This window comes from Streptomyces tubbatahanensis (genome assembly GCF_022699385.1).
Taxonomy (GTDB): Bacteria; Actinomycetota; Actinomycetes; order Streptomycetales; family Streptomycetaceae; genus Streptomyces; species Streptomyces diacarni.
On sequence record NZ_CP093846.1, the window covers coordinates 6,282,018 to 6,338,626 of the forward strand.

At 70.7% G+C, this 56,609-nt stretch carries 48 protein-coding genes and 7 pseudogenes (2 of these 55 cut by a window edge); 23 read left to right on the forward strand and 32 right to left on the reverse strand.

Annotated elements, in window-relative coordinates:
• Together MMF93_RS26915 and MMF93_RS26920 are read left to right on the forward strand one after the other, a co-directional pair.
• Positions 1–2,507 carry the 3' portion of a hypothetical protein gene (locus tag MMF93_RS26915; RefSeq protein ID WP_242755517.1) on the forward strand. The gene continues 1,195 nt to the left of window position 1, outside the view, so only the last 2,507 of its 3,702 coding nucleotides appear in the window; its start codon lies off the left edge, out of view; it ends in the stop codon at positions 2,505–2,507.
• Between the two features lie 58 nt (positions 2,508–2,565).
• Positions 2,566–4,134, forward strand: coding sequence for an RICIN domain-containing protein (locus MMF93_RS26920; protein ID WP_242755519.1), 1,569 nt, complete (start codon positions 2,566–2,568; stop codon positions 4,132–4,134).
• A 145-nt stretch (positions 4,135–4,279) separates the two neighbouring features.
• Here MMF93_RS26920 and MMF93_RS26925 read toward each other — a convergent pair whose 3' ends face one another.
• A complete protein-coding gene (locus MMF93_RS26925) occupies positions 4,280–4,843 on the reverse strand; it encodes a GrpB family protein (protein ID WP_114023179.1) in 564 nt (187 codons plus the stop codon).
• Between the two features lie 437 nt (positions 4,844–5,280).
• Between MMF93_RS26925 and MMF93_RS26930 the strand changes: the two genes are divergently transcribed.
• Positions 5,281–5,637 (forward strand): WDGH domain-containing protein, encoded by a 357-nt coding sequence (locus MMF93_RS26930; RefSeq protein WP_242755521.1) that lies wholly within the window; start codon positions 5,281–5,283, stop codon positions 5,635–5,637.
• A gap of 129 nt (positions 5,638–5,766) precedes the next feature.
• Here MMF93_RS26930 and MMF93_RS26935 read toward each other — a convergent pair whose 3' ends face one another.
• Both MMF93_RS26935 and MMF93_RS26940 read right to left on the reverse strand, forming a co-directional pair.
• A complete protein-coding gene (locus tag MMF93_RS26935) occupies positions 5,767–6,924 on the reverse strand; it encodes an MBL fold metallo-hydrolase (RefSeq protein WP_242755522.1) in 1,158 nt (385 codons plus the stop codon).
• A complete protein-coding gene (locus MMF93_RS26940) occupies positions 6,917–7,786 on the reverse strand; it encodes an SDR family oxidoreductase (RefSeq protein ID WP_242755523.1) in 870 nt (289 codons plus the stop codon). Before MMF93_RS26940 ends, MMF93_RS26935 begins: the two co-directional genes overlap by 8 nt.
• A 78-nt stretch (positions 7,787–7,864) precedes the next feature.
• On the opposite strand from MMF93_RS26940, the gene MMF93_RS26945 reads away from it, so the two are divergent.
• Positions 7,865–8,506, forward strand: a complete 642-nt coding sequence (locus MMF93_RS26945) for a TetR/AcrR family transcriptional regulator (RefSeq protein ID WP_242755524.1) — start codon at positions 7,865–7,867, stop codon at positions 8,504–8,506.
• A 159-nt stretch (positions 8,507–8,665) separates the two neighbouring features.
• On the opposite strand, the gene MMF93_RS26950 is transcribed toward MMF93_RS26945, so the two are convergent.
• On the reverse strand, positions 8,666–9,415 hold the full coding sequence (locus MMF93_RS26950) for a LysR family substrate-binding domain-containing protein (RefSeq protein ID WP_242755525.1): 750 nt from the start codon (positions 9,413–9,415) through the stop codon (positions 8,666–8,668).
• On the opposite strand from MMF93_RS26950, the pseudogene MMF93_RS26955 reads away from it, so the two are divergent.
• Positions 9,314–9,870, forward strand: a pseudogene (locus MMF93_RS26955) (SDR family NAD(P)-dependent oxidoreductase); the annotation flags it as partial. The gene MMF93_RS26950 and the pseudogene MMF93_RS26955 overlap by 102 nt on opposite strands.
• Before the next feature lie 372 nt (positions 9,871–10,242).
• Here MMF93_RS26955 and MMF93_RS26960 read toward each other — a convergent pair.
• Positions 10,243–11,094: a LysR family transcriptional regulator gene (locus MMF93_RS26960; RefSeq protein WP_242755526.1), complete on the reverse strand. Its 852-nt coding sequence runs from the start codon at positions 11,092–11,094 to the stop codon at positions 10,243–10,245.
• Between the two features lie 81 nt (positions 11,095–11,175).
• On the opposite strand from MMF93_RS26960, the gene MMF93_RS26965 reads away from it, so the two are divergent.
• The 5 genes and pseudogenes from MMF93_RS26965 to MMF93_RS26985 all read left to right on the forward strand — a co-directional run.
• A complete protein-coding gene (locus tag MMF93_RS26965; RefSeq protein ID WP_242755527.1) occupies positions 11,176–11,670 on the forward strand; it encodes a cupin domain-containing protein in 495 nt (164 codons plus the stop codon).
• A 417-nt stretch (positions 11,671–12,087) separates the two neighbouring features.
• Entirely contained in the window at positions 12,088–12,933 is an 846-nt protein-coding gene (locus MMF93_RS26970) for a GNAT family N-acetyltransferase (protein ID WP_242755528.1), read from the forward strand.
• A 217-nt stretch (positions 12,934–13,150) separates the two neighbouring features.
• Positions 13,151–13,506: pseudogene (locus tag MMF93_RS26975) on the forward strand (IS701 family transposase); the annotation flags it as partial.
• Between the two features lie 647 nt (positions 13,507–14,153).
• On the forward strand, positions 14,154–15,653 hold the full coding sequence (gene ltrA, locus MMF93_RS26980; RefSeq protein ID WP_479685628.1) for a group II intron reverse transcriptase/maturase: 1,500 nt from the start codon (positions 14,154–14,156) through the stop codon (positions 15,651–15,653).
• Between the two features lie 116 nt (positions 15,654–15,769).
• A pseudogene (locus MMF93_RS26985) lies at positions 15,770–15,963 on the forward strand (IS701 family transposase); the annotation flags it as partial.
• A 223-nt stretch (positions 15,964–16,186) separates the two neighbouring features.
• Here the strand turns inward: MMF93_RS26985 and MMF93_RS26990 are convergent.
• The 4 genes from MMF93_RS26990 to MMF93_RS27005 form a co-directional block, all read right to left on the reverse strand.
• Entirely contained in the window at positions 16,187–16,879 is a 693-nt protein-coding gene (locus MMF93_RS26990; protein ID WP_242755530.1) for a hypothetical protein, read from the reverse strand.
• 96 nt (positions 16,880–16,975) lie between these two features.
• Entirely contained in the window at positions 16,976–17,440 is a 465-nt protein-coding gene (locus MMF93_RS26995) for an NUDIX domain-containing protein (protein WP_242755531.1), read from the reverse strand.
• Positions 17,441–17,808: 368 nt separating this feature from the next.
• A complete protein-coding gene (locus MMF93_RS27000; protein ID WP_242755532.1) occupies positions 17,809–19,002 on the reverse strand; it encodes an alcohol dehydrogenase catalytic domain-containing protein in 1,194 nt (397 codons plus the stop codon).
• A 190-nt stretch (positions 19,003–19,192) separates the two neighbouring features.
• The gene (locus tag MMF93_RS27005; RefSeq protein ID WP_242755533.1) at positions 19,193–19,750 is read right to left on the reverse strand and encodes a type 1 glutamine amidotransferase domain-containing protein; all 558 of its coding nucleotides are present in this window, start codon (positions 19,748–19,750) and stop codon (positions 19,193–19,195) included.
• A gap of 335 nt (positions 19,751–20,085) precedes the next feature.
• On the opposite strand from MMF93_RS27005, the pseudogene MMF93_RS27010 reads away from it, so the two are divergent.
• Both MMF93_RS27010 and MMF93_RS27015 read left to right on the forward strand, forming a co-directional pair.
• Positions 20,086–20,240, forward strand: a pseudogene (locus MMF93_RS27010) (transposase); the annotation flags it as partial.
• Between the two features lie 3 nt (positions 20,241–20,243).
• A complete protein-coding gene (locus MMF93_RS27015) occupies positions 20,244–20,444 on the forward strand; it encodes a hypothetical protein (protein WP_242757801.1) in 201 nt (66 codons plus the stop codon).
• A 122-nt stretch (positions 20,445–20,566) separates the two neighbouring features.
• Here MMF93_RS27015 and MMF93_RS27020 read toward each other — a convergent pair whose 3' ends face one another.
• The 15 genes from MMF93_RS27020 to MMF93_RS27090 form a co-directional block, all read right to left on the reverse strand.
• Positions 20,567–20,875 (reverse strand): putative quinol monooxygenase, encoded by a 309-nt coding sequence (locus MMF93_RS27020; RefSeq protein ID WP_007389165.1) that lies wholly within the window; start codon positions 20,873–20,875, stop codon positions 20,567–20,569.
• 214 nt (positions 20,876–21,089) lie between these two features.
• Positions 21,090–21,797 carry an alcohol dehydrogenase catalytic domain-containing protein gene (locus MMF93_RS27025; RefSeq protein WP_242755535.1) on the reverse strand — a complete coding sequence of 236 codons (708 nt, stop codon included), beginning with the start codon at positions 21,795–21,797 and terminating at the stop codon, positions 21,090–21,092.
• Positions 21,798–22,199: 402 nt separating this feature from the next.
• Positions 22,200–23,033 (reverse strand): aldo/keto reductase, encoded by an 834-nt coding sequence (locus MMF93_RS27030; protein ID WP_242755536.1) that lies wholly within the window; start codon positions 23,031–23,033, stop codon positions 22,200–22,202.
• Between the two features lie 198 nt (positions 23,034–23,231).
• Positions 23,232–24,332, reverse strand: a complete 1,101-nt coding sequence (locus MMF93_RS27035) for an NAD(P)/FAD-dependent oxidoreductase (RefSeq protein WP_242755537.1) — start codon at positions 24,330–24,332, stop codon at positions 23,232–23,234.
• A gap of 373 nt (positions 24,333–24,705) precedes the next feature.
• Positions 24,706–26,094 carry a hypothetical protein gene (locus MMF93_RS27040; protein WP_242755538.1) on the reverse strand — a complete coding sequence of 463 codons (1,389 nt, stop codon included), beginning with the start codon at positions 26,092–26,094 and terminating at the stop codon, positions 24,706–24,708.
• Between the two features lie 946 nt (positions 26,095–27,040).
• Entirely contained in the window at positions 27,041–27,391 is a 351-nt protein-coding gene (locus MMF93_RS27045; protein WP_007389171.1) for a helix-turn-helix domain-containing protein, read from the reverse strand.
• Positions 27,388–28,656 (reverse strand): tyrosine-type recombinase/integrase, encoded by a 1,269-nt coding sequence (locus tag MMF93_RS27050; RefSeq protein ID WP_007389172.1) that lies wholly within the window; start codon positions 28,654–28,656, stop codon positions 27,388–27,390. The genes MMF93_RS27045 and MMF93_RS27050 overlap by 4 nt, the downstream gene beginning before the upstream one ends.
• Before the next feature lie 142 nt (positions 28,657–28,798).
• On the reverse strand, positions 28,799–29,422 hold the full coding sequence (locus tag MMF93_RS27055) for an NUDIX domain-containing protein (protein ID WP_242755540.1): 624 nt from the start codon (positions 29,420–29,422) through the stop codon (positions 28,799–28,801).
• A 45-nt stretch (positions 29,423–29,467) separates the two neighbouring features.
• Positions 29,468–29,968 carry an NUDIX domain-containing protein gene (locus MMF93_RS27060; RefSeq protein ID WP_242755541.1) on the reverse strand — a complete coding sequence of 167 codons (501 nt, stop codon included), beginning with the start codon at positions 29,966–29,968 and terminating at the stop codon, positions 29,468–29,470.
• A gap of 134 nt (positions 29,969–30,102) precedes the next feature.
• Complete coding sequence (locus MMF93_RS27065; RefSeq protein ID WP_242755543.1) at positions 30,103–30,306, reverse strand: hypothetical protein; 204 nt, start codon at positions 30,304–30,306, stop codon at positions 30,103–30,105.
• Complete coding sequence (gene fxlM / locus MMF93_RS27070) at positions 30,303–32,624, reverse strand: methyltransferase, FxLD system (protein WP_242755545.1); 2,322 nt, start codon at positions 32,622–32,624, stop codon at positions 30,303–30,305. The genes MMF93_RS27065 and fxlM overlap by 4 nt, the downstream gene beginning before the upstream one ends.
• A 130-nt stretch (positions 32,625–32,754) precedes the next feature.
• The gene (locus MMF93_RS27075) at positions 32,755–33,168 is read right to left on the reverse strand and encodes a GFA family protein (protein WP_274709507.1); all 414 of its coding nucleotides are present in this window, start codon (positions 33,166–33,168) and stop codon (positions 32,755–32,757) included.
• Positions 33,165–34,373, reverse strand: coding sequence for a methyltransferase domain-containing protein (locus tag MMF93_RS27080; RefSeq protein ID WP_242755549.1), 1,209 nt, complete (start codon positions 34,371–34,373; stop codon positions 33,165–33,167). The genes MMF93_RS27075 and MMF93_RS27080 overlap by 4 nt, the downstream gene beginning before the upstream one ends.
• A 116-nt stretch (positions 34,374–34,489) precedes the next feature.
• Complete coding sequence (locus tag MMF93_RS27085) at positions 34,490–35,992, reverse strand: NUDIX domain-containing protein (RefSeq protein WP_242755551.1); 1,503 nt, start codon at positions 35,990–35,992, stop codon at positions 34,490–34,492.
• A 68-nt stretch (positions 35,993–36,060) separates the two neighbouring features.
• Positions 36,061–38,040, reverse strand: a complete 1,980-nt coding sequence (locus MMF93_RS27090; protein WP_242755552.1) for an ATP-binding cassette domain-containing protein — start codon at positions 38,038–38,040, stop codon at positions 36,061–36,063.
• A gap of 554 nt (positions 38,041–38,594) precedes the next feature.
• Here MMF93_RS27090 and MMF93_RS27095 point away from each other — a divergent pair.
• The gene (locus tag MMF93_RS27095; protein WP_242755553.1) at positions 38,595–39,155 is read left to right on the forward strand and encodes an NUDIX hydrolase; all 561 of its coding nucleotides are present in this window, start codon (positions 38,595–38,597) and stop codon (positions 39,153–39,155) included.
• Positions 39,156–39,247: 92 nt separating this feature from the next.
• Here MMF93_RS27095 and MMF93_RS27100 read toward each other — a convergent pair whose 3' ends face one another.
• Complete coding sequence (locus MMF93_RS27100) at positions 39,248–39,766, reverse strand: methyltransferase domain-containing protein (protein WP_242755554.1); 519 nt, start codon at positions 39,764–39,766, stop codon at positions 39,248–39,250.
• Positions 39,767–39,993: 227 nt separating this feature from the next.
• Positions 39,994–40,308: pseudogene (locus MMF93_RS27105) on the reverse strand (IS110 family transposase); the annotation flags it as partial.
• 511 nt (positions 40,309–40,819) lie between these two features.
• Between MMF93_RS27105 and MMF93_RS33430 the strand changes: the two are divergent.
• The 4 genes and pseudogenes from MMF93_RS33430 to MMF93_RS27125 all read left to right on the forward strand — a co-directional run.
• Positions 40,820–40,957 (forward strand): annotated as a pseudogene (locus MMF93_RS33430) (Arm DNA-binding domain-containing protein); the annotation flags it as partial.
• Between the two features lie 450 nt (positions 40,958–41,407).
• On the forward strand, positions 41,408–42,706 hold the full coding sequence (gene pcaDC / locus MMF93_RS27115) for a bifunctional 3-oxoadipate enol-lactonase/4-carboxymuconolactone decarboxylase PcaDC (protein ID WP_114022854.1): 1,299 nt from the start codon (positions 41,408–41,410) through the stop codon (positions 42,704–42,706).
• A gap of 5 nt (positions 42,707–42,711) precedes the next feature.
• Complete coding sequence (locus MMF93_RS27120) at positions 42,712–43,389, forward strand: MBL fold metallo-hydrolase (RefSeq protein WP_181860963.1); 678 nt, start codon at positions 42,712–42,714, stop codon at positions 43,387–43,389.
• A gap of 46 nt (positions 43,390–43,435) precedes the next feature.
• Entirely contained in the window at positions 43,436–44,215 is a 780-nt protein-coding gene (locus MMF93_RS27125; protein ID WP_114022855.1) for an exodeoxyribonuclease III, read from the forward strand.
• An 81-nt stretch (positions 44,216–44,296) separates the two neighbouring features.
• On the opposite strand, the gene MMF93_RS27130 is transcribed toward MMF93_RS27125, so the two are convergent.
• Positions 44,297–46,138, reverse strand: coding sequence for an SGNH/GDSL hydrolase family protein (locus MMF93_RS27130; protein ID WP_242755555.1), 1,842 nt, complete (start codon positions 46,136–46,138; stop codon positions 44,297–44,299).
• Positions 46,139–46,315: 177 nt separating this feature from the next.
• On the opposite strand from MMF93_RS27130, the gene MMF93_RS27135 reads away from it, so the two are divergent.
• From MMF93_RS27135 to MMF93_RS27155, 5 genes are all read left to right on the forward strand, one after another.
• Positions 46,316–46,759 carry a DUF6278 family protein gene (locus MMF93_RS27135; protein WP_242755556.1) on the forward strand — a complete coding sequence of 148 codons (444 nt, stop codon included), beginning with the start codon at positions 46,316–46,318 and terminating at the stop codon, positions 46,757–46,759.
• Between the two features lie 147 nt (positions 46,760–46,906).
• On the forward strand, positions 46,907–47,650 hold the full coding sequence (locus MMF93_RS27140; protein ID WP_274709554.1) for an amino acid ABC transporter ATP-binding protein: 744 nt from the start codon (positions 46,907–46,909) through the stop codon (positions 47,648–47,650).
• Between the two features lie 82 nt (positions 47,651–47,732).
• A complete protein-coding gene (locus MMF93_RS27145) occupies positions 47,733–48,656 on the forward strand; it encodes a glutamate ABC transporter substrate-binding protein (protein WP_242757802.1) in 924 nt (307 codons plus the stop codon).
• 18 nt (positions 48,657–48,674) lie between these two features.
• The gene (locus MMF93_RS27150; protein ID WP_242755559.1) at positions 48,675–49,319 is read left to right on the forward strand and encodes an amino acid ABC transporter permease; all 645 of its coding nucleotides are present in this window, start codon (positions 48,675–48,677) and stop codon (positions 49,317–49,319) included.
• Complete coding sequence (locus tag MMF93_RS27155) at positions 49,316–50,257, forward strand: amino acid ABC transporter permease (protein ID WP_242755561.1); 942 nt, start codon at positions 49,316–49,318, stop codon at positions 50,255–50,257. The genes MMF93_RS27150 and MMF93_RS27155 overlap by 4 nt, the downstream gene beginning before the upstream one ends.
• Positions 50,258–50,276: 19 nt before the next feature.
• On the opposite strand, the gene MMF93_RS27160 is transcribed toward MMF93_RS27155, so the two are convergent.
• Positions 50,277–51,038, reverse strand: coding sequence for a hypothetical protein (locus tag MMF93_RS27160; RefSeq protein WP_242755563.1), 762 nt, complete (start codon positions 51,036–51,038; stop codon positions 50,277–50,279).
• Positions 51,039–51,191: 153 nt separating this feature from the next.
• On the opposite strand from MMF93_RS27160, the gene ggt reads away from it, so the two are divergent.
• A complete protein-coding gene (gene ggt / locus MMF93_RS27165) occupies positions 51,192–53,186 on the forward strand; it encodes a gamma-glutamyltransferase (RefSeq protein ID WP_242755565.1) in 1,995 nt (664 codons plus the stop codon).
• 126 nt (positions 53,187–53,312) lie between these two features.
• Here the strand turns inward: ggt and MMF93_RS27170 are convergent, their stop codons facing one another.
• From MMF93_RS27170 to MMF93_RS27185, 4 genes and pseudogenes are all read right to left on the reverse strand, one after another.
• Entirely contained in the window at positions 53,313–53,807 is a 495-nt protein-coding gene (locus MMF93_RS27170) for a cupin domain-containing protein (protein WP_242757803.1), read from the reverse strand.
• Positions 53,808–53,954: 147 nt separating this feature from the next.
• A complete protein-coding gene (locus tag MMF93_RS27175) occupies positions 53,955–54,515 on the reverse strand; it encodes an isochorismatase family protein (RefSeq protein WP_242755566.1) in 561 nt (186 codons plus the stop codon).
• Between the two features lie 44 nt (positions 54,516–54,559).
• On the reverse strand, positions 54,560–55,918 hold the full coding sequence (locus tag MMF93_RS27180) for an MFS transporter (protein WP_242757804.1): 1,359 nt from the start codon (positions 55,916–55,918) through the stop codon (positions 54,560–54,562).
• Positions 55,919–56,160: 242 nt separating this feature from the next.
• A pseudogene (locus MMF93_RS27185) lies at positions 56,161–56,609 on the reverse strand (MarR family winged helix-turn-helix transcriptional regulator); its annotated part runs 34 nt beyond the window's last position; the annotation flags it as partial.

A 56,609-nucleotide genomic window follows, 5' to 3' on the forward strand; every position in this document is an offset into this window, starting at 1 on the left:
ACGACGAGGAGACGGACACCGACGCGACGGACACCGACGTGGCGGTATCGGTCCCGGTGACGCGCGAGGTCGACGCCGAGGGCCCGGCCATCGAGGTGGGCCGCCCCGGCGAGGAACTCGACGCCTCGCTGTTTCCCGAACTGTCCCGGCTCCTGGCCGGCCTGGGCGACGACGTCCGCGGGCGGGCGCGGCTGTACGTCCACGGCAGGGCCGCGGACGGCGGCCACGCGTTGCGCGCGCTCGCGGCCCAGCACGGGGTGCGCGCCCTGCGCTTCACACCCCGCCCTGCGCGTGAACCCGGGCCCGCTCCCGAGGCGGCCCCGGCCTCCCGTTCCGCCGGGGCCCCGGCCCCGGGTGTGGCTCCGGCCCCGGGTGTGGCCCCGGCGGCCTCCGCCGCACCCCCCGCGCACCGCCGCCCCGCTTCGCCGGCCGCCCGAACGGAAGCGTCGGCGTCGGTGTCCGCGGACGGTCCGGACGGTCGTTCGACGGAGTCGGGTTCGGCGGTCAGCGGTCGGCAGGGGGTGCCTGACGGCGCGGTGTCGGGTCAGGTGGGTGCCGCGGGTTCGTCAGCGGCCGGCCCGACCGGCCGCCCGGCGGCGTCAGGTCCGCCGGTTGGTGGTCCGTCGGCGGCGTCCGACCCGCAGCCGCCCGATCAGCAGGGAACGGTCGGTCACCCGACGCCCGGCCGGCCCTCCGCGGCCGGCCCGGTCCGGAGGAGCCCGTCCATGCCCGGCCCCACGGTGCCCGAGAGGCCTACGCCCCCCGGCCCTCCCGCCGCGGGGCAGCAGTCCGGGGCGGCGGCTCCGAACTCCTCCGAAGGCTCCGCCGAGGGCCCGGCCGGGTCGGCGTCCGCACGTCCGGCGTCGAAGTCCGAGCGTCCCGGCTCAGCGGGCCAACGTCCCGCGTCGTCGGGTGCGTCGCCGGGCGTGCCGACGGGAGAGTCGGCCGCATCGACGAGGGAGGACGCGGCCCCGACCGCCCCCGCTCCGGTGGCCGCCCCCGCTCCGGTCCGGCCGCCGATGACGAGCGTGTCCTCGGGGCCGGAGGACCCGGACGCACGCCGTTCGACACCGTCCGAAGAGACCTCGGCCAGGTCCGCGGGCGATACGGCGCGCCCGGACACCGAGCGCAGCACGACGCCCGATGCGGTGCCCGACGCCGGGCGGGAGGCGCCGATCGGCCCCGCGCGGGGCGCCGGGCGTGACTTGCGGCCTGGCGTATCGACGGATGCCGGACGGAACACCACACCTGGCGCCACACGTGGCACCCCGCCTGGCACCGTGCCTGTCACCCCGCCGGACGCTGCTGAGCGGGGGCCGGCCCGTGACCGCGCGCCGCAGACCCCGGTCGAGCCGTCGGCCCGGCCGGGGAACGCCGTACCGGACACGGGCGCTGGGCGGGAGCCCGAGCCGGGCGCCACTCCGGTCCCGGCGCGTACGTCGGGCCCCGCGCCGGCAGAGCCCCAGCCGGAGGAGCCCGCGGCCGCCCGTGCCGGGAACACGGAGGACCCGGTGCCGCCGCCGCGGCCCACGCCGACGACCTCCGCCGTCCCCACGGCCTCCGCCACACCCCTCGTGTCGGGCACTCCTGACGCCCCCGCTGAACCCGCGTCTGACGCACGGCCCGCGGACCCGGCGGACCCCACGGCACAAAGAGACGAGGCGGAACGGCGGGCTCCGCGTCGCACCCCGGTACGTCTCGGTCCGCTGCTCCCGGCACCGTTCCGGCCCGGCCACGTCTCCACCCAGGAGGAGCGCGACGCCTTCCGCGCGCTCGCCGACGACCTGTGGGACCGGCACGGCACCGCCGTGGGCCGCTTGCTGACCCGGATGCCCGCGCTGCGCGGGCGGGAGCAGGAGGACGCGCGCGCCGACTTGATCGCGCTCCACCTCTTCCTGCACACCTCCGAGGGCCCGCTGAGCCCGAAGGCGCTGACGCGGGGGCTGCACGACGGGGAGGAGCGGTTGTTGCCGTACGCCGCCTGCGTTGCCTCCGGACTACGCCGGATGCCCTCGTACCGCGGGATCACCTTCCGCGGCGCGGAGGGGACCGACGGGCCGGGTGGCGGTGTTGTGGAGCCCGGCGTCCTGCTGCGTGACCCCGCTCCGGTGCCCGTGCTGCCGCTTGGCGCCGGCGCACCGAGGCCGGGCGGCGCACAGTACGCCGTGTGGTCGGTGACGGGGCGCCGCGTGCGCCAGCTCACCGACCGGCCCGGTGCCGGAAAGGCCCGGGACGAGGTGGTGTTCCCGCCGGGCACCCTGCTGCGGGTGCTCGACGTGCGCGAGGAGGGCGGCGCGCCGCTGACCCTTCTGCGCGAGGTGCCCCTGATCGGGCCGCAGACCCCGGCCCACCGCGGCGGTGCGGAACTGGACACCGACGACCGCGCGGCGCTCGACCAACTGGAGAAGGCTCTGCGCGCTCGCCCCGTGACGCCGGCCGGGCCCGACTGGCCGCAGCTGTGCGCGGGCTCACTGGAACGGGCCGCGGGCCTGCCGTCCGACTGCTGATCGACCGACTGCCTGACCGACCGACTGCCTGACCTGGCCCCACAGGAATGGAGACTTGATGCCACAACAGAATGAGGATGGGCAGACAGAGCCCCAGGTGCGCCGTGCCGTCACGATGCGTGGTGCGGCCTCCCAGCCGGCCTCCGCGTCGCTGCGCCCGCGGACGGCCGCCGACCCGAACCCCGGGCAGGCGGAGGAGCCGTCCTCCGCCGCGCCCTCTTCCTCCGATTCCGCCTCCTCCGAGCGCGGAGGCGACCAGCCGACGGCCGCGGCGGCTCCGTCCTCGTCCGTCTCGGAAGCCCGCTCGTCCGAGAGATCGGCCACCACCTCATCCGGGGCCGACGCCACCACCTCATCCGGGGCCGACGCCGGCTCCTCCGAGGGGTCGGCTTCCTCCGGGGCGGGGGCGGACGGGAGTGCCGGTGGCGCCGTCGGTTCGCTGAGCAGGGCGGAGGGCGGGACGCCGCCCGGCGCCTCTCAGGGCAACGCCGGAGCGGGCGGCGACGTACCTCCCTCGGGCCGTCCCACCAAGGCGCTGCTGGCCGCGGCGGGCATCGGGGGCGCACTGCTGATCGCGGCGCCGTTCCTGGTCATGGGCGCCCGGGATGACGACAAGACGGACACCGCCGCGGTCGCCAAGGACGCCACGGCCCGGACCCTGCAAAAGGACGAGGAGGAGACCCGGCCCGGGGACTACGCCCCCAAGCCGCCGGAGGTCGAGAACAAGGCTCCGAAGAGTGAGGCACTCAAAAAGGAGGAGGGAACGCCGTCGGACGAGGAGGAGGGAACGCCTTCGGACGAAAAGGAGAAGGGAACGCCTTCGGACGAGCCGTCTCCCGACGCGTCGCCTTCTGGCGAGCCCTCTTCGGACGCGTCGCCTTCGGATGAATCGTCCTCCGAGTCGTCTGATGCGGAGGAATCGTCCTCCAAGTCGTCACCTTCGGACGAACCGGTTGCGAAATCGACGGTGCCTGAAGCGCACTTCTTGAAACCCAGGCTGTTTTTGGCGCCGGAGCCGCCGCCGTCGGAGCCGCAGCCTCAGGAGTCGACGCCGCCCAAGGAGCACCCTGGGACGGAGCCTTCGACGGCGCCGCCGGAGAAGCAAGAGAAGGCCAAGGAAGGGTCCGGCATCAAGAAGAAGGTGGCGCCGCCCAACTACGCGAATGCGAAGGGCGTCCTCCTCAAGAATGTCGCGTCGAAGCTGTGCGCGGACGTTCCCGCCTTCGGCAAGGGCAAGCCCGACGGGCCGGTCAACCAGTTCCACTGCAACGGCACCGACAAGGACAACCAGATCTGGGACTTCGAGGTGAAGGAAAAGGGCAAGGGCCCCCGGTCCACCGACCTCTTCCAGATCAGGAACCGCAAGGATGGGCTGTGCATGGACCTGCCGAAGTTCGGCGGCCAGCCACGCGGTACGCGGGTCTCGGAGTTCCACTGCAACGGCACCACGGCTGACAACCAGCTGTGGTGGCTGGAGCCGCGTGGGGACAAGAAGTTCCGGATCCACAACTACGCCAGCAACCACCAGTGCCTCAAGATGAAGACCGGCAAGGACATCCACCCCGTGGACGCACGGCTGGAGATCCAGCCGTGCCACCGGGAAGGTCCCTTCGAATGGACCTTCTGACAACGGCCGTTTCCGGCTGACCGGCGCCTGGGCCCCTGATCTGCGAACGCAGATCAGGGGCCCAGGCGCGTACAGGGCGGCGGGGGCCGCAGATCAGGTGCACAGATCAGGTGCACAGCTCAGGAATCCGTGACGCCACCCCGCGTCATGGGCGAGCTGCCCTGGCGCGCGCCTTGATCGCGCGGATGACGTCGCTCTTGGCGTCGGAGTAGTCGTTCATGTCGTCCCAGCGCCTGCTGATCAGGTCTCGTTTGACGCTCTCGTACAGGGCCCGATCGTCTGCGTTGGTGCGCAAGTGGTCACGGAGGAGCAGGTACTCGTGCACCGCTGCGTTCCCTCGTTCGTACACGTGCACATGGACGTCGCGAGCCGGCGTACGCACGAGTCGATGTCCTGGCTCGCGAACCCGCAGTTCGTAACCGGCGGCCAACAGCCCGTCGAGGTAGTCCTCTTCTGCCGTGATGTCGGCCACCGAGACGACGAGGTCCACAATCGGCTTGGCGGCCAGACCCGGAACCGAAGTGGAGCCGATGTGCTCGACGTCGACGTCCGCTGCCGCCAACGCGTCGAGGATCCGGCGCCGGTGCCGCAGGTAGTCCTCCGCCCACCGGGCGTCGTAGCTGCTGAGGCCGACATCGAGTGCTTCCGGACCACCGATGATCTCGGCCGCCGTGACGTCCGGTCGACGAGGCTTGCCGCTGTTCGTCACCCACACATCCTTCACGTCCTGCCGCCAGGTCACGACCTCGGTCGACGGGGCTGTGGTCGGCGGTTTCGTCGACCCTCACCGTCGTCACGCGGGCTCAGCGGATCGGGGAGTGCGTCGCACCGAGAGCGGTGACGCGTTCCCGCTCGATCCGGAAGAGGCCGAGTTTACCGTGCGGTGCGACATGCTCGGCCCAGGCGCGGTTGTCGCTTGCTCGGCGATGTCGGTGTCCTTGCCGACTTCGAGCGGCAGGCTCCTTAGCAGAGGCAGGCCCAACGGCCGCTCGCGGAGGCAGGGTTCTCGTACCCTGACCCCACACGATCAGCTCGGCCAGACTGTCGAGCAGATGGTCGAGGTGCGCGGCGAGGCGGGGCAGGACCCGCCGCGTGGTGGCGGCGAAGCCCGCGTTTCGGGCTCTACACGATCTGGAGCCGGCGACGATGACCGATACCGGCAGTATCTCCGACGGGTTCCACACCTTCGACGAGCTGTACGAATTCAGGCTGCTCTACCACGCGTACGCCGCCCGGGCGTGGCTGGACGCCGGGTATCCCGTCGTCCGCTCATGGAAGCACCACGACGGTCAACCGTGCTTCGGGGGCGGCTGGTTCATCGTCGTGGCTCAGCTTCCCACGGGCCAGGTCAGCAATCACTACCGAACCGGCGGCTGGTCGTTGTTCGGCGACGTGCCCGAGGTCGAAACGGCGCCCGTGTGGGACGGGCACAACACCGCCGACGTCGCCCGGCGGCTGCGCACACTCCTCGGTGGAGAAGGGCCCGCGAGCGTGTCGCGTTGAACGGCCGGCACCTCCTGGGCCGCGCGTGCCCGGTCATGGCGCGGAACGGTCCGACAGAGGGCGCGGGGCGGGTCAGTCGGCGCTCCGGCGGACGCCGGGGGCGCTGGCGGTGGGCGCCGGGGACGAGGGTCACCTCGTGGTCTGACGCTCCCCGGATGCGCCTGGCCTGGTGATGTCGCCGTAGGCGAGTCCTCCATGGGTGTGGGTCGGGACGACCGGCCACTGCCGCTTCCAGGCAGCGCACTCCGAAGAGGGAAGGATCTGCAGCCACCTGGGGTCGCCCGGCGCGGGCGACGCCATCGTCTTCTCCTTGACCATCGAGTCGTACTGGTCGAGGGAGTCCTCCAGCGTGTTCGCGTTCAGTACGACCTCACGCCCGTAGAAGGCAGCCTGTTGCCGCACGCCGGGAATCTTCGAGAGTTCGGGCTGCCAGCTGTCGGCCGCCATGCCGTTCTCAGAGGACACCCAGACACCGTCCGGGGTGTTGATCGCCAGTGAGTGGTTGCCGTCGGTGTGGCCGGGTGTCCACAGCAGACTGACGCCGACGCCGAGTTCCACGTCCCCTTCGAAGACCTCCAGCCGCTCGGCTGGGACACCGTCCATGCCGCCGTCCACGTACCAGGCCCACTGCATCGGATGCATGGAGGCGAACGTGCCGAGCTCTTTGCTGTGCACAAGGAGTTTGCCGTTGGGGAAGAGCGGCCGGCGTGGTGCCGGCTCATCCCGGAGCGGGGTGTCGCTTCCCATGATCATGCGGACGTCCTGCACGTGCAGGTGGTCGAAGCTGACGTCGTCGACGTCCTCGTTGCGCAGACCCACGCTCGGGAGGACTCGGTCCGGGTCGTTGTAGTACTTGACGAAGAGGCGTTCCGCGCGCAGGCGGCGAGCGAAGGACTGCAGCTTGTTGTAGAACGGCGCTTCCGCGGACCCCTCGGCCATGGTGGGCTCCCACACGAGGGTCTTCAGCTGCCCGTCGAACCCGTCGAACTGGATGACGAGCATCCGGTTGATGATGCTGATCATCGGGTTGGTGTTGACGGAGTACCCCTGGAAGGCGAACCGCGCAGGATACGGTGCGGCCGCGATGTCGAAACTCTTGACCGCCCGGACCCGGCCCTGGCTCACGAATCGCTCGCGGTAGCGCTCAGCAGCCGAGCGGATGGCCTTGAGGCGGTCTCCGCGCGGCCAGACGTCGTGCACGCCCTCGAACTCCGGTATCGACCGGAGGGCCTGCGCTCCGGTCGTGTTCAGGGCCTTCGTCTTTTCTGTCCGCGCCGCGTCAGTCATGTTCCCCTCCCGGGGTGGTGCCGGTGCCGGCGCCGGTGCCGGTGAAGATGCGTGATTCGTAGCCCTGGCGTACTGAGGCACCGGGCACGGACCGCACCTGGTCGGGCACCATGGCGCGGAGGAGAAGGTCGCGGACGGGCTGTGGAAACACCTCGACCCAGCGGGACAGCGGGCCGACGTATCCGGGCAGGGACACCTCGAACCGCGGACGCTCGATCACCGCCACGACAGCGCGCGCCACATCCAGGGGCTTGAGGAGCTTGGCCGCGCCCGTCGCCGTTCCCGCGGCGAGTTCGGTGTCGACGACGCCCGGCATGACCACGGAGATCCGGACCCCGCTGCCGCGCAGCTCCGCGCGCACGCCCTTGAGGTAGCCGTACACGCCGTGTTTGGTCGCGGCGTAGGTCGATTCGCCTGGCGGCGAGAGCTTCGAGGCCGCCGACGCGATGGTGACGATGTGGCCACGGCCTCGCGCGCGCATAGCGGGCGCGGTGAGCTTCACGCCGCGGATCACACCATGCAGGTTGACCTCCAACTGGCGGGTGGTGGCTGACTCGGGCTCGTCGGCGAATCCGCCGACCCACATCACTCCCGCGTTGTTGACCAGGACGTCGAGCGGGCCCCAGTGCTCCTCGACTTCGGCGAGGAAGGCGGTGAAGGACGCAGAGTCGGTGACATCGAGCCCGAAGCCCACCACGTCGCCCCGCAGTTCCTCGGCGGACGCTCGTGCCGCGGCAGGGTCCAGGTCTCCGAGGGCCACGCGGGCGCCGGCCAGCGCCAGCCGGCGGGCCGTCTCCCGGCCGATTCCGTTCGCCCCTCCAGTGACGGCGACAACGCGCCCAGCGAGTGCTCTCGTCTGCATCCCTCTCGCCTCCGCTCTATCTGACACACGTGCGTGTCAGATGGCGACCTAGACTGCCACCAGGAAGGGGACGACGCAATGGTGCAGACGAAAAGCGAAGGGCGGCGCTACTCGGGCCTCGACCCGGACGAGCGCGACCGCAAGCGGCGAGAGGCTGTCCTCGGCGCCGCGCTCGAACTGTTCGGCACACAGGGGTACGCGGCCACTTCGGTCAAGCGGGTCTGCCGGGAGGCCGGGCTCACCGAGCGGTACTTCTACGCGTGCTTCCGCGACCGGCACGACTGCCTGGCCGGGCTCTACGCCGAACTGACCGACAGCATGCGGGCCGCGGTCCTGGCCGCGCTCGACAAGACGGCCGGCTCGGATCTCGACACCCGCGCCCACACCGGCCTCGACGCTTTCATCGGGTTCCTCACGGCCGATCCCCGGCGGGCCCGCGTGGTGCTCATCGAGGTGGTCGGTGTGTCAGACGAGCTGGAAGCGCGCCGTAACGGAGTGCTGCGCGAGTTCGCCGACCTCATCACCGCAGTGTGGTCCTTGCCGGAGGAGCCCGCGACCAGAGCGGCCGTCGACCTCCACCGCCTGACCGCCGTCGGGCTGGTCGGAGCCGTCAACCACCTGCTCGTCGACTGGTTGCAGCGCGGGCAGGAGGATGACCCGGCGACACTCGTCGACGTGTGCTCCGCACTGTTCTCCGCGGCACGCGAGCGGGTGGGCTGACGAGACCAGAGCGGCGGACGCACAGGCAGTCGTGGGCCATGCGTGGTGCGGGGCGGCACCGTTCGGCTCGGCCGTCCATGCCGAGATGCCGTCGGCCGCGTCGTACCGCCTTCGTGCTGTCGCGCCCCCGCGCCCAGGTCGTGCGCACCGTCCGCATCCTCAAGTCGTCCCACAAGCATCCACAGCGGCGGTGATGAAGGAGGCGATCAAGCGGCGGCGGTCATCCTGCGACCATGCGAGGACGAGTTCGCTGTTCGGGGCATCGGTCACGGGCCGGTAGACGAGGCCCGGGTGCATGGGCTGGGCCAGCGAGCGGGGCAAGACCGCGATGGTGCGTCCCAGTCTGATCATTTGCAGGGCTTCGGCTGCGTTTGTGATCTCGGGCCCCGGCCCGGCCTCGGGCGCTCCCGTCCAGCGCACGCCTTTCCAGCGTGGCAGTGTTTCCTGGGCGAGGTCGGCGAGAGTGACCTGCGAGCGAGAGGCGAGCGGGTGGTCCGGCGGCAGGATCGCGACACGTCCTTCGACCATCAGGGTTTCGTGGTCCAGGCCGGTCACGTCGTCGAACGGCACGTACAGCAGGGCAACATCAGCGCGGCCGTCGCGGACGTGATCGGCGCGGTCGGTGGCTCCGCCGAAGAGGATGTCCACCTGGCGGGCGTCGGGCCGGCCGGCGTAGGCGGCCAGGATGCCGGACAGCAGGTTTGCGTCACCGCCGGGTTTGATCACCAGGCGCAGCCGGGCCTGCTGATCACCGGCCCGGCGGGCCTTCTCGGCGGCCGCGCTGACAGCGTTGAGCGCGTGCCGGCCATGGTGCACGAGCGCTTCGCCGGCAGCGGAATCGGGCGCGCCGCCGCACTCGAGTTCGCCCGGCGCGGGGCCGCGGTCGCTGTACTCGACCTGGACGAGCACAGCGCTCGTCAGACCGTGGAACTGATAGTGAAGGAGGGCGCCCCGGCTGAGGCCGTGGCCGTCGACATCGAGGACGAGCAGTCCGTGCAGCGGGCCGTGACCCAGGTCGTGGCAACGTTCGGCGGGCTCGACTTCGCGGCAACGCGGGAATTCCCTCCCACGACCGGGTCCTGACGGAGATGTCGGTCCAGGAGTGGGAGCGCGTGCTGCGAGTCAACCCGATCGGCACATGGCTGTGCCTGAAGTACGAACTGCCCGTGATGAAGCAACACGGTGGCGGGGCGATCGTCAACGTCGCCTCCAACGGCGGCCTGTACGCGATCCCCAGCGCCCCGGCGTATGTGGCCGGCAAGCACGGCGTCGTCGGTCTGTCCAAGGTGGCCGCCGTGGACTACGGGCCGGACGACATCCGCGTCAACGCGCTGTGCCCGGCGCTGACGAAGACCGCCATGTTCGCCATCGACACCCCCTGGGAGGGAGACAATGGACGCCTTCCGCTTCCTCAAGTCGGCGCCGCTGAGCGAAGTCGGCGCCGCTGAGCGACGTGCAGCGCGCGACCATCGGCCACCGCACCGCCGAGCGCGTTTCCGGCCTGTAGGGGGCGATGTGCAAGGAGCGTCGGTTCCCGGGCCGGGGCTGTGGCCGCGGGCCTCGACCAAGGCGTAGGACAGGTCCTTCAGGCCGGTGTGCTTGCCGGTCAGCTTGTCACGCCGCAGGCCGGCTCCTGCCGCGAGGGAGACGAGGGTGAGCTCGCCGTCGGAGTGCAGCGGGGACCGATCAGCAGGCGCACCACGTTCACGGGATGTGGCAGCACCGGCTGCCACCGCTCAGTGGCGGTACGCGGCTGTTGCGATCTCGACGAAGGACCGGATCAACGGGTTGGTGTCACCTTCGTTCCACACCGCCACCACTCGGCTCGGCGCCATGTCGGTCAGCGGTACCACGGCCAGCTCCGCGGGCAGGTCGTGCCCGAGGGGGGCCAGGCCGACCGTGCCGTTCCACAGCACGGCCTGCAGGCATTCCTGAACGGCGCGCACCATCGGCCCCTCGCGCGGCCTGCCACCGTTCCAGTACGACTGCCAGCTGGGGTCGGTGCCCTGCGGGAACTGGAACCAGCGGCGGTCGCCCAGTTCGGCCAGCCGCAACCGTTCGCGGCGGGCCAGCGGATCGTCGGCACGCAGGACCACCCCGACCGGATCCGTTCGCAGCGCCCGCACCCTCAAAGCGGTCTCGTCGAACGGCGCCCGGGTGAGGGCCACGTCGACCAGTCCGGCGCGCAGCCCGCACGTCGGGTCGGTCAGGTCGGTGTCGCGGATACGGACGTCGACGCCGGGGTGGTTCCGGCGGTAGGCGGCGGCCAGCCTGGACGCTCCCGGGTCGGTTCCGTCGCCCAGGATGCCGACGGTGAGGGTCGCCGCGCCGGCCGCCGCGCTGACGCGTACACGGACGCGGTCGGCATGGCCGAGCAGGGCCCGCGCCTCGTCGAGCAGCACCGTGCCCACCGGTGTGAGCGTGACGCCGGTCGGCGAGCGGGCGAAGAGCAGGGCCCCGGCGTCGGCCTCCAACTGCTTGATCGCCCGGCTCAGCGGCGGCTGGCTCACGTGCAGCCGGGTGGCGGCCCGGCCGAAGTGGAGTTCCTCGGCGACCGCCACGAAGTAGCGCAAGGTCCGTAGCTCCACGCTGCAACGATACCCACGAGGTATCGGCGCTGCGGGATGGGTCTTGGACACTGGCGGGGTCCCGGCGGTGCACTCGTGAGCATGACCGAAGAAGCGAAGACCAGCGAGCCGCAGGCCGGTTCTGTCATATCGGTGGTGGGTCCCGGCGATGGTGAGACGATCGTTCTGGGCAACACGCGCATGCGCGTTCTGGAGGACGGCAGCCACACCGGGCACCGCCTCGCGATCGCCGAGTCCGTCCTCGCCCCGTACACCCAGGGGCCGCCGCAGCACCGCCACGCCCAACACGACGAGGGCTTCTACGTCCTCTCCGGCACCGTGCGATTCACCGTCGGGAACGACGACTACGACGCCACCGCGGGCACACTCGTGATGGTTCTGCCAGGCACCCCGCACACCTTCGCCAACCTGAGCGACCAGCCCGCCGTCATGCTCAGCACATTCACCCCCGACCTGTACGTGCAGTACTTCCGAGACCTGCAGGAGGCACTCGACGGCGGCCGGCCGCTGACGCGACAAGCCAACACCGACGCGATGAGCCGCTATGCGACCGAGCCCGCGACCGACCTCGCCTGAAGCCGACGGGACCGACGGGACGGAAACAGCCCAGCCCCTACTGTGCTTCCGGCCGGCGGGGCCGCGGCGCTGCCGCCTGGCCCCCTCGGACGACGGACCGGGCCTTCTCCAGGGGCTTCCCCTGGAAATCGACGCAATCGACGCAATCGACGGGGCCTCGCGAACCGGTGGCCCATGAACGGGAACGATGAACATCGCCTACTGGATCGTCGTGGGACCGCTCGCCCTCTTCTCCTGCTACGCAGGCGTACTCGGCGCGGGTCTGCTGGACGTGTAACTGTGAAGTCGGGTACTGGAACTGCCCGAATACCCCCTGAGGCACGGGGCGTTGCGACGGCTTGAGGGCGTTGGGCCACCCTATGGCTGACGTCGAATCTCGGATGCGGTGCAGCATCGTCCCGTGGTCGGATGCGCCACATGAGCGACTTGCTGCGTGTCCGTATCGAGCAGTATTATGCCACTGCGCCGTTGCTGTTCGCTGATGCCGAAAGGTTCGGTTCGTTACGGCTGTTCGTGCGCAAGACACCTGGTGCCCCGTATTACGGCGGCCCCGGCCATGCTCAGCCCACCGCAGAGATGTCTTCGGCCGTTGTCGCCGCTGATATCGCCCGGGTGCGAGCTCGGCAGCGCGAACTTGGTGTGCCGGAGGCTTTCGAGTGGCTGGCCGAGGCGGCGCCGACGCTGCGTGCCCGTATCGAGGCCGCCGGTCTGCCGGTGGAGGAACGCCCGCTGATGGCGCTGGATCCCAACCACGCAGTGGACTCACGTCCGTTGCCGCATGGCGTGACGCTCCGCGTGTTGACGTCCGACGACCCTGCGTTGCCCGCGGCCCTCGCTCTCCCCCGCCTGGCCTTTGCCGAGGAGGGCACCGCGGTGGGCCCGGCGGGTCGTGAGGAGCTGTCGGTGGTGGCCGATGAGCTGCTGGTGGACGGCACTGTGGCAGCGGTCCGCCCCACAATCCGGGCCGGGCACAAAACGCTCATTGCTGCACTCGCCTCGGACGGCACCCCGCTGGCTGTCGGCCATTACCACCCGGCGAACGAGACCACGGAGATCGGCGGCATCGGCACCCTTCCCCTCGCCCGCCGTCAGGGCCTGGCCGCCGCTATCACCGCAGCCCTGGTCAACCACGCCCGCGATCACGGGGTGAGCACCGTCTTCCTCGCCTATGCAGATGACACGATCGCGCGCATCTACGCACGTCTCGGCTTCCGCCCCGCCGGCAGCACCCTCCTGATCGCCAACCAGCCCGCGCGATCATAGGCTCCCAGCACTCATGACGCTCTCTCGGCGGCTGACCTCGGCTGCGTCGGCGGCCCAGTCTCCAGCGGCGGCTCGCTGCCACTTGGCGGTGACGGTGGTGTCGATGCCGAGAGTGCGGGCCAGGTCAGCGACGGGTGCGGGAAGCTCGTCCGGGGCGGAGCCGAGGCGGATGCGGACGGCACCGTCCCGCTTCCTCGATGCGATCGAGGGCGAGCCGCGTTCGGAGCTGGAAGAGGCGGACGTCTTCCATGTCATGGCCACCACCCGGCACGACACCGTGGTCACCCGCTGGGCGATCGACCATCCTGTCCACGACCTGTTCAACGGCCTTGCCCGGCAGAAGTGGAAGCGTCGTTCCTGCGGCACCGGGGCTCACGGCCTGCGGCTCTACGACTGGGCACGCGTCGAGGTGCGGCCCTGGCACCGACCCGACCCTCGCCACTGGGTCATCGCCCGCCGCAGCGTCGCCCGCCCGCAGGAGATCTCCTACTACATCGCCCACTGCCCCGCCCAGACCACCTGGATGACCTGATCCGCATCGCGGGCAACCGATGGGCCATCGAGGAATGCTTCGTGCGACACGAGGCTGCTTGAGCTGAGTGAACTCACCGAGAGGAGGTTCCGTTGAGGAAGGTGTAGTTCCGGGCCAGTGTTCAGGGCCTGTCCCCGCCCCGGCGTGCGTTCCTGGTAACGGGAGGGTGCGAAGCCCGGGGGAAAAGCCCAAGGACTCCTGTTCCATCCGGGGGTTACAGGCAAGGGGAATGAGTGGATGGGTGAATGCGAATGAACCCTTGGCTATGCCTCGTAACTTCGACCCCGCCGATGGGATGTTCAAGCGGGGTACAGGACTGGCCGCTGAGAAGCGGCAGGCGCCGGCTGGAGAGAAGCAGTCAGCCGGGAGAACACCGCCGTCCCGGGGTAGAGAGGGCACCCACCCCACTCGCATCTCGCTCATGCAGAACGTGGAAACCCCGAAGGGGTCCTGTTGCCGTCGTGCAACAGGTAGGCCGACCGCAAGGAAAGCTCAAATCCCCGGCGGGAACAGGATGACCCAAGAAGCGAACGCCGATGGCCGAAAGGCAACAGAAAACCGGGAAACAACGGCTGGTCACTCCACCAAGCCGCCCCGCATAACTGGCCGGATAGGGTCCAGGTGACCCAGCCCAAAAGGGTGCTGACGTGGGTCAGGTGAGCCTGCGAAGAGAACGATGACAAGGACGATGGAACTGAAGGACACGTTAGACGCTGTGCCGCCGAGCGGCCCGGTGAACGGACCCGAAGACGAGCTACTCGACTGGCATGCGATTGACTGGGATGCCGCTGAGGGGAACGTACGTCGTCTACGCCAGCGCATCTTCGCGGCGTCGCAGGCAGGGGACCTGAAGAGGGTCCGCAACTTGCAGAAACTGATGCTCCGCAGCCGCAGTAACACGCTGGTCAGCGTGCGACGGGTTACGGAGATCAACGCTGGCCGTCGGACGGCGGGCATCGACGGCAGAGTCGTGCTCACAAACCCGGGAAAGGCCGAGCTGGCCACCTGGGTCCAGCGCGCCTCAGCTCCGTGGAAGCCCAAGCCCGCCCGACGTGTTTACATTCCGAAGAGCAACGGAAAGCGGCGTCCCCTCGGGATTCCGGTCACCATCGACAGAGTCCTGCAAGCCAAGGCAGTCAATGCGCTGGAACCCGAATGGGAAGCCCGGTTCGAGCCGAAATCCTATGGCTTCAGACCGGGCAGGGGGTGTCAGGATGCGATCCAGGCGATATTCACGGTCGCGCACGGGAAGATCCCGAAGCGGAAATGGGTATTGGACGCGGATCTGGCAGCGGCATTCGACCGCATCGATCACGTTCACCTGATCGAGATGCTGGGAACCTTTCCCGCGAAGGGAATGGTCACCCGATGGCTGAAAGCCGGAGTCATCGAGAAAGAGTGCTTCACCGCCACTGAGGAAGGAACACCTCAAGGCGGCGTGATCAGTCCTCTTCTGCTCAACATTGCTCTCCATGGAATGGAAGAGGCTGCCGGAGTCCGCTATTTCACCGGCGGATCACACGCCGGTGAAACAAGACCGGGCTCGCCGGTGCTGATCAGATACGCTGACGACCTGGTTGCCTTCGCTCACTCCAGAGTTGAGGCCGAGCAGATCCAGGCGCGACTGGCCACCTGGTTGAAACCCAGAGGCCTGGTCTTCAACGAGGACAAGACAAGCATCGTCCACCTCAACGAGGGCTGCGATTTCCTGGGCTTCAACATCCGCCGCTACCGCGGCGGAACGGTGCTCCTGATCAAACCCAGCACGGCAGCCGTGCGACGCATCCGGAAACGGCTGGCCGCCGAGGTCAAGGCCCTGCGAGGGGCCAACGCCGAAGCGGTGATCCACAAACTCAACCCGATCATCCGGGGATGGGCCGCCTACTACCGGAGCACGGTGTCCAGCCGCATCTTCCATGCCCTGGACGCCTACGTGTGGAAGCTCGTCTACAAGTGGGCAACTCACACGCACCCGAACAAGCCGAAGCACTGGGTCACCTCCCGCTACTTCGGCATGTTCAATAAGGCCAGGCGGGACCGGTGGGTCTTCGGCGACCGCGACAGCGGTCGCTACCTCGCCAAGTTCTCCTGGACCAAGATCGTCCGGCATCAGATGGTCAAGGGCACATCGTCCGTCGACGACCCAGCCCTTGTCGACTACTGGGCCGAACGACGTCGCAAACATTAGCCAGCACCTGCATACGCCCGCGAGCCATCAGGGCTTGCTTGAGCCGTGTGCTCGGACAACGGGCCCGCACGGTTCTGAGGGGGGACCGCCGCAGCAATGCGGCGGTCCTACCCGACCAGAGCACCAAGCAGGAATGCGGCCTGACGACTACCAAGTCCGCCGCTACCCCGGCTGGCACCGCCACATGACCCTCGCCATGGCCGCCCACGCCTGCCTGACCGTCCTGCGAGCCCGCCAGCTGGATGCCGGGAAAGCAGAAACGGATCCTCCCAGCTCATCCACCTCAGCCTCGCCGAGATCAGACGCCTGATCACCCGCCTCACCGACCGCCGCCCCACCCCGGTCGACGACGTTCTGCACTGGTCACACTGGCGCCGACGACGCCAGCACCAAGCCCGCATCAGCCCCTACAAACGACGCGGACACAGCCCCTGACCCGGCCACCAGTCACCGCAAGCACCGTCGCAGTACTAGTCTGCCTCGCCGGGATGGCCGTGATCATGTACGCCCTCGCGGGCACTGACCCCACCCGCTCACGGCCACCCACGACCCGGCCGGCCACCGTACGCGCGATGTACGGTGGGCCTGCCGGTTCCGGAACTCTCGATCTCAACCCTGCGCTCCAGGCCCAACGTCCCGCGTATCCCCTCAGTTGGCCCTTCAGAATCCGAGAACCCTCGGAGAATCGTACGGAAGACCGACTTGAGCCGGTATGCCTCATCGAGGCGCCAGCCGCCGCGGAAAGGGTCTCCGTGGTAGTTGGCGACGGTGACCGGCGAGGAGGCTCCGATGTCGAACACGGCTGTGGTGAGCCCGTGCCAGAGATCCGGTGCGCCGTACGGCCGGAACCCTCCCGGCGTGGGGGTGACCGCATCCGGGTTGAACAGCAGTGCCGTGTACCAGCCGCGGTGGGCGTTGTTGGCCATTGCGGTTGGGCCGGGGGAGCCGTCGGCGCGCACGGTGGTGGCCGACAGACCGCACTCGGACGCGAGCTGCTGAACGCTCTCCGAAGCCTCCTGCGCCCACTCAGAGGGCGGGCGGGTCTCGTCGACGACCACTTCCTGCAGTGCGAGGACGTCCGGTGTGATCTCTTTGATGGCGGTGACGCGGGCGCGCCGGGAGGCGTCACCGATGGTGGCCCGCGTGAGCTTGTAGGCGTTGAGGTTGGCGAATCGTATGGTGCGCACGTCAGCCCCGAGTTGTAGAGGAAGGGTGGTCAGAGGCATGGGGGCTCGGCGCCCGGGTGGGGCCCGGGAGCAGTGGCCGGAAGCGCGGGTCGCTGTCCGAGGGGGTGCCGTCGCTCTCGGCCGTGTCAACGCGGCTCACCTCAACCCGCCCTCGGCGGGCAGTTCCGTGATCGGCGAGGGCGCGGCGAGGGGGATGCCCCATCGCGCGTGCGCGGTGCGGGCCGCCAGGCGGGCTTGTTCGTAGCCCTGTTCTGCCCAGCCCAGTAGTGCGGCGGCCTGCTCGGGCATGGCCAGCAGCCGCACGAGGCGGCGACCCACGGCTGGGTCGACAGCGGAGGGGCCGATCGCGGTGATGGGAGCCGTCAGGCGAAGGCGGGCGCACTCGCCGATGCCGCCGTAGACCTTGCCCGCCGCGTCGTACACCCACCCCAGTCGCTGCACTTGGCCGAGAGTGAGCTGGGCCTCCTCCTCGGCCTCCCGCACCAGGGTGTCTTCGGGGGAGGCGTCGGTCGGCTCGACGGTGCCTCCGGGGGAAGCGAGCGGGTTCGTCGCGAACTGAAGCTGGAATCCGCGGAACCCACGCGTGAGTGGCCGCTCCATGAGAAAGAGTATGGCGGGTTGCACTGCTCGCCGTGGCTGGGCTCCGGCGCCACGGTCTCCGGCCACACCGAGTCGGGCGGACTTCTCTACGGCAGGGGAGAGCCGGAGGTTCAGCTGTCCACCGAGCGGTACCTGCGGACCACCACCCTGCAGCCGCGTCGGTGCCTGCGGCGCCACCCGCTGCCACCCAGAGCCATTGGCCGTGCTCTTCTCTTGACCGCTTCGTGGCGAGCCCGAGGCTCACGGAGTGCTGTCCCAGCGTACGCAGCAGGGATGTTCCGAGGTCCTTTCGCGACTGTGCGTCGGCAAGGCAGGGGTCCGGCCCGCAGCCTCCCCGAACGGGGACTGCGAGCCGGGGAAGGCGGACCTCAGGCGGGAATGAGGCCGTGGGGGTCGATGATGAACTTTTCGGATGCTCCCGTGTCGAAGGTCGCGTAGGCGTCGGGGGCGTCGTCGAGGCTGATCACCTTCGTGTTGAGCATGGCGCTCAGGTAGGGCAGGCGGTCCCACAGGATCGCCATCATCAGCTCGCGGTTGTAGTGCATGATCGGTGCCTGCCCGGCGGTGATCCGCGGCGACTTGATCCAAGCCTTGCCGAAGTCGAGCGGGTACGTTCCCTCCTGCTCAGCCTTCGACTTCGCGAGCGGGTCGGCGCCGTAGACACCGATGACTCCGGTGGCCCCGCCCGCGCGGGTGGCGTCGAGCACCTGGTTGAGGGCGTAGGCCGGGTCCATGTCCTCGGCCTCACGCCCGATGCCGTGTGCCTCAGAGCCGACGTAGTCAACTGCGCAGTCGACCATGGGTTCGCCCAGGATGGCCTCGATCTGGTCGGTGAGCGCCGCTTCCTGGCTCAGGTCGATCGTCTCGCAGCCGTTCTTCTTCACCAGCTCCAGCCGGTCCTTGTGGTAGTCGCCGACGATGATGCAGGACGCCCCGAGCAGGCGCGCCGCAGCGGCGCCGCAGCGGCCGACGGGGCCGGCGCCCGCGATGTACACGGTCGAGCCCGGCTTGGCACCGGCCTCCATGAGACCGTGGAACGCGGTGGGCAGGATGTCCGAGAGCAGCGCCAGGTCACGGATCTTCGCCATGGCCTGGTCCTTGTCCGGGAAGCGCAGGAGCTGGAAGTCGGCGTACGGGACGAACAGGTACTCGGCCTGGCCGCCGGTCCAGTCCCCCAGGTTGAAGCCGTACGCTCCGCAGGACACCTTGGGATTCACGGTCTCGCAGACTTCGGTCCGGCGCGCCCTGCAGTTGCGGCATCGGCCGCAGGCGACGTTGAACGGGACGGAGACGAGGTCGCCCTCACTGAGGAACTCGACGTCGGGGCCGATCTCGATGACCTCACCGGTCATCTCGTGCCCCATCACCATGCCCTGGGGCACGGGGAAGGACCCGCGGTAGATGTGCAGGTCGCTCCCGCAGATGTTGGTGGCGACGATCCTGAGGATGACTCCGTGCGGGGCCTTCTTCCCGTTCGGCATCTGAAGCTTCGGGAAGTCGAGCGACTCGACGCGCATGTCTTTCGGGTTCTGAAAGGTGATAGCGCGGTTGCTGCTTGCCATGACGATCTCCTCTGCTGATTCACGGTGACTCGGCCGAGTGAGTGTCGGCGGTCATTTGGGCGACTTTGCGACGTCGGCTTTCCTAAACGTAGGGCTACACCCGAGGTATGCAGGCCAGCGCCACACCCTCTTGCTTGCCATCGCACTAACGCTGCGTGCCACGCGCCCGGTCAAGCGCGTCTTCTGCCGATCAGGCGGGTTGCGGTGCGTTGGCGAAGTGTTCGATGATCGCCGCGCAGAAGGCGGGGAGGTCCTGCGGGCCGCGGCTGGAGATCAGCTGGCGGTCGATCACGACCTCCTCGTCGACGACCTCGGCGCCGGCGTTGCGCAGGTCAGTACGAATGCTGGGCCAGGAGGCGAGGCGGCGACCGTGCAGCACGTCAGCCTCTGCCAGGGTCCAGGGTCCGTGGCAGATGGTGGCAACGGGTTTGCCGGTCTCCACGAACTCCCTCACGAAGGCGACGGCGTCGGGGTCGGTTCGCAGTTGATCGGGGTTCATGGTGCCGCCGGGCAGCAGGAGCGCGTCGTAGTCGCTCACGCGTGCGTCGGCGACCTTCTTGTCCACGGTGAAGGTTCCGGCCGGGTTGATGTCCATCTGGCGCGCGTTGATTTCGCCGGTGTGGAGGGAGAGGAGTTCGGCCTGTGCTCCGGCGCCCAGCAGTGCGCCGAGAGGTTCTTCGAGCTCGACGCGCTCCACGCCGTCGGTGGCCAGGATGGCGACCTTCCTGCCGTGCAGTTCGTTGGTCATGGTGCTGTTCCTTCCGGTGATCGGCGGAGGACCGGTTCGGGTCCGTGCCCTCCGCTCAGCTGCCGTCGGGGAGGAGGACCTTGGTCCTTGCCCTGCTCGATCAGCCTGGTTGGCCTGGCCCGTCCCCATGTCTGGTGGGCACGTCACCCACGAAACGACCTCACCACTCCCACTGTCCCACCCTCACAAGACACGTCAAAAGGTGCGAGTTGTCTCGCTTGGCCGGTGACGCGCCGGGAACCCGGCCTGCCCGGCCCACGACAAACCACGGCAGGAATCCGCAAGGGGACCGTCCGCGATCGGGCGGCCTCCGTCACATCGCTGGGGCGGCCGTCATGCGTCATCCTCGCTATCCGTCGGATACCACTGATGCCACTGGGCTCTGGCCGAACCGCTGCTGCCGCCGGCGGCCTGCGACACGGCTCGCGGTGGCCTGCCGGAGAAGCACTCCCGTCGCGAAATCGTCGACGCGATCCGATACGTCGTCGACGGCATCACTGAAGCCCGCTCCCGAACCGGCCAGGAATTCGGCCTCGACCGCTTCCTTGCCTCCCTCACCGGCCACCTCGATGAAGGCGTGCCCCTCCCCGAGACTCTGCGCCGCCTCATGCACAGCCACCACGGACACCTCTGCGACGACGCCACCACCGTCCTCCTCCAGTGGCACGGCCCCCAGCCCTTCGACCCACCCTGAAGCCCTCGTCGGACTCCCCACATCCGGCACCGCCCCACCAGAACGTCAACCAAGCCCTGGCTCTCCACCAACTATCCGCGACAGCTACGGCTGACCACGCCGCCCCGCGGGCAGCACCTGCTCTAGGCGGGCGGCTTCTCCACGAGGACATCGATCTGCTCGATCGTGGGCTCCTCGAAGAGCTCACCCGTGTTCTCAGCGAGCGCTTGCGCGACCTCGCCCGACAGATGCGCCTGGCGTCCGTCGTCGTCGGGAAAGGCGTCGAAGATTCCGAACGACGAGGGTCCGAACTGGATTCCGAACCACCTGACGGTCTTGGGTTCCCCCTCGACGATCGACAGCCCCTGGTTCAAGAAGTCCTGGACGTCGTCCTCCCTGCCGGGCAGTGCTTCGAGGCGTACCAGAAGTGCTTTGCTGACCTGTGTTGCCATCTTGGGTCTCTCCTCTTCCTTTTCCTTGGTTCGCGTCGCCGCGATCATCAGAACGCCGCTATGGCCGCCTCGGCGACCGTCTGATCTTGCTCGCCGCTGCCCCCCATCGACTCCTACCGAGCCCCAGGACCTGGCCGTCGTGGGGGAGCGGGATGCCACAAACGAAGATCATCATCAACGTCGGCCGAGGTGGCGGCACACCCGCGTTTGCCCGTCATGACGACTCCTCTGCTCTCCTACGCGGCTTTCGCACGACTCCTGTGCTCTCCTGCGCGGTGCGCGACGAGCCGACCTCGGCGATGTCGCCGAGGAACTCGTGACCGAGTACGTCACCGCGTTCCATGGCCGGCATGTAGCCGCCGATCAGGTGCAGGTCCGAGCCGCAGACCGAGCTCAGACGCACCTTGACGATCGCGTCCTGGCGGTTGATGATCTGCGGGTCAGGGACCCGCTCGACGGTCAGGTCGTTGACCCCGTTCCAGGTGAGTGCTCTCACAGCCTTCCCTCCTCGCGTGCGCGCGCGGTGGCGGCAGAGATCAGCTTTCCGCCCGGACTCGAGCAGCGCCCGGGAATCGCGCAGAGCACGGCGGACCGACCCGCGCGGGTCCTGGCCCTTGAGCCGGGCCGCGGCGCCTCCCGGTCCGAAGGGCACGGGTTCGCGCAGGCGGGCGGCGACCTCGGTGCCGCGGTCTCCGGGAGCCGGCCGCACCTGGACCTCGATCTTGTCGCCGAGCTTCGCGAGCGGCTCGGGGAGCCGTCCGTTCGCAGAGACTTCGTCCGGGGGACGGTTGATCGTCACCGTGTGCCAGCGATCGCTGTGCCCGCTGGCGGCCCCGCTCGACTCACCCTTCCACCGGCGGATCATCACCGCTGCCCCGCCGCCCACAGCCAGGCCGCACAACGTCAGTGCCTTGCCGTTCATCGCGTGCTCCTCTCCGGGGGCGAAGCCGGATAGCCGCCGTGGAAGTGTTCGAGCTATCTCCACCGTCACCTGGCTTCGCCTCACGTGCAAACGCAGTCCGCGGGTGACCCGCGTCCGATTCGTGGACCAGGCGGCGACTCTCTGGACTCCGCTCTAACGGCCGCGCCGACCCCGAACTTGACTTGACCAAGTTCTGTGGGTGTTCGGGGCCAGATGCGCGTCAGATCCTTCGGCTCGATCGTCCAGCCCTCCTCCAGCACCTGGCGGACGATCTCGGCGATGTCCAGGGCGTTGTGGAAAATGCCCGCGTTTTGCAGGAACAGTACGACGCCCTCTGCCGCCATCGGTGAGGTCGGGCCACCCGGCTCCTGGCGGAGCCCGGTCGGGCGCGCTGCAGGGGTGTCACAGCATCTCCAGCGGCCGTTTGCTCCCCGGCGGCGGGAACGCCCGGTCCAGGGTCGCGAGGTCCTCGGCGGTCAGGTCCACCTCCAGAGCCGCTCTGTTCTCCTCGACGTGCGCGCGGGAGGACGCCTTCGGGATCGCGATGACGTCCTCGTGCCGCAGGACCCAGGCCAGGGCGATCTGCGCGGGCGTCGCACCGTGGGCGGCTGCCACGTCCCGCAGCGCCGCGTGACCGAGCAGACGGCCCTGCTCGACCGGCGAGTACGCCATGACGGGGATCGACAGTTCACGGCACCTGGGCAGCAGACTGTACTCAGGCCCTCGACGGCTGAGGTTGTACAGCACCTGGTCGGTCTGCGGCCCGGCTCCGGGCGGCAGGTCCGCGAGATCATCCACGTCCAGGTTGCTCACCCCCCAGGAGCGGATGACACCCTCCCGCACCAGGGACTCGAACGCCTCGACCGTCTCCTCCAGCGGCACGGCTCCACGCCAGTGCAGCAGGTACAGATCGATCCGGTCCGTGCGCAAACGACGCAGGCTCCCCCGGCATGCCTCGGCCACTCCACCGGCGTCCGCATGGGAGGGGAGCACCTTGCTGACCAGGAAAACCTCGTCCCGCCGTCCGCACACCGCCTCGGCCACCACTTCCTCAGCCGCGCCGTCCCCGTACATCTCCGCGGTGTCGACGAAGGTCATCCCCAGGTCCAGCCCGGAGCGCAGGGCCGACACCTCGGCCACGCGGCGCCCGGCATCCTCCCCCATCCCCCAGGTGCCCTGACCGAGCGCCGGGACCGCAACCCCGCAAGGAAGGACGACCGTCCGCGGATCCGCCATGGCTTCCTCCTAGGTGTAACGGCGGCCAAGACTGCCAACCACCACCTGCACCACGATCTCAGTTTGGAACGGAATCCTCTCAGCCCGGAATGGGATTCTCTGCGGCACGGGCGAGGATTCCCGCTTGGTCACGGTCACCCACCACGCGGATGCCAGCGGTGTGCCGCGGCTGAGCAAGGAGCCGATTGGGCGGGGCGTTCAGCGGGGCTGGCCGAGTGCTGCCGCTGGCCACAGGTTCTCCTCGAATTCTTCGCCCATGGCCGCGCTGGCCAATGCCCGTCCCAGTCGGGGTGCCTGTTTGAACAGGTTGTGTCCGGCGGCGAAGAAGATTCTGTCGGCTTCCCAGACTGCCATGCCGTCTTCGCTCCACGGCAGGCTTGTCACCCAGCAGTGCAGGTACTCCACGGGCTCGGGGTCGAGGCCGGGCAATGCGTGGGAGACATACGCGCGGGCGCGGTCGTTGAGCGCCACCAGTGCACTGGGATCCGCAAAGCTGCCGTCCTCGCGTACCTCGACCGTTTGACTGAGGCCCACCGCGTACCGGCTGTTGCCTGGGTAGGGGGCCGCGTAGACGCCGACCTCGCCGAACTCCCCGCTGCTGTCCTGCAGGCAGGCAACCCGTTCCGGGGGCGCTCCCCTGACCTGGAAGGTGAGGCGGACGTGGGCCGCCGGTTGTACCGGCAGCGAAAGCCCCACGTTGCGCGCAAGCCGCGCGGTGCCCAGGCCCGCGCACACCACGGCCGTTGCGTACTCTTCGCGGCCGGCCGCGCTGAGCACCTCCACCGTGCCGTGGCCCGTTGGATGCAGCGAGATGACCTCGTCGGTGACCACCGAGTCACCCAGCGCGTTGGCCAGGCTCTCGATCGCCACACGGGTGCGGATGGCGCCACCGTCCCCTTCGAGCATCGCGGGACCGTGGTAGTCGGCGAACAGCGGCATACGGGCGTGAAGCTCGGCGTTGTCCACGGTTCGCACCGGTATACCGCCGGCATCCTGCAGAATGCGCAGTCTCTCAGGAACGGGACCGCCCAGTGCGACCACTCCGTCCTGGGAGATCAGTTCGGCGCCCAACCGGTCGGCCCACTCGTCCCAAACGGCCCGGCCCTGCCGGGCGAATTCGACCAGGCGAGCGTCGTCGTGCGCGTGGCGGAATATGCGGGACTGACCACTGGACTGCCCGTGGCCTGGTACGCCGCTTTCGTACACCCGCGCAGTCGTTCCGCGTTCGGCCAGTGCATAGGCGGTGCACAGGCCGACGATGCCAGCCCCTACCACGGCCACCTCGGGAACCCGGTCCATTAGATCGCCTCACTTCGCGTGTCGCCCCCGCGAAACTGTTGGGTGACTGGACCCGGTGAGCGGAGTTGTCACGCTCTCCGTGACGCAACGGCGAAAGCGTGTCCCCTTCAGTCTCACACCGGTCCGAAGTCTGGCAACTGCTCAACCAAGATCACATCCCACTCGTTCACGGCTCCCACTTCCCCTGATGCTGTCCGTCCGCTGACCGAACCCAGCGTTCCCCCTGCTGCCCCGAGCCACCGGCGGACAGCGGCACGACCACCACCTGCCACACCTTCGGCCCATGATGCGACGGCCGGCGGATACCCACGCGTGTCATCCATGGCATTTCTCACCCGGCGTACCGGAAGAAGGTGCGCCCCCGGCGGCCCGTTCACCGGGGGATGACGCCGACACGGTGAGGGTGGGCGGTGTGGACGTACTTCATGGCGGTGGCGATGGAGATGCCGAAGACGCGGACGAGGTGGACGGGGTCGGCGGTGTCGCGGGCCTCGTCAAGCATGCGATCGGTGCGCAGGCCGTTGAGGGTGAGGCCGAGACGCTGGAAGGCCGCGGGGAAGTAGTTGTTGCTGGCGGGGCCGGTGTGGATGACGGTCTGGCGGGTGACGAAGAGGTGGGGGTTGGCGGTGCGGGGCCAGCGCTGGTGGCGGTGGCGGAGCCAAGTGTGCAGGAGGCGGAGGGTGACCTCGTCGAGGTGGACGGTGTGGCGGCTGTGCGGTCGGCGGACGAGGAGCTGGGCGCGAGCCGAGATCACGTCGCCCAGAGTGAGACGGTTGAGGTCGGTGCCGTTGAGGGCGTGGAGGGTGACCAGGGCCAGGGCGAAGCGGATGGCGGGCCGGTCGGTGATGTCGAGGAGTCCGGCGAGGCGGTCAGGGGGCAGCGTTGTGGGCGGGGGTTCGTTGCGGGTGACGCTCAGGCCGCGGGTGGGGTCGGTGAATACGATTTTTGCCTGTTTCAGTGCGCGGAAGATCGAGCGCAGGGCGACGGCGCGTTCGTGAGCGCGGTCGCCCTTGACTGCGGTGACGGCGGCGTGGACGTCGTCGGCGGTGACTTGCCGGAGGGTCTGGTAGCGGCCGGTCCAGTCGGCAAGCGGTGCCCGGAGGTAGGAGAGGTATCGGCGCAGGGTGTGCCACTCGGTGGGCGGCCGGTCGGAGTGGCTGCGCAACCGGCGTGCCCAGGAGGCGAGCTCATCGGCGATCCGGGGCGGATAGCCGGCAATGACCTGTTCCACGAAGGCTTCGACACTGCTTATGGCGGGCCGGGGCTGCGGGAGAAGCAGGCCGCGTTCGGCCAGGAAGGCGTTCAGCGCACGGGGGCGGCAACTGCTTCCGCGGCCGGTGGCGGCGCTGATCGCGCGCAGATCGTATTCGGCGAAAGGATCATGGGTGCCGAGCCAGGTGGCCGCGATTCGCAGGACGTGGGCGGCGGCCTTGCGGGCATGGTTTGTCCAGGCGTGTGCCCGGGCGTGGGCGTCGAAGGTGGCCAGCAGCCGGACGGCCTCCGGCTGCGGCTCGGGAAGGGTGGCCCTGCGCAGAGCGGACCAGTCGCGTTCAGCGGGGAACAGTTTCTGCTGCCCGTACGGCACGACACCGGGCGTGATCACCTCGCTCGGGTGGCTCTGCGCGCTCGTCTTGGCGCGCTTGCGCCCGGGTGGGCAGAGGTTGGTTCGCGCGGCGTGCCGGTCCAACGACTCCTCGGTGAGGCGTAGCTGCCGCCATGACACGTGGTCGTATGCGGGGCCGAGGAGGGCGCGGTGGCGCAAACAGCCGTGGCACCAACCCTCCCGCAACGGCAGGGGACCCCCGCCGCAACGCACACAGTCTCCGACCGGGCGAGCACGAGCGCCCCAGATGTAGCAGCCCCGGCAGAGCCCCTTGTGCCCGCAGCCCCACGCCCTGGCACTGCGGGCAACAGATTGGCGCATCGGCACGGGCCCGGTGACGCTCGGCCGTCTGCGACGCGTACGCGTCGCCGCCTGTAGCCAGTAGCCCCGCACGGTCGAGGACTGCGGTCACGATGGGCCGGGATCCGGGCAGCGCCCTGATCAGGCGGCCGTCGATCGGCCAGCCCCCGGCCGCGCGGCTGGCCGCCAGAGCCAGACGCAGCACCCGCAGCGCCAGACTGCGCGAGCGCGCCGCATACGCGTGACCGTCTGTATAGGCGTTCAGTACCTCCATCACCCGGAGTAACTCCGGGAGTTCATCCTCGGGGCGGTCGACGATCGCGGCGGCGTGATCGTGGCGCATCCGGTACGGCGCCGGGGACAGGGCCAGTTGCCCGGACAAGGTGGGTGGGCAGATCCGCGGATCGTCGCGCACCGGGTCAGGGCGCTGCGCACGGGCCCAGGCGGGCGGGTGGTAGCGGCCGTCACTGCGCTGCCGGTACGCGCCGAACGGTGCGGCCGTCAGCGTGACGCCCGGCACGATCAGGGCGAGCTGCGTCACGACCTGCAGCTTCACGGCCGCAGCGGGGTCGTAGTACCAGTCGGCGTCGTGGTCGATGATGACCAGGACGCATGCGCGGCAGAATCCGTCGATGTTGACCCGCCAGTCGCGTCCGCAGCGGCGGCATACGGCTGCGGGATTGTGCCGCTTCGAGCGCCACTGGTGACAGGGAGAGCAGTACGGCGGCTGCGCCAGCCGTCCCCACCCGTTGCAGCCCACGCACTCGTCCGTCCGCGGCTTCGGCTTGCCCATCTACGAAACCGCTCAGTTCGGCGGCAGTGAACGAGGTCGTCCCGTACCGCGCTGCGGCACCGGGCGAGGTCCTGCGCTCCCCGGGCCGTCGTCCCCGACCGCCCGCTCCTGCGACTGCCCCTGCTCCGCGCCGGGTGCCACCCGCTCGACAGGATCAGCCTCCATCAGGTCGCCGACCGTGCAGTTCAGTGCTGCGCACATCTTGTCGAGGTCATCCAGGCGCACGGTGACCGGGATGCCGGACCACAGTGCCGACACTTTCGACAGTGACGGCGTGAACCCGTACTCCGCGAACCGCGGCAGTAGCTCGCTGGGCCGCCAGATGTTCTGCTTGGCGGCGGCCCACCGCAGATTCCACTTCACGACAGACTCCCCGCGTCGACCCTCAAGCGTTGCGTGGCCCGCGCCGACGACTGCCGGCTGGCGACCTCCGGGTCGCCCTGGGCAGACAAAATGTAGCGAACCGTTGTCGTGGTCCACTCGTGCCCCAGCAACTTCTGCACCTCCCACAGGCTCATCCCTCCCTCGTAGCGGTGCGTGGCGCACGCGTGCCGCAGCAGATGCGGGAACAACTGCCGTACCGGGCCGTGCAGGTGGCCGGCCGAGGCCCGCTTCAACGCCTTGCGCAGCGTGGAGGGTGTCACCGCCGGCGCCACCGGCATATTCAGATCCTCGATGCTCCTGGGCAGGCGCTCGGAGGGCCACACAGGCGCCTCGGGATGTTCGGGATCGTCCGCGAACAGACCGCGGACCTCGGAGACGTACCACCACATCAGTGCCCGCCCCTCGGCGAACATGTACGCCTCCCGCGGTCTTGGCCCCGACCCGCGAGCACCCTTGCCCTGCACCAGGAACCGCCCGAACTCCCCGGACTCCCAGTGGAGATCGCACATCTTCATGCCGCACAGCTCGGCCGCCCGCACCCCCGAGATATAGATCATTTTCGACATCACGTAATCGCGGCAGGCCACCGCCTCCTTGCGGGCGTTCGGCAGATCCGACCGCCATGCGGCGAAGAACTCTTTTGTCGCCCGCGCCGATGGCGGCACCCGCAGCCCGAAGTCCCCGCGATGTGCCTGCCGGTTGAACGGATCGATCGGGGACTCGACCATCGCCCCGAACTGCTGGAAGATCTCATGAGCGTAGCGCTGCTCCAGGAACGCGAAGAAGTGGTCGATCTTGTTGAGCTTGGACCGGATCGTCGGCGCCTGCCGCTTGCCCGGCCCCGCGAAGTACGCGTCGACATGCCGCGGGGTCAGCCGCCACGGCACCAACTGGTAGTGGTCGCAGACCTCGATGACCGGCTTCGTCAGCGCGTCCAGCGTCGAGGAGGCAAGCCCCGCCAAGTCACGTGCCCACTGGTATTCCACCAGCGTGTCCATGAAGAATGCCTGCTCGTCCTCCAGCGAGGCGCCACCGGCGTACCGGCGCTGCAGGGAGAGCACGTCGACCAGGCCCTGATCCCCGCCCCGCACACCCGAAGACTCATCGAGCACCTCGTCAATGAGCGGCGGGACCAGGGACAGCACGCGAGTCCCGGAATCCGTCACGATCCACGAGGTTACAGGAATTACTCTGAGATTCTGCCAGTAGCACCAGAATTCCAGGGTGTGAGGGCGCGGCCTCATCGCACTCCCCTGACCTGCCGACATGGCGCAACGGTCCGCCGCCGACCGTTCAGGAACCCGCGCGCACTCCAGTTAGCATGACCAGCCGTTTGGCCGGGTCGACGACCACCACGACACGCCCGTCGGGCACGAAGAGCCAGCCTCACGCCTGGGGGATCTGGAGGCCGTCCGGGACTTGACCGGGATGCCAGGGCCAGTGGCGGCCGGATCGGGGCCGGGTGTGCACGTCGTACCGATCCAGAGGCGGCGCCTCGGTGACGTGCCGGCCGTCGGCGAGGTGAGCGGTCGTGCCGGCCAGGCGGGCACGCAAGGCAGCCAGCATGATCTGCGCATCCACCGGGGTCATCCGCTCGGCCGCGGCCCGCGAATCGAGGAACTCGTAGCCGCTGAGCTCGTCCGGCGGCAGACACAGGGCGGCGATGTCCGCCTCGGTGAGGACTCCGCCGTCCAGGACATACCGTACCTCCCCGGGGAAGGGCAGGTCGGCGGCGACGTCCGGGTGCCCTGGGGTGAGCCAGTGCACGGCCAGGAGCCTGCCGGGGGCGCGCGAGAGGCCGAGTTCCTCCCCAACTTCGCGTCGGCATGCGTTCTCGGGGCTTTCGCCCGGGTCGGCGGCGCCGCCCGGCAGCAGCCACTGGCTGCGATAGGTCGGCTTCACCAGGGCTGCCGCGCCCAACCACACCGCGTGCCGGGAGCGGGCGTACTCCTCCTGGCTCATCCTCGGCTGTTGCGGAACCTGTGGAGTGCTGTGCGTCGGTGAATCCATCTCGGCTTCTCTCACGTGGCGGGCGGTCTCTGTACAGGGCGAAGTTCAGGACGTAGGGAGCTGCTCCAGGTAGCAGACCGAGCCGCTGCGGCGGGCCTCGGCCACTGCGGCGAGACGGCGGAAGGCGAAGGCGCTCATCTGCGTGCGCCACTCCTCCAGCGGCCGGATGGCGACTTCGGTGTGCTCGCCCGGGTCCAGGACGATGCGGTCGATCTGCTCGTGGTCGAGCTGCCCGCCGTCGAAGACGAAGCCGACCTTGTGAGTCGTCCAGCCGCCGAGGGGAGGCAGGAAGTGCACGGCCAGCAGCCGGGGCGTCTCCGCGACGCGCAGGCCGGTCTCCTCCAGGCACTCGCGAACCGCGCAGCCCCACGGTGTCTCGTCCGGGTCGTCCAGGTTGCCGCCGGGCCACTGCCACACCGCCGGGTTGTGGACGGAACGCAGTTGGATCGGACGCTCGTCCTGGTCGGTGACGAAGAAGCAGCCGTAGAGGGTGGCTTTGGGCAGGGTGGCGACGTACTGCTCGGGCGGGATCCAGGTACCGCTCATGCTGTCCTCCTGGAAGGTCTCGTCGGTGGAATCGCCGGGGGAGCTGGGTGATCGAGTGGGGGTCGCAGTAGGTCGGTGGGAAGCGAGCGCAGTGGTGCCTCCGGGGGGAGGAGGAGGTGGTGGGGCGGCGTGCGTCAGTGCGGGCCGTCGCGGATCGCCTCCTCCGCGTCGCCGAGCGGGCCAGCAAGGTCTGAGCGGCCTCGTGCCGGTGCCTGGAGGCACGCCTGCAGCGCGCCGCTCGATTCGTCGGCTCCCTCCAGCACCTCGGTGAGGGGGTAGGCAGAGGCAAGGGCGTAGGCGCAGTCGGCGAGCGCGAGGGGTGTGCGCTTCGCCCTCATTCGTGTGCGCTGCCCACGGCGATCAGGGCCTGGGGCCGGGCGTCCGATGAGTGGTGGCCCGGCCACTGGAAGATCAGGCGGGAGGATGTCTTGTCCAGCACATGGCCGGCGGGCAGTTCGTGGTCGGGCGTGCCGGCCGGGTGGACGGTCATGGGCGGGTAGCCGGTCTCGCGCACGTGCCGGTCCCAGTGCTGTACGCAGGCGGCGAACCGCTCGGCCAACTCCGGTGCGGCCGGGCCGTAGGCGTGGATGCGGAACTCATAGCGCCGGTCGGCGGGCCGGGGCGCGTCGTGGACCTTGGCGTGGGTCAGGTAGGCGAGTGAGCCTTCACCGAGCATTGCGGCGGCGTCCCGCTGCGTCACCAGCTCGGACTCCTCCGGGACGGTCAGGCAGCAGAACCCGTTCAGGACGGTCGCCGAGTAGAGCTGGAGCGTCTCGAACGAGTACGCGCCGGGGATGACGACGCCGGTGGCGCGCTCGTGCCGGGGGCCGTCCAAGGCGGCGTCGAGCCCGCCGGTGTCGGCAGGGGCGCCGTCTTCCCACCGCACCGTGACCGCTCCACCGGCCAGACCCACAGTGGGGGTGATGCGGGCGGCGGTGCCGCGGTCGCGGACGAATCCGCAGTACGTCCAGCCGCGCGCGTGCAGGATCTCGCCGTGCCGCTGGAGGGCGAGGGCACGCGTGTAGCCGTGCATCTCCAGTGGGAGGACGAGGAACCGGCCCTCGGCCAGTTGCTCGCGCCAGGCCGGGGCGATGTCCCACACGTTGTGTGTGACGACCATGCCGTTGAAGCCACCGGGCGGGACGAGGCCGGGGGCGCCCAGGCTGCCCTCGCCGAGGACGGCGGTGACCCGGCCGCTGCCGGCCTCGGCGCACAGCCGCCGGGTACGGCGGATGACGTAGGGGTCGAGGTCGACGGTGATCACCCGGCCTGTCGGCGCGGTGACGGCGGCCAGCAACTCGGCGTTGTAGCCGCCCGATCCGGCCTCGAAGACGGTCTCACCCGGCTCCAGGCGAAGGTGCTCGGCCATGTCGGCCTGGAGCCAGGCGGCCGAGACCGAGCTGACCGCCCTCCCGGCCCCGTCGCGGCGGGTGACGACGGCCAGATCGTCGTCGTAGGCCGTAGTGAGCGGGGCTTCGGGAGCGAAGCGGTGCCGGGGCACCGTCCGCAGCGCCTGTCGAACGCGTGCCGAGGGCGCCCAGCCCTTTGCGATCACGGCGTCTGTCATCTTCTGACGCAGCCGAAAAGCCTCGGCGGGCTCGCCGCCCACCGCGGGGGGAGCATCAGCCTGGGGGTAGGAATGTACCGGGGGCAGGCCGGACAGCACGCCGGGCCAGGTCGCTTCCAGCGCCTGCGCGGAGGGAGCGAAGACGGAGCCGAGGCTCGCCAGGGTGTGCAGGGGGTGCCACTCCCAGCGGGTGAAGCGGTGCGGCTCGCAGACCTGGGGGGTGCCCGTCCAGGTGGTGACGCGGAGCACCGCCGAGACGCGGCGGACGTCGGCGCGATCGTCATGCAGGACGGTCAGCAGGTGCGCGTCGTCGAGACGCGCGCCCAGGCCGGTCTCCTCGGCCAGCTCCCGTACGGACGTCTGCTGGGCGGACTCGCCGGACTCGATGCGCCCGCCGGGCAGCTCCCACATACCCCGGGTGGAGCGGCCGAGCAGGACGCGCCCGCAGTCGTCGGTGACCACCACGCACGCGCCGAAGACCGCCTGCGGCTCCGGACGCCCCTTCTCCACCACCTCGAAGGAGGCGGACGGCTCGCGCAGAACCAAAAACGCGAGCCCGTCAGCGTCGTGCCGCTCCGCCTGCTCCCAGCCCTCGGTGAGCAGGGCGAGTTCGTCCTCGTCCAGGGCGATGCGCCGCCGCTCCGCTGGGGTGTTCGCCGTGATCGGGGTGATGACCACCAGGGCGCCGCCTGGCCGCAGCCGTGCGGCCAGGTCGCGCACCACGCGGGTGCGGTCGCCTACGAAGGCGAGCATCAGACGCATGGTGATCAGGTCGTAGCCGTCGTCGAGACCGGCCGGGGCGTCGTCGTGCTCGATGTCCAGACACAGCCAACGGACGCCTTCGACGCCCTTGTGTGCCTTCCGCGCACGGGTCAGGGCGCCTTCGGCGAAGTCGAGAGCGTCGACTTCGTAGCCGAGGCCGGCGAGGTGGGCGGCGAGTTCGCCGGTGCCGCAGCCGATCTCCAACGCCCGGCCGCCGTCGGGTACGGGCGCGTGCCGGGAGAGCAGGTCGCGCTCCACGTCGCGCAGTGGCCGGAAGCTCTTGCCCTCGACGTAGTGCTGTGACCAGTCGGATCGGTCGTATGCCACAGGTGCGCTCCTCATCGGCGGTGCGGGCAGGGGTCTTCAGCGGTGGTCATCGGCGCGCAGGCTGGCCAGGGCGCGCGGGGCGTCCCCTCTCAGCGCCGGGCGCGAGTCGGAGCAGCGCCGGAGCAGGCAGTCACGAAGCCGCCTGACGGCTGTCGGGCACCTGAGGCAGCCAGCACACCGCGTCGCCGCGGAAGCTCTGGTTGACCGGCACGAGGCCGGAGGAGTCGTCCAGCGCGGACAGGCTGACTCCGATGCTGGTGCCCCCGTCGTCCAGGGCGAACAACTGGCTCCCGCAGCGGGGACAGAAGCCGCGCTTCGTCTCGCCCTCGAAGGTGTAGTACCACGCCAGCTCTCCTCTCACCCCGGAGGAGACGAACCCCTCCAGCGGAAAGGACACCCAGGACATCATCGGGCCGCCGCCCAGCTTCTGGCAGTGTGGGCAGCTGCAGGTGTGGGGATAGTCAGCCTCACCGCAGACGGTGAACCGGATTAGGCGACACAGGCACCCACCGGAGCGGGTGGTGTCCTCGCAGGGTGTGCTCATGTGGTCGTCTCCTGAGATGTGGTGTGGTCGGCGGGTGCGGACGGGGGAGGGAGGCGCCAGCCCAGGGCATGTGTGCCGTGGCCGGCGCTTACGCGCTGCTCGCCGCCTTCTTCGAGGGTGAGGTGGTAGACCGCTGGCGCGCCGGCGGCCTGCCAGCGTGCGGCGGTCTGGTGGATCTCGGACCAGATGTCGCGCGGGCCGCTGGTGGCGACGGACCAGGAGCCGGTCCCGTCCGGGCGGGCCGTCATCCAGGAGCCGCAGTCGGGCGCGCCGAGCGCCAGCCCCTCGACTCCCCAGTGCCGCACCAGACCCGGGTGCAGTGCGTCCAGCGCGAGCCAGAACCCGCCCGCCTCCTCGGCCGGTGGAGCCTGGTCGGACCGGAAGGAGCGGGAGGCCGAGAGGTCACAGGCTTGCCCCGTTTCGAGACGCTCACGCAGGGGCGCGGGCAGGTGGATGCGTTTGATGCCGTGTCCGGCCAGGTGGGCGAACTCGACGGCGCGTAGCTGTGCGTGGATCCGCCCGCCCGGGCTCCGGGTGACCACGGCCAGTGCGGGCCACGAGGGCGAGGTGGTGACCACATTCACCAGCAACTTGCCTCCGGGGGCGAGCTGTTCCACGCAGGGCTGCGGCACGTAGGGGAGGGCGAAGGTGAGCAGAATCCGGTCGTAGGGGCCGCGCTCGGGCCAGCCGTACTCGCCGCTGCCGCTCACGACGTCCGGCCGGTACCCGAGAGCGCCCAGACGCGCGCGGGCGGCCGCGCTCACGTGGGGGTCCCGGTCGAGGGTGACCACGTCCGCCCCGCAGACGTAGCAGGCCACCGCCGAGGTCACCCCCGCGCCGGTGCCGACATCCAGCACTCGGTGGCCAGGTCGCAGGTCCAACTCCTGCAGCAGGGAAGAGGTCAGGCGCATCGTCGTCGACATCGACGTGATCGACCCATCGTGGCGGCCCCGGCGTGGCCGCCCGAGAAGGGGCTCGCCCTCGTGTTGGATCAGGACGCTGTCTCCGCCGTACAGCACCGCGAGCAGTTCCCTGCGGTCCTGCGGCTCGGACCAGTCCAGCAGATCCCGGCGCACCGGCTTCTCACCGGGAGCACTGCGCCGCACGTACGCCTGCGGCATCAGCACCTCGCGGTCCAGTGCGAGCAGGGCCTCGCGTACCAGGCCGGGGCCGAGGTCGCCGTTTGCCTCCAGCCGGGCGACCATGGCCTCTCGGGCAGCCCCCGCCTCGCCCGCCGGATCTGCCCCAGCCCTCTGGCCCGGCCGGGGAGGTGTGTTGTCCGGGCGGCTTGTCGGGGTTGCGCCGCCGGCCGTCTCGGCGGTCATGTCCAGCCCATTTCCGTGTACAGACGCCCGGAGCGGATGCCCTCGATGGCGGCCCGGGTGTACGGGACGACCTGTGCGGGGAGCTCGTCGGGATCCCAGAAGCGCCAGCCGGTGCACTTGTCGGGCTCCCGCACTTCCGGTGTCCCGGACCAGGACCGGGCGCGGAAGACGATCTGCACGCGCGGGATATCGCCGGGCACGTCGATGAGGTGCACGAGGTGGGCGAGTTCGACCTGGCCGGGGTCGATGAGCAGCCCGGCCTCCTCCCGTGCTTCCCGTACGAGGCAGGACAGGGCGCTCTCTTGCTCGCAGTGACCGGCCAGGTAGTGGTGCATGGAGGGGGCGTAGGCCGAGTCGGGGTGGCGCTGTCCGAGTAGCACGCGCCCCTGGGCGTCCTCCAGATGGAGATGCACCCCCACAACGTTCAGTACTGTCCCCTCCGGCGCCTCTGCCGGAGCGCCTTGGTCGGGTTCGTGGTCGGAGCTGGTGGGGGCCGGTGCGCCGAGGGCTGGAGGGATATGCGAGTGCGCGGCGTGGTGGCGGCGCACGAGGTCGAGGGTGGTGGGGCTGATCCGCAGGCGGGGGAGAACGTCGGGGGCGAACCAGGCCAGCATCACGCCCTCGGTCAGGGTGAGGTCGGCGGGGTCGCCGTTCCACCGGCCCGCGTAGATCTCGATGGGGACCGTCGTGCCGTCGCTGCCGCGGGCTTCTTCGGTGGCGAACGGCGTCAGCTCGTCCACATCGAGGGCTGCTTCTTCCCGCAGCTCCCGGCGGACCGTCTCGTCCAGCGACCGGTCCTGCGCTTCTCGGCCGCCGCCCAGCAGCGACCAGGCCCCCGGCTCCCAGATGCCGGGGACGTCATCGCGCAGGTGCAGGAGGTACTGGCCGGCATCGTTGTAGATCAACGCCGAGGCGTTCACCGGGCCACGCCTGGCGGGGGCCGGTGGGACGAGCTTGAGGAGTTTCTCGCGCAGCGTCGGCGAGGTGACGCGGTCGGTCGGGCGCCACTCCCACCCGGAGACCTCCTCGGCCTGCGGGGTGAGGGCTACCTCGCTGTCGTCGAGTCGGAAGAGGTAGCGCAGGTCGTAGTGGTGGTGGGCCGGTTCGTTCTTGGCCGGGTTGGCGTCGATGTCGTGCACGTCGATGTCCACGGGCACGTCGTCGTAGCCCGGCCAGGGGGCCACGGCGCCTGTCGGGATGCCGGTCTCTTCGTGCAGTTCGCGCAGGGCCGCGGCGGCGAGAGTCTGGTCTTCGGGCTCGGTGTGGCCGCCGGGGGCGAGGACCTTCCCGCTGGCGCGGTGGTGGATGTGCAGCACCCGGCCGACCTCGTCGACCAGGATCGCGCCGCAGGTCACGTGGCCGGGGAGGGTGGCACGGCTGGTCGGGTCGGCGGGGCGGTCGAGTGCCGTCAGGAGCGCGGTGAGCGCGTAGCGTTCGTCCGGGTGGCGCTCCAGGTATGCCTCGACGGTGGTGCGGATGTGGGAGCGGCTGGGTGGCATGTCATCACCTCGGAGTCGACGGGAGGGAGGTTTCGCACGGAGAGCCGGGCGGGATCTTCGAGAGGTGTTCACCGGGGCTCCTCGTGCTCGCGGACGACGCCGGATCGAGGTGCGGGGAGGGCGATGCGGTACTGGGCGGCCTGCGCTTTGTACATGCCGTGGTAGAGGCCGCCGGTGGTCATGAGCTCCTCGTGGCTGCCGTGTTCGGCGACGTGTCCGTGGTCCAGGACGTAGATGTGGTCGGCGGAGGCGGTCGCGGCGAGCCGGTGAGTGATCAGCACGACGGCGGTGCCGTCACCGGCCACGGACCGCAGCCGCTCGAAGGCGTCGATCTCCGCGTGCGGGTCCAGCGCGCTGGTGGGCTCGTCGACCAGGAGGAACGGGGCGTCGCGGTAGCGGCTGCGCGCGTTGCCCAGCTTCTGCCACTGTCCGCCCGAGAGCTGTACGCCGCGTTCGTAGCCCTTGACGACGATGGAGTCCCAGCCGTGCTCCAGGCCCTCGATCAGATCCTCCACATCGGCGGCTCGTGCGGCGCCCTTGACCCTCGGCATGTCACGGTGGCGGTCGCCTGCGCCGACGGCGATGTTCGCGGCGGCCGTCATCTGCCAGTGCGGGAAGTCCTGCGCCAGCAAGCCGATGGAGGAGAAGACCTGCGCACGGTCGGCCTCACGCACCTCCACCCGTTCCCCGTCCGCCCCCACCCACCACACCTGGCCGTCGCCGGGTAGCAACAGCCCGGCGAGAAGTTTGGCCAGCGTGGTCTTGCCGGAACCGTTCGCGCCGACCAGGGCCGTCACCTCACCCCGGCGCACGGTGAGGTCCACACCGCACAGCGCGGGCGTCTTCGCCCCCGGGTAGGTGAAGGAGACGTTCTCGACCTGGACGCACCGCGGCGGGGTGGGCAAGGGCGTGCCCGTCGTGGGGATGGCGTGCCTCGCCGCCAGTTCGGTGGCCCGCTCGGTGTCGCCGAGCTGCAGCATCTCCTCGTACATGCGGTTGACCTGCTGCACGAGGGAGGTGAGCCGGGCGGTGGAGTTGCGGATGGCGACCACGGCGGTGCCGCCTACGGCCAGCGGCAGTCCGCCGCTGGTCAGCAGCCACCACAGCATTCCGTAGCAGCCCAGGGACGCCACGCCGGAGCACGCGCCGGCCACCAGATCGGTGCGGGCCTGGGCCCGGGCCAGGCGCCGTTGCTCGGTCTCCATCAGCCCCGACATCTCGCCGTATCCGCGCAGCAGCAGGGCGGAGGCGGCGTGGACGCGGAGTTCGCCGGCGGCGTGCGGCGTCGTCAGGTACTGCAACAGCGTGGCCACCGCCCGGCGGTGGTCGACCCAGTGCAGCCGCGAGAGGTATTCGCGACGGGCGGAGCGCACGGCGCCCCAGCCCTTGGGCAGGGCGATGGCCAGCAGCATCGGCAGGAGAGCCCAGTGCAGAGAGGCGAGCACGACAGCGGCGGCCACCATGCTGATCACCACGTTCGCGACGCCCACGGACAGGCCGAGCATCCGCCGTGCGGAGTCGGTGCCGAACTTGCCGGCCTCCAGATGCCGCTGCACGTCCGGCTCTTCGGTCGCCTCGACCTCGACCCGGGTGACGGCCGCGTAGTACCGGGCGGATACCGCTCGCTCCACCTGCGGCTCCAGCCGCCCGGACATCGCCGTCGACCAGGCCGACAGGAGGGCCGTGGCCACGGACAGGACCGCCAGCGCCAGCAGGGCGGGCAGCGACTGCCGGAGCTTGTCGCCGGTCGGGCCATCGGCGAACAACTGGCTCAGCACGCCGTTGACAGCCACCAGGCCGAACCCCCCGGTCAAGCCCTGCCCGACCTGCGAGACCACCAGACCGGCCAGCGCCCGCCGGTCCGCACCCCACCCGGCCCGCAGCACCACGCCCACCATGCGCGGCAGCGCGACGGCCATCTGCCCGAACCGCATGCGCGCGAGCGCCCCCTCGTGCTCGACGTACGACTGGTTCCAGCGCAGCCGCCCGCCGAACAACTCACGCTCCACCGCCGAGATCCCCTGTGCACCGTCCTGCTGCCCCTTCATGCCGCTGCCCTCCTCACCCAGGCGCTCCCCACCGGTGAGGAGAAGCGGCCCCTGCCACGCCGGTCGCCGCTGGCCTCGCCCCGACGCGGGAAGGAACTGCCGGGGACTGCGTCAACACAAGGACACGGGCACACAGCGCGCAGTCCAGCCAAGCGGCGGTGTTCGATTCTGGTGAGGGTGGGCGCTGGAACTGGCCGGTTTGCCACGGTGTCCTCCAGATGGGCGCACGAGGGGGACTGGTGCTCCAAGAACAGGGCTGCAACGGGTGCCGTTACGGGTAGGTGCTGGACAAACGTTCTAGAAGGCGGTGCTGGGCCTGGCATGGCGGGCTCGTTGGACTTCGTGGTCATTCGAACGGAGGGCGGTCACCTCTGTGGGGGATTGCCCGGCTCGCGGGCCAGGGCGGAGCGTGAGCCGGGCGGATCCCGCTTGTAGGCTGCGGCGCCTCGTACCCCGCACACGTCTTGTGGAGCTACCTGTGTCGCTTCTCTTCGCTCGCTTTCGAGCACTCGGCCCCGCCGTGCCGCGCTCTTGCTCTGGCACGGGGGTGGCCCGTGGCGATCAGTAACGCGGAGATCTCCAACGCGCTCGCGGAGTACCTGGCGCGCTACCCGGAAGAAGCCGCACCGCTGGCTGAACCGGTGCAACGTCTGCGGCAGGGCGGCGACTTCACTTCGCGGCATACGTTCCCGATGCATGTGACGGTCGGTGCGCTGCTGGTTCGCAGCGAGACGGAGGTCTTGCTGATCGAGCACCGGGCGTATGGGCTGCTGTTGCAGCCCGGCGGCCACGTTGAGCCGACGGACACCGCGCTGGTCGATGCGGCTGTGCGCGAGCTTTCCGAAGAGACCGGCCTCGATGCCGCGGCAGTGTTTCTGGCGGATCCGGTACCCGCCTACGTCGAGTACGGGCGCGTTCCGGCGCGCCCGGAAAAGGGGGAGCCGGACCACTACCACCTCGATCTCGGGTTCGCGTTCAGCACGGACCGCGCGGACGTGGGGCAGATCCAGGAAGCGGAGGTGACCGCCGCCGCCTGGTATCCGCTCGCGGATGCCGAACGGCTGGTCGGCCACCGCATCGCCCGGGCAGTCAGCAGGCCGGCCCACGCGGGCTGACCCCGCAAAGCCGTACGGTTCGGGCCGACTGCTGCACCGGATCGCGCGGCCCACCGCCCGCGGTTGGGCTGGCGCGGTCCGGCGTCTCCTCCTCACGGCCGGGTCCCGTCGAGTTGAGCGACCACGACGAGCCAGCTCGTGATCGTGACCTCGTCGGGACGGGTCTGGGCGAACGCCTCCTGCAGGATCGCCCTCTGCTGGTCGTGGGACAGGCCGCTGTCGGGACGGGCGAAGACTGGGATGAACAGCCAGGCCCTCCGCTCGGCCATGGTGGTGTGCTGGGCCGTGACGTCTGCAGCGACCAGCGTCAGCCCGGCGGCGGTCAGGTGGCTGGTGACGGCGGAGAGCGGCAGCCGGGGGGCGCCGCTCACCTGCGTTGGGGGTGTGCCGTGGTCGCGGGTGGCGATCTGCTCGATCAGCGAGCCGAGTGACAAAGGGGCGGGTCGCGTCCGTGCGCTCGGGTGGGTGACTCCGGCGAATCCGCCGCCAACGTTGAAGACGAACCGGCCACCAGGCCGCAAAACGCGCGCCGCCGCGGTGAAGACGGCGGGAACATCTGTCTTCCAGATGGCCGAGTTGCACACGACGGCGTCGACGCCGTCGGCGAGCACTGGTGGGGTGCTTCTGGGGCGAACCCGGTGTCGGAACACCCCCGCGTCGGCGGGGAGCACGCTCACCAACGTCGAGCGATGGCTGGAGGATCCGGAACACCCCCGCGAGCGCAGGGGTGTTCCGGCCCTTGAGGGGACGAGGGATCGGCTCACCAAGTCCTTCCCCGCCGGCGCGGGGCGTCCGCTACGGCGCGGTGAACGTGCCGGCCCTTTGGCGTCCCTCCGCTGGCGATGACTTTGGCGGCCTGCGTGTCGGTCTTCGCCTCACGGGGGCAGAGACCGATAATTCGCCGCATAGCAAGACCGGGCAGATTGTCGATTGTGCAGCCCGCGTCGCCGGCGACGGTGTGGGCAGGGTGCCGATTGAGGCCGGCTGATCCACCAGGAAGGTGCCGAACTTGGTCTCCAGCTTGGCGCTCACGTCCCGCGGCTTTGGTTCGGTGTTGGACAACTGACTACCACAGCACTTCTTGCCGACCGGGGATGGGCTCGTGTCCGTGGTGGGCGCTTTTGCCGACGTCGAGGCCGAGGAAGACGTTCACTTCGGCGTTGTCGCTGAACTCAGTTCCCCGCCCTCTCTTCTGGTATTCACTCTCAGCAGACGAGAAAGAGCCTCCCAAGACTGGAAATCTCCTTCAAGGCCATGCAAACGTACAACACCCTGGAGGTACGGGGCCGATAAGCGGCCCACCAGTTGCTCATGAGGAGCCCCTTCTGCCTACGCGCCGCCGTTTCATCGGGATGACGAGCTCTGCTCCCTGCATGTCGAACGCGCTGAAGACCTCAACAATGCACGACCAATTTCACTGCAGGGCACTCTCGTCGGCCGCCAGCTTGTGCGCGCTACGGGCCTCTTGGGTGAGAATCCAGTGCAGTGGGGTCACTTCCTAGGCTGCCGTACCCTCGCCTACGAAACTGGGAACCGGCGGTGGAGTTGCATCGCGCATGGTAGGCAACGGCACTTTCTAGCGAATCTTCGATGGCCGGCGGAACTTCAACCATGAAGGGGAGTGAAGAGCCCTGTCAGCTCCGATCAAGAAGCTCCCGCCAAACGTGAAGGGGCAGATCCGCTACCGGTTCATAGTGGATGTGGGGGTCGATCCCGCTACCGGGAAGCGCAAGCAGTTGACCCGCACGTTCGACACCTTGAAGGAAGCGAAGGCTGAGTATGCGCGTATCACTCACCGTCGCCACGAAGGCACGTTCGTGCAGCCCAGGAGGAGGATCGCCTCGCGGCTGGTGAGGCATACGCCTTCACGGCTACGTGCTTGCAGACGAACTCGGCGTCGTGTTGAACGGCCGGCACCTCGTGCGCCGCGCGTGCCCGGCCGTGCCGCGCGTGCCCGGTCGTGCCGCGCGTGCCTGGTCGTGCCGCGCGTGCCCGGTCATGCCGCGAAACGGCCTCCGCCGTGTACGCCTGTACGATGCCCGAACCGCGTGCCCGGCCCGGCTCGCCCGCGAGGGCGTGGCGGTGCGCGTCCTCGCCCAGCCGGCAGGCCGCACGGGCGTCAGGGTGACGACGAGGCGACACGTGAAGCCGGATGTGGAGGATCTGCGACCGGCGGCGGGAGCCTGAGGTGGACTCGTGGAGGACGAGACCCCTCTGGCAGGAGACTGTGCGAGATATGGGAGCGTGAGCGGGTGAGCGACACGACCGCCAAGACCCTGCAACACCGCCTTGAAGGGCCGGAACACGCCCCCCTGCTTGTCCTCGGCCCGGCACTGGGCACCACCTGGCACATGTGGGACCGGCAGATTCCGGAACTCACCCGGCACTGGCGGGTGCTCCGCTTCGACCTGCCGGGGCACGGCGGCTCGCCGGCCTACTCGGCCGACTCGGCCGACGCCTTCGCCGAGCGGCTGCTGGCCACTCTCGACACGCTGGGCATCGAACGGTTCGGCTACGCGGGCTGCGCGCTCGGCGGTGCCATCGGCGTGCAGCTCGCCCTGCGCGCGCCCCAGCGGGTCACCTCGCTGGCACTGATCTCTTCCTCGCCGCGCTTCGCCACCCCCGACAGCTGGCGCCAGCGCGGCGTCGTCATCCGCACCAACGGGCTCGACCCGATCGCCCGCACGACGCCGGAACACTGGTTCACCTCCACCTTCGCCGCCGCGCAGCCCGCGATCGTCGAGTGGGCCGTCCAGATGGTGCGCACCACCGATCCCGGCTGCTACATCGCCGCGTGTGAGGCGCTGGCCTCCTTCGACGCGAAGGCGTCCCTGGACCGGATAGGCGTGGGCACGCTGGTCGTCGCGGGGGCCGACGACCAGGTCACCCCGCCCGCCGAGGCCCGGGCGCTGGTCGCCGGCATCCCGGACGCGCGGCTGGCCATCGTGCCGGGCGCCTCCCATCTGACGCCCGTCGAGCAGCCCGGTGCCGTCACCGACCTGCTCATCCGGCACTTCACCACCACCTGGCAGGAGTCGGCGGCGGGTCCGCCCGCTCCCGCTCCCGTGATCACGCCCGTGCCGCCGCAGGCGTCGGCCGTGGCCGAGCTGGAGTCCGCGCAGGCCGCCGCGGCGCGCACCGACGCCTACGACGCGGGCATGAAGGTCCGCCGCGAGGTGCTCGGCGACGCGCACGTCGACCACGCGACGGAGGGCTCCGACGCCTTCACGGACGACTTCCAGCACTTCGTGACCCGCTACGCCTGGGGCGAGGTGTGGACGCGTACCGGCATCGACCGCCGTACCCGCTCGGTGATCACCCTCACCGCGCTGGTGGCCCGCGGCCACCTCGACGAGCTCGGCTTCCACACCCGTGCCGCGCTGCGCAACGGGCTGACGCCCGACGAGATCAAGGAAGTGCTCCTCCAGACGGCCGTCTACTGCGGTGTGCCCGCGGCCAACTCGGCCTTCGCCGTGGCACAGCGGGTCATCCGGGAGGAGACCACGCCGGAGGATCGCAGGGACGCGGGCGCTCCCGTCGAAGCAGAATGAGCCCCATGGGATTCGACACGAACGACGCACCGCTGGGACTCACCAAGCAGGGCCACGCCTGCGTCCGCCTGCACAAGGAGGGGCGCACCCTCGTCATCGACCCGGGCGGCTTCAGCGAGCAGGAAGCCGCACTCGGCGCCGACGTGCTGCTGGTCACCCACGAGCACCCCGACCACTTCGACGAGCTGCGGCTGCGGGCCGCCATGGAGGACAACCCGGAGGCCGAGATCTGGACGCTGCGCAGCGTCGCCGACCAGATCTCCGGTGCCTTCCCCGGGCGCGTCCACGTCGTGGGCCACGGGGACACCTTCGAGGCCGCGGGCTTCCGGATCGAGGTCCACGGCGAGCTGCACGCCGTCATCCACCCCGACATCCCGCGCATCACCAACGTCGGCTTCGTCGTGGACGGCCTGGTCTTCCATCCCGGCGACGCGCTGACCGTTCCGGCGCGCCCCGTGCACACGCTGCTGCTGCCGGTGCACGCCCCCTGGAACAAGTACTCCGAGGTCCTGGACTACGTGCGCGCCGTGGGCCCGACGCAGGTCTACGACATCCACGACGGGCTCCTCAACGACAACGGCCTCGGACTCTTCGGCCGGATGCTGGGCGCGGGCGGGCCGGGAACGGGTGGCGCGGCCCACGCCCACCTCGACCCGGGGGAGCGTGTCTCACTGGCGCGGTAGCCTGCATGCTCCGGGGGACCACCCCCGTAGCCCCGACGGAGTCTGCATGCGTATCGCCACCTGGAACGTCAATTCGATAACAGCCCGCCTGCCGCGCCTCACCCAGTGGCTGGAGACGGCTCAGCCCGACGTGCTCTGCCTGCAAGAGCTCAAGGTGTCCGACGACGCCTTCCCGCAGCAGGAGCTGCGCGCGCTCGGGTACGAGTCGGTCGTCAGCGCCCAGGGCCGGTGGAACGGGGTCGCGGTCCTCTCCCGCGTCGGCATCGAGGACCCGGCTCTCGGCCTGCCCGGCGCGCCCGAGTGGGAGGGCACCGTCGAGGCCCGTGCCGCGGCCGCCACCTGCGGCGGCGTGCGGGTGTGGTCCCTCTACGTGCCCAACGGGCGTGAGATCGGCCACCCCCACTACGAGTACAAGCTCCAGTGGCTCGCGGCGCTGCGGGACACCGCCGAGAAGTTCGCCTCCGCGTCGACGCCCTTCGCGGTCCTCGGCGACTTCAACATCGCGCCGACCGACGCGGACGTGCACGACATCACCCAGTTCGAGGCCTCCACCCACGTGACCTCACGTGAGCGCGAGGCGCTCGCCGCGCTGGAGGCCGCGGGGGTCTCGGACGTCTACCCGCGGCCCCTCAAGTACGACGTTCCGTTCACGTACTGGGACTACCGGCAGCTGTGCTTCCCCAAGAACCGCGGCATGCGGATCGACCTGGTGTACGGAAACGAGGCGTTCGTGACCGGCGTCTCCGACGCGTACGTGGACCGTGAGGCGCGCAAGGGCAAGGGCGCCTCGGACCACGCGCCCGTGGTGGTCGACCTCGACCTGTAGGGCGCTCCGGCCCCCCGTCGCCCCTCCCGCCGGGTCCCGCCTCCTGGCACGGAGGCGGGGCCCCGGGGGAGGGGCGGGTCCTCACCCGGTGAGGGCCCGCAGGTCCACCGACTCGCCGAGAGCCTTCAGCCCCGCGTCGCCGGGGTGCAGATGGTCCCCCGAGTCGTACGCGGGGGCCATCCGCGCGGGATGCTCCGGGTCCCTGACGACCTTGTCGAAGTCGAGCACGGCGTCGAAGGAGCCGCCGCTCTCCCGCACGAAGGCGTTCACCTTCTGGCGCCGCGCGTCGACCTCAGCCGTGCAGTCCTTGTAGCCCTCGCAGGGCGTGATGGTGGCGCCGACGACCCGCAGCCCCTGCGCGCGGGCGCGTGCGGCGATGGCCCGCATGCCCGCGATGACCTCCTCGGCGCTGGCGCCCCACCGCACGTCGTTGATGCCTTCGAACAGGACGACGGTGCGCGCGTTCGTCTGGGCGAGGACGTCCCGCTCCAGCCGGTGCTGGGCGCTCACCCCGGCCGTGTCGGTGCTGATGCCGTCGCCCGGGTAGCGGTCGCTGGCGACGCGGTTGGCGGAGATGCCGTGGTTGAGGACGCCGAGGCGCGGCACGTCGCTCTGGTTGAGCAGCCGGCCGGCCAGCACGTCGGGCCAGCGCCGGTTGGCGCCCTGCGTGGAGCGGACGCCGTCGGTGATGGAGTCGCCGAGCGCGACGACCGAGCCGGGGCCGCCCTGGACGTCGACGCCGGTCAGGAAGGGCCACATCGACAGGGAGCGGGTGAAGGCGCCGCCGGCCGTGTCGCCTGTGCGGTTTCCGCTGCCGCCTTCGCTCAGGTAGGACCGCTGGAGCGCCTCGCTGTGCACGGGCGCGGCGCTGACCGGCTCTGGCAGATGGATGCTGACCAGCAGGTTCGTGTCCTGGGGTACGTCGAATCCGACGGGGTCGCTGACGGCGCGGGCGCCCGCGGGGATGCGGGTGCCGGCTCGTCCGCCGTCGAAGGTGAGCGGCACCGGGCGGCCCTTCGCCGTGGCGCCGTCCTTCTGGACGGCGAGAGAAGCGTGTCCGATGCGTACGGGCTGGGCCGCGAAGGTGTTCTCCAGCCTGATGCGGGCCTTCGGCCCGCCGGCCGAGGTGTGGACGACCAGCCGCAGCGTCTGGTCCTGCCACGGCCCGACCCCGGTGTAGCCGCCGGTGCTGGCGGCCCAGCTGCCGGTCCATCCGGTGCTCTGCGGGCGGGGGGCGATGTCGAAGACGTGCAGGTCGGCGTCGGTGCCCGGGTCCTTGGGCAGGGTGACGGAGGCGAGGGTGCGGCCGCGTTCGAGGGGCACCGTGACGGCGTAGATCCTCACCTTCTCGCCCACCTGGTCGCCCTGCCGGGTGTTGAGGTGGGGGAGTGCGACGGCTTTGGTGGCGAGGGGGCCGCCGCGCCAGTCGCCTGCGGTGAGGGTGTAGTGGCCGCGGGAGCCGTCCCGGTAGTGGAGGGTGCCTTCGCCGCTGACGGTGTCGCCGGGGCCGTGCGGCGAGGTGGCGGCCACCAGGAAGGAGAGCGCGGTGCCGCTGCCGTCGACCCGTACCCGCTGGCCGTCGGCGCGTACGTTGTCCGGGCGGCCCGGGGCGCGGTCGGGCCAGCGCAGCCGCGCGGCGTCCAGGTCGAGCCGGGTGCCGGGGGACCATCCCGTGGCCTTGAGGTCCTGTGCGGACAGGGAGCGGCCCGCGCCGTCGAAGTCGGCGGCGCCGGGGTCCGCGTCGTCGCTGACGGCGCGGTTGTCGTAGAGCTTCTCCAGGGGGAGTGGCCGCTTGGCGGGGGCGGCGGCCCGGCTCGCCGCGGCGGGGGTCTGTGCGGTGGCGGTGGCGGTCAGCGCGGGTGCGGTGGCGGTCGTGGCGGCGAGCAGGACGGTGAGGGATCTGATCCAGGTACGTCTGCGCACGTGTTGCCCTCTCGTGGGAACTCCAGCAGCGTTGTGTGCACTTCGGATTCGACCGAGGCGGGGTGAAGTTAGGGAGGCCCTGACGCGACGTCAAGGTGTCCTTCGGCCCAACCGGGTGGGCTCGTCGCACCGCGCGCCTATGGTGCCCGGGGCCGTGAGAATGCCACGCTGTCAGGCATGCACTTCCCCTTTCTGGACAACTGGCGCAAGCCCCACCCGGATGCCGAGGGGGCGGCGACGGTGACCGACGAGTTGTCGGGCGACCAGACGAGCGCGGCGCAGCTCCTGTCCGAATGCGAACTGCTGCGCGAACAGGCGGGCGCCGCCGGGGTCGAACTCGACGACACCGTCGAGTCGTTGACCGCTCTCGACCAGCTGCTGCCGCACTGGCGCGAGGACCCGGAGGTCACGCCCTGGCTGGGCGCCGACGCCGGGCTCTACCTGGGAACGGTGATGGTGCGTTCGGTGCCGGGCGCCCGCTGGGTGCGCTGGCCCGACGGGCAGCCCGTGGTGCGGCTCCCGTCCGGACGGGAGGTCGACGTGCTCGCGGAGGGCGCCACCTGGGCGGAGACGGGTTCGCCCGAGCTCTCCCAGGCGTACGCGGAGGTCAGCGAGGACTGACCGGCCGCCGCCCGGGCCCTGTGGTGGTGGGTCCGGAAGCGCGACAGGCGAGAGAGGAGAGGCCACGCTTCCTGTTGTAAACCCTTACTGCGTGTCATCCCGGTAGTGACCCATTCAGCCCGATAGTTTCCCTTTCCTATGGAAACGCTGCCGCTGGAACCGCTCATCGAGCTGCGTGGGGTCAACAAGCACTACGGCGCGCTGCACGTGCTCAAGGACATCGACCTCACCGTGGGCCGCGGCGAGGTCGTGGTCGTGATCGGCCCCTCCGGCTCGGGCAAGTCCACGCTGTGCCGCACCATCAACCGCCTGGAGACCGTCGACTCGGGCACCCTCACCCTTTCGGGCCGGCCGCTCCCCGCCGAGGGCAGGGAGCTGGCCAGGCTGCGCACGGAAGTCGGCATGGTGTTCCAGTCCTTCAACCTCTTCGCGCACAAGACCGTGCTGGCCAACGTGGCGCTCGCCCCCGTCAAGGTGCGCGGCAGGAAGAAGGACGAGGCCGAGCACCGCGCCCGCGAACTCCTGCACCGCGTCGGCCTCCTCGAACACGGGCAGAAGTATCCGGCCCAGCTCTCCGGAGGGCAGCAGCAGCGGGTGGCCATCGCCAGGGCCCTGGCCATGGAGCCGCAGGCACTGCTGTTCGACGAGCCGACGTCCGCGCTCGACCCGGAGATGATCAGCGAGGTGCTGGAGGTCATGCAGCAGCTGGCCAGGGAGGGGATGACGATGGTCGTCGTCACCCACGAGATGGGGTTCGCCCGCTCGGCGGCCAACCGCGTGGTCTTCATGGCCGACGGACAGATCGTCGAGGACCGCACCCCGGAGGAGTTCTTCACCGCGCCGCGCAGCGAGCGCGCCAAGGACTTCCTCTCCAAGATCCTCAAGCACTGAGAGGCCGCCCCTCGTGCCTGCGCACACCCCCGTCCCCCGGCGCCGCGGCCCGCTCCCGCACCCACCCGCGCACCCGCGCTCCCTGTCGCGGCGCGGCCCGCGCCGGCGCCGCGCCCTCGGCGCCGTCACCCTCCTCGTCGCGCTCGCCGCCGCCTGCGGCGTCCCCGGCAGCCCGCCCGCCCGCGGCCCGCAGCCCGGCGCCCTGCCGCACTACGCGGTCGCCGAGGACTTCTCTCTCCCCTCCTCGCCCACCTGGACCCGCGCCCACCAGCGCGGACGCCTGACCATCGGCGTCAAGGAAGACCAGCCGGGCATGGGCGAGAAGAACCCGGCCACCGGCGAGTACACCGGCTTCGACATCGAGATCGCCGAGATGATGGCCGCCTCTCTCGGCTTCGACCCCGACCGGCAGATCGAGTACAAGGCCATCGCCTCGGCCAACCGCGAAACCGCCCTCCAGAACGGCCAGATCGACTACTACGTCGGCACCTACACCATCAACGAGGGGCGCAGGAAACTCGTCGGCTTCGCCGGTCCGTACTACATCGCGGGACAGCGGCTGCTGGTACGCAAGGGCAACAAGCAGCTCAAGGGGCCGCAGGACATGGCGGGCAGGAAGATCTGCTCCGCCGTCGGCTCCACCCCGCTCCAGCGCATCCAGTCCGACTACCCGCGCGCGAAGCCCGTCGCCTACGACAGCTACGCCATCTGCGTCGACAACCTCCTCAACGACCAGGTCGACGCCGTCACCACCGACGACACGATCCTGCTCGGCTACGCCGCCAAGGATCCCGAGCACCTGAAGGTCGTCGGCAAGGCGTTCTCCGAGGAGCCCTACGGCATCGGCGTGCCCCGCGAGGACCACGCGCTCGCCCGCGCCCTCGACGACGCCCTCGTCGCGCGGGAGGAGAACGGCGACTGGAAGCGGGCCTACGACGTCACTCTCGGCCTCTCCGGCGCCCCCGCGCCGACACCGCCCCGCGTCGACCGCCGACTGACGAGCTGAGAGGAACCAAGCGGCTCCATGGACGTACTGACACAGAACTTCGCCCTCTACGGTGAGGGCTTCTGGGGCACCGTGCGGCTGACCGTCTACGCCTCGCTGCTGGCGCTCGCCGTCGGCGTCGTGATGGCCGGGTTCCGGGTGGCGCCCGTGGCGGCACTGCGCGGCGTGGGCACCGCCTGGGTGACGGTCCTGCGCAACACCCCGCTCACCCTGCTGTTCTTCGCCATGCTGCTGGGGCTGCCGCGCTTCGGGGTGGCCCTGCCCTTCGAACTGTTCGCGGTGCTCGCCCTGGGCTGCTACACCTCCTCCTTCATCTGCGAGGCGGTGCGCTCCGGCATCAACACCGTCCCCGTCGGCCAGGGCGAGGCCGCCCGCAGCCTGGGCATGACCTTCGGCCAGACGCTCGGCACCGTCGTGCTGCCCCAGGCGTTCCGCACCGTCATCGCGCCGATCGGCTCCACCCTCATCGCGCTGGCCAAGAACTCCGCCATCGCGGGCTCCTTCAGCGTCGTCGAACTGCTGAGCACCTACAAGACGCTCAGTGAGAACGGCTACAACGTCATCTGGAGCTTCGTGTGGATCGCGCTGGGATACCTGATCCTCACCCTCGCCATCTCCGGCCTCTTCCACGCCCTGGAGCGGCGCTGGGGGGTGGCCCGATGACCACGCCGCCGCCCGCCCCGCCGCCCCCCTCGGGGCTGGCCACACTGCTGCGCGGACGCGGCGCCAAGCGCCCGCCGAAGGCCGTGGCCTCCGCGCTCTACGACATCCCCGGGCCCCGCGCCCGCGCCCGCCACCTGCTCTACGGTCTCCTGACCTCGCTCGCGCTCGCCGCACTGCTGGCCTGGATCTGCTGGCTCCTCCTCGACACAGGACAGTTCGCCCACGTCAAGTGGCGCCCCTTCGCCTACGAAGGCGTACAGGAGATGCTGCTCGGCGGCCTCGGCAACACCCTCAAGGCCTTCGCGATGGCCGCCGTCCTCGCCCTGGCGCTGGGCGCCGTGCTGGCCGCGGGACGGCTCTCGGACCACCGGCCGCTGCGCTGGGTGAGCACCGTGCTGGTGGAGTTCTTCCGGGCCATGCCGGTGCTCGTCATGATCTTCTTCGTCTTCGTCGCGTTGCAGGTCCAGGCGCTGCCCGCCCTGGTGACCGGGCTGACCCTCTACAACGGCTCCGTGCTCGCCGAGGTCTTCCGCTCCGGTGTGCAGTCCGTCGACCGGGGCCAGCGCGAGGCCGCCTACGCGCTCGGCCTGCGCAAGACCCAGGTCATGGTCCACGTCCTGGTGCCGCAGGCCGTGCGCGCCATGCTGCCGACGATCATCAGCCAGCTCGTCGTCGCCCTCAAGGACACCTCGCTGGGGTACCTGATCACCTACGAGGAGTTCTTGCACGCCGGGCGGCTGATCGCCATCAACATGGACTACACCATGCCGTTCATCCCCGTCGTCATCGTCATCTCGGCGCTCTACATCGGCCTGTGCATGCTGCTGTCCTGGTTCGCCAACTGGGTCGCCCGCCGCGAGCGGCGCAACGTGAAGAACGAGGCGGTACCCGTCGCCCCCGCCGAGGCCGGGTCCACGATGCCGGGAGCCCGCCCCTGACCGCCGCCCCGCGCGCGGCTCAGCGGGTGGGTGCGGCGGTCGCCTCCCGCGTCACGTCGGCCACCAGTTCCACCACGTCGGGGCCGTAGGCGCGGGAGTTGACCACCCGCAGCAGCAGGCAGAAGTCTCCCCCGTGCCCGTGCCTGCGGGCCAGTCGCTCCTGGTGCCGTGCCAGGTAGCGGGCGGCGGCCTGGTTGGTGAGGGAGCGCTGGCCGCATATCAGGAAGACGGGCCGCACCGCCTCACCGTCCCCGCGCTCTCCTCTCGGGCCGGCGGGGGACGAGGCCCCGGTGAGCCGGGCCAGCAGCACGTACTCGACGCTGCCCTTCTCCATCCGGTAGTGCTCGCCGCCCACGCTGAACGCGGCCCGGTCAGGCCCCGGTTCGGCGTCCGTGTTCACGGCCACGCCGGGCAGCAGCATCTCCATGTGCGCCGCCGTGCGCTGGTTGGAACCCGGACCGCCCAGGCAGAACTCGGTGTGCTCCCCGAACCCCCGGCGGGCCGCGTCGTGCGCCACCACCTCCATCCGCGCGCCGCAGTCCTTGACGAGCGCGGACAGCTCCAGCAGCGCGAACACGTCGTTGCGCGCGACGGCGGCCTCGTCGGTCGCCGGGTCGTGATTGACCACCAGCAGGCACCCGGAGTGCGCCGGCAGCCCGAAGAAGCGCTGCTGCCTGTGGAGTTTGCGCCGCCAGACGGAGGTGCGGGCGAACCACCCCGCCGCGGCGGTGATCGCCGCCGCCACCAGTCCCAGCGCGAGCTCGCGCACGTTGTCGTCCATGACGCGGCAGCGTAGGCCCTCGCGGGCGCACCGACCGAGGGGGTGAGCGCGTACGGGCGCCGTCGCGAGGTGCTGACGCATGCGCGTCAAGAGCATTACGCTGTCGCGGATCACGCGCTCACCCGCGGAGCCAGCGCAAAGGAGGCCCCTCCCATGACGCCCTCTCCCGACCCCGCCGGCCGGCCGAACGCCCCCTCCCCGCCCCGTCATCAGGGCCCGCCTGCGTCCCGCCGCGGCGGACGCACGTCCGACGGCGGTGTCCTGCGGGGCTTCGGTGCGCTGCGGTGGAGGCGGGCACGGACAGCGGCCGGACCACAGGCGAAGGCCGCCCGGCGCGGGATCGGCGTGCTGACGGTCGCCGCCGTGGTGGCGGGCCTGACGGGCGCGGCCCCCGGCACGGCGGGCGGCGCGGACGCGACGGGTGAGGGAAGATCCGGCCCTCCCCCCAAGAGTCCTGTCGCCACGGGCTACGGGGGCGCCGTCTCCAGCGTCGACGCGGACGCCTCGGCCGCGGGCATCGAGGTGCTCAAGCGGGGTGGCACGGCCGCGGACGCGGCCGTGGCGACCGCGGCGGCGCTCGGTGTGACGGAGCCGTACTCGGCGGGCGTCGGCGGCGGCGGGTACTTCGTGTACTACGACGCGCACTCCCGCAAGGTGCACACCATCGACGGCCGCGAGAAGGCACCGCTGAGCGCCGACGAGAAGCTGTTCACCGAGGACGGGAAGCCGATCCCCTTCGACGAGGCCGTCACCAGCGGCCTGAGCGTCGGCACCCCGGGCACGGCGGCGACCTGGGAGAAGGCCCTGGACGCTTACGGCTCCCAGTCGTTGGCGAAGGTACTCCAGCCGGCGACGAGGCTGGCCCGCGAGGGCTTCACCGTCGATGAGACGTTCCGCGAGCAGACGGCCGACAACGAGAACCGCTTCCGTGACTTCCCCGCGACGGCGGACCTGTTCCTGCCCGGCGGCGAGTTGCCGAAGGTCGGCTCGACGCTGAGGAACCCGGACCTGGCCCGCACCTACGACCTGCTGGCCCGCAAGGGCACCAGGGCGCTGTACCACGGCAAGCTGGCGCGCGACATCGTGCGGACCGTGCGCGAGCCCGCGGTGGCCGAGGGTGCGGACCGCGAGGTGCGCCCCGGCGACCTGCGGACCAAGGACCTGGCGGCATACGAGACGCGGTCGCAGAAGCCGACCCGCACCGCCTACCGGGGCCTCGACGTGTACGGGATGGCGCCCTCCTCCTCCGGCGGTACCAGCGTCGCGGAGGCGCTGAACATCCTGGAGCGAAGCGACCTGGGCGCGATGAGCGAGAAGGAGTACCTGCACCGCTACCTGGAGGCGAGCCGTATCGCGTTCGCCGACCGCGGCCGCTGGGTGGGCGACCCGACCCAGGAGTCCGTGCCGACCAGGGGCCTGACCTCGCAGCGGTTCGCGGACTCCCGCGCGTGCCTGATCGACGACGACGAGGTGCTGAACAGCCCGGTCGCGCCGGGCGATCCGCGGCACCCGCGCGCCTGCGACCGCGGTGACGCGGACCAGGCGGCGCCCACCACCTACGAGGGCGAGAGCACCACGCACCTCACGGTCTCCGACAAGTGGGGCAACGTCGCGGCCTACACGCTGACCATCGAGCAGACCGGTGGCAGCGGCATGGCCGTGCCGGGACGCGGCTTCCTGCTGAACAACGAGCTGACGGACTTCTCCTTCACGCCGGCCACCCCCGGCGTGTACGACCCGAACCTGCCAGGCCCCGGCAAGCGGCCCCGCTCCTCGATGTCGCCGACGATCGTACTGAAGCACGGCAAGCCGGTTCTGGCGCTGGGGTCGCCCGGTGGCGCGACCATCATCACCACGGTGCTGCAGACACTCACCAACCATCTCGACCGCGGCATGCCGCTGGTCGACGCGATCGCCGCGCCGCGCGCCAGCCAGCGCAACGCCGAGCAGACGGAGGCCGAGCCCGCGCTGATGGACAGCACGGCGCGGCGCCAACTGGAGAAGCTGGGCCACTCGTTCAAGGAGACGGCCGAGATCGGTGCGGCCACCGGCGTGCAGCGTCTCCCCTCAGGGCGCTGGCGCGCGGCGGCCGAGACCGAGCGCAGGGGTGGCGGCTCGGCGAGGGTCGTCCACCCGACGCACGGCTGACCGGCGGGCGGCCGCCCACGCCGGCGGCGCCGGGCGCGGCTCCGCGAGGGCCGCGCCCGGCCTGCCTCACGCGAGGAAGCCGAGCACCAGTGCGTCGGTCTCCGCCGCCGCCACGTACAACCGCCCTCAGCTGCGGGCGCTGTCCCAGGCCGCGCTGTGCAGGAAGTGGTTGTCGTACCTCTCCTGGATCTCCAGCAGGCTCTCCGGCGGGAGTTCGCCGCCGGCGACGCGGGCCAGGTGCCGGAAGTAGTCGAAGCGCGCGACGCCGGGCGCCAGGACGATCAGCAGGTCGGCGTTGTGCCCGGGCGCGGCGGCGAACGCGTGCGCCGTGTGCGGGGGCACGACGACCAGGTCCCCGCGTTCGGCGATCAGGACCTGGTCCCCGGACAGCACCTGGGCGGCGCCGTCGAGCACGTAGAACATCTCGGCGGACCGGGTGTGCCGGTGCGGGGTGGCACCGCTCGCGCCGTCGAAGAGGGTGACGCGCTGGGTGGAGAGCGCGCCGCCGGTCTGGTCGGCGTCGGCCAGCAGGGCGACGGTCGAGGGCGCCTGCCCCAGCACCTCGGCCTCGGCGGCGCGGACGACGACCGTGTCGTCGAACTCGGGCACGATCAGCGACATGCGGACCTCCGTGGGCGCGGCGTTGCGGCGGGACACCGCCCGTACGTCAGGCATTCTCCACCAGCCGGGCCGGACCCGGCCGCCTGGGCGTGTCAGGCCCGCCTGGGCGCGGCGGCCCGGCCCCGGCCGGTGGCGGGGCGGGACGGGTCAGGCGGCGGCGAGTGCGGCCACGACCTCGTCGGCGGATCCGGTCTCGCCCAACCGGGGGAAGACGCCGTCGACGGAGGCCCGGTGCCCGTCGGTGTCCATGTCGGTGCAGGCGTCCTCGACGACGGTCACGTGGTAGCCGTGCTCGTGCGCGGAGCGCGCGGTGGACTCGACGCCGAAGCGGGTGGCGATGCCGCCCAGGACGATCTGGGTGACTCCGCGCCGCCGCAGCTCCAGGTCGAGGGAGGTGCCGTAGAAGGCGCCCCAGTTCTGCTTGGTGACGCGGATGTCGGTGGGCTGCGGGTCGAGCTCGGGACGCAGGTCGGCGTGGTCGGCGGGGCGTTCGCCGCGCCCGCCCAGGGCGGCGGCCGTGCGGCCCGGTGCGCCGCCCTGGACGGTGACGAGGACGACGGGCAGCCCGCGCCGCCGGAACTCGGCCGCCAGGCGGGCACCGCGCCGGACGACCTCGTCCGCAGGGTGGGGCGCGGTCGGCATGCCGGTGATGCCCTTCTGAAGGTCGATGAGGACGAGCGCGGTGCGGGGGTCCAGGGTCAGGGCCATGGGTGTGCTCCTCGGTACGGGGTGGACATGCGGGGTCGGTGGGGTTACGAACGGCCGCGCAGGGCACGGTCGGTGACGGTGAGCGCGAGCACGACGACGCTGAGCACCCCTGCCGTCACGGCTATCAGGTGCAGACCCGCGTCGTCGGCCCGCTGCCCGTAGAAGAGAGCGATGAGGCTGGACGCGGTGAGGGCACCCAGGTATTGGGAGGTGCGCTGGAGCCCGGCGGCCGCGCCCACCCCGTCGGCGGGCGCCTGGCGGGCGACGGCGGCCTGGTTGCTCGTGCCGGCCAGGCCCTGCGGCAGCCCGCACAGGACGGAGGCCAGCAGCAGCGCGGCCAAGGGCGTGCTGCCGTGCGCCAGAGCGAGCGTTCCCGCTCCGGCGAGCAGCAGCACGGCGGCGAGGACGAGGGGGCCGCGGAGGTCCTTCGTCCGGGCGCCGAGCAGCGCGCAGACGGCGGCGGCCAGCGACATCGGCAGCATGATCAGGCCGGAGTCGAACGAGGAGAAGCCGTGCGACTCCTCCAGCCACTGCGCGTAGCCGTACATCACGCAGTAGATGACCAGGTACGTGAGTCCGTGCCGCAGGTAGGTGAGCACCAGCGCTCGGTGCCGCGCCAGCACGCGCAGGTCGAGGAACGGGGCGGGGGTGCGCAGTTGCCACCACACGAACGCGCACGCCAGCAGCGCGAAAGGCGCCAGCAGCGGCCAGCGCGGGTGGCCGAGCTCCATCAGGAAGAGCATCACCGTGGTCAGGACGCCGGCGAAGAGCAGGACGCCCAGCGCGTCGATGCCGGTGCGCGGCCGTCCGGGTGCGCGGGCGGCGCGCGGCGGGTCCCTGGGGAGCCACAGCAGCGCCAGGCCCAGCCCGGCGAGGGCCACCGGTATGTTGACGGCGAAGATCGCCCGCCACCCCGCCGTCGCCGCCAGCAGCCCGCCCAGGACGGGGCCGACGGCGGCGCTGCCGAGCCCGGCCAGGGACAGCCGCGCGAGAACGGGGCGCGGCACGTGGGTGCCCAGCCGCACGGCCTCGGTCCGCAACAGCGCCATGGCGCACGGGTACGCGGCCGACGTGCCGACGCCCAGCAGCACGCGGGAGACGATCAGCCAGCCGAACGCGGGCGCCGCCGCACCCACCGCACCGGCCGCGGTGACGATCACGAGGCCGGCGAGGAAGACGCGGCGGGGTCCGAGCGCGTCGGCGAGCTTGCCCATGGCCGGCTGGGCGACGGCGCTGGCGAGGTAGAGGGAGGCCACCAGCCAGGCGGTGTCGGCGGAGCCGACACCGAAGCCGCGGCCGATCACCACCAGCGCGGTGGCGATCATCGTCGAGTTGACGGGGTTGAGGAGGGAGCCCAGCAGCAGCGGGGTCATCAGGCGGGCGCCGAAGCCGCCGCCGTGCACCGGGGGACCGGTGGGTCCGGCGGGCTCGTGTCCGGTTGGCTCGGGCCCGGTGTGCCCGGCGCCGGCCGCCGGGGCGCTCCGGTCGAGCACCTTGCCCGTACGGCCTCGCTCCCCGCCCCCTGCCGCCGGGTCGCTCACCGCGTGTCCCGCGCGCCCGAGTCGTCTCCCGCGCGGGCGTCGTCTTCCGCCCCGGAGTCCTCCCCGATGTCGGCGGAGTCGTGTTCCCCGACGGCGGGGCCGTTCTCCGCGACGAGCCTGCGCAGCAGGACGGCCGCCGCGGCGAGTGTGCCGCGCTCGGCGCCATCCAGCCGGGTGGCGAGGGCCTCGGAGAGCCAGTCGTGCTTGGCCCGGCGTACGGCGTCGAGCGTGCGCGCTCCCTCGGGGGTCAGGGCGAAGACCACCTGGCGGCCGTCCGTCGGGTGGGGGCTGCGTGCGAGGATGCCTCGCTCCTCCAGCGCGCCGACGGTGACCCGCATGGACTGCGGGCGCACCAGTTCGGCGCGGGCGAGCGCGGCGATGGTGGTGGGGCCCGTGCGCAGTATCCGGCCCAGTACGGAGCGCTGGGTCGGGGTCAGCTCTCCCGCGGGGGAGGCGGCCCGCAGGTGCCTGCCGAGCGCCCCGACGGCGGCTGCCACCTCGGCGGCCAGCTCTGCGGTCTCTGCGGGCTCTGTGCGCTCCGCGGTCTTCGCGG

Excerpts from the sequence above, each read along its gene's own strand:
- MMF93_RS26920 (WP_242755519.1), top strand. The coding sequence starts at position 2,566 with ATGCCACAACAGAATGAGGATGGGCAGACAGAGCCCCAGGTGCGCCGT.
- MMF93_RS26930 (WP_242755521.1), top strand. The coding sequence starts at position 5,281 with ATGACCGATACCGGCAGTATCTCCGACGGGTTCCACACCTTCGACGAG.
- MMF93_RS26935 (WP_242755522.1), bottom strand. The coding sequence starts at position 6,924 with ATGACTGACGCGGCGCGGACAGAAAAGACGAAGGCCCTGAACACGACC.
- MMF93_RS26940 (WP_242755523.1), bottom strand. The coding sequence starts at position 7,786 with ATGCAGACGAGAGCACTCGCTGGGCGCGTTGTCGCCGTCACTGGAGGG.
- MMF93_RS26945 (WP_242755524.1), top strand. The coding sequence starts at position 7,865 with ATGGTGCAGACGAAAAGCGAAGGGCGGCGCTACTCGGGCCTCGACCCG.
- MMF93_RS26965 (WP_242755527.1), top strand. The coding sequence starts at position 11,176 with ATGACCGAAGAAGCGAAGACCAGCGAGCCGCAGGCCGGTTCTGTCATA.
- MMF93_RS26970 (WP_242755528.1), top strand. The coding sequence starts at position 12,088 with ATGAGCGACTTGCTGCGTGTCCGTATCGAGCAGTATTATGCCACTGCG.
- ltrA (WP_479685628.1), top strand. The coding sequence starts at position 14,154 with ATGGAACTGAAGGACACGTTAGACGCTGTGCCGCCGAGCGGCCCGGTG.
- MMF93_RS26990 (WP_242755530.1), bottom strand. The coding sequence starts at position 16,879 with ATGCCTCTGACCACCCTTCCTCTACAACTCGGGGCTGACGTGCGCACC.
- MMF93_RS26995 (WP_242755531.1), bottom strand. The coding sequence starts at position 17,440 with ATGGAGCGGCCACTCACGCGTGGGTTCCGCGGATTCCAGCTTCAGTTC.
- MMF93_RS27000 (WP_242755532.1), bottom strand. The coding sequence starts at position 19,002 with ATGGCAAGCAGCAACCGCGCTATCACCTTTCAGAACCCGAAAGACATG.
- MMF93_RS27005 (WP_242755533.1), bottom strand. The coding sequence starts at position 19,750 with ATGACCAACGAACTGCACGGCAGGAAGGTCGCCATCCTGGCCACCGAC.
- MMF93_RS27020 (WP_007389165.1), bottom strand. The coding sequence starts at position 20,875 with ATGGCAACACAGGTCAGCAAAGCACTTCTGGTACGCCTCGAAGCACTG.
- MMF93_RS27025 (WP_242755535.1), bottom strand. The coding sequence starts at position 21,797 with ATGAACGGCAAGGCACTGACGTTGTGCGGCCTGGCTGTGGGCGGCGGG.
- MMF93_RS27030 (WP_242755536.1), bottom strand. The coding sequence starts at position 23,033 with ATGGCGGATCCGCGGACGGTCGTCCTTCCTTGCGGGGTTGCGGTCCCG.
- MMF93_RS27035 (WP_242755537.1), bottom strand. The coding sequence starts at position 24,332 with ATGGACCGGGTTCCCGAGGTGGCCGTGGTAGGGGCTGGCATCGTCGGC.
- MMF93_RS27050 (WP_007389172.1), bottom strand. The coding sequence starts at position 28,656 with ATGAGGCCGCGCCCTCACACCCTGGAATTCTGGTGCTACTGGCAGAAT.
- MMF93_RS27055 (WP_242755540.1), bottom strand. The coding sequence starts at position 29,422 with ATGGATTCACCGACGCACAGCACTCCACAGGTTCCGCAACAGCCGAGG.
- MMF93_RS27060 (WP_242755541.1), bottom strand. The coding sequence starts at position 29,968 with ATGAGCGGTACCTGGATCCCGCCCGAGCAGTACGTCGCCACCCTGCCC.
- MMF93_RS27065 (WP_242755543.1), bottom strand. The coding sequence starts at position 30,306 with ATGAGGGCGAAGCGCACACCCCTCGCGCTCGCCGACTGCGCCTACGCC.
- MMF93_RS27075 (WP_274709507.1), bottom strand. The coding sequence starts at position 33,168 with ATGAGCACACCCTGCGAGGACACCACCCGCTCCGGTGGGTGCCTGTGT.
- MMF93_RS27080 (WP_242755549.1), bottom strand. The coding sequence starts at position 34,373 with ATGGTCGCCCGGCTGGAGGCAAACGGCGACCTCGGCCCCGGCCTGGTA.
- MMF93_RS27085 (WP_242755551.1), bottom strand. The coding sequence starts at position 35,992 with ATGCCACCCAGCCGCTCCCACATCCGCACCACCGTCGAGGCATACCTG.
- MMF93_RS27090 (WP_242755552.1), bottom strand. The coding sequence starts at position 38,040 with ATGAAGGGGCAGCAGGACGGTGCACAGGGGATCTCGGCGGTGGAGCGT.
- MMF93_RS27120 (WP_181860963.1), top strand. The coding sequence starts at position 42,712 with ATGGGATTCGACACGAACGACGCACCGCTGGGACTCACCAAGCAGGGC.
- MMF93_RS27125 (WP_114022855.1), top strand. The coding sequence starts at position 43,436 with ATGCGTATCGCCACCTGGAACGTCAATTCGATAACAGCCCGCCTGCCG.
- MMF93_RS27135 (WP_242755556.1), top strand. The coding sequence starts at position 46,316 with ATGCACTTCCCCTTTCTGGACAACTGGCGCAAGCCCCACCCGGATGCC.
- MMF93_RS27150 (WP_242755559.1), top strand. The coding sequence starts at position 48,675 with ATGGACGTACTGACACAGAACTTCGCCCTCTACGGTGAGGGCTTCTGG.
- MMF93_RS27155 (WP_242755561.1), top strand. The coding sequence starts at position 49,316 with ATGACCACGCCGCCGCCCGCCCCGCCGCCCCCCTCGGGGCTGGCCACA.
- MMF93_RS27160 (WP_242755563.1), bottom strand. The coding sequence starts at position 51,038 with ATGGACGACAACGTGCGCGAGCTCGCGCTGGGACTGGTGGCGGCGGCG.
- ggt (WP_242755565.1), top strand. The coding sequence starts at position 51,192 with ATGACGCCCTCTCCCGACCCCGCCGGCCGGCCGAACGCCCCCTCCCCG.
- MMF93_RS27170 (WP_242757803.1), bottom strand. The coding sequence starts at position 53,807 with ATGTCGCTGATCGTGCCCGAGTTCGACGACACGGTCGTCGTCCGCGCC.
- MMF93_RS27175 (WP_242755566.1), bottom strand. The coding sequence starts at position 54,515 with ATGGCCCTGACCCTGGACCCCCGCACCGCGCTCGTCCTCATCGACCTT.